Annotated in this window: 51 protein-coding genes and 2 tRNA genes (2 of these 53 running past the window's edge); 33 read left to right on the top strand and 20 right to left on the bottom strand. The window is 74.0% G+C overall.

Features of this window, described 5'->3' with window-relative positions:
• The 5 genes from ABD665_RS13905 to ettA form a co-directional block, all read left to right on the top strand.
• On the top strand, positions 1–52 hold the end of the coding sequence (locus ABD665_RS13905) for an alpha/beta fold hydrolase (RefSeq protein ID WP_204913250.1). Its footprint begins 638 nt before the window's first position; 52 of the gene's 690 nt are visible here — the last part of the coding sequence; its start codon lies beyond the left edge, outside the window; its stop codon occupies positions 50–52.
• A 46-nt stretch (positions 53–98) separates the two neighbouring features.
• Complete coding sequence (locus tag ABD665_RS13900; protein WP_204913249.1) at positions 99–1568, top strand: PrsW family glutamic-type intramembrane protease; 1470 nt, start codon at positions 99–101, stop codon at positions 1566–1568.
• Positions 1569–1582: 14 nt separating this feature from the next.
• Positions 1583–3454 carry an ABC transporter gene (locus ABD665_RS13895; RefSeq protein ID WP_204913248.1) on the top strand — a complete coding sequence of 624 codons (1872 nt, stop codon included), beginning with the start codon at positions 1583–1585 and terminating at the stop codon, positions 3452–3454.
• Positions 3454–5112 (top strand): GTPase, encoded by a 1659-nt coding sequence (locus ABD665_RS13890; protein WP_204913247.1) that lies wholly within the window; start codon positions 3454–3456, stop codon positions 5110–5112. Before ABD665_RS13895 ends, ABD665_RS13890 begins: the two co-directional genes overlap by 1 nt.
• A gap of 209 nt (positions 5113–5321) precedes the next feature.
• Positions 5322–7004, top strand: a complete 1683-nt coding sequence (gene ettA / locus ABD665_RS13885) for an energy-dependent translational throttle protein EttA (protein WP_204913246.1) — start codon at positions 5322–5324, stop codon at positions 7002–7004.
• A gap of 115 nt (positions 7005–7119) precedes the next feature.
• Here the strand turns inward: ettA and ABD665_RS13880 are convergent, their stop codons facing one another.
• Complete coding sequence (locus tag ABD665_RS13880; protein ID WP_204913245.1) at positions 7120–7503, bottom strand: VOC family protein; 384 nt, start codon at positions 7501–7503, stop codon at positions 7120–7122.
• A gap of 84 nt (positions 7504–7587) precedes the next feature.
• On the opposite strand from ABD665_RS13880, the gene ABD665_RS13875 reads away from it, so the two are divergent.
• Positions 7588–8532 carry a WYL domain-containing protein gene (locus tag ABD665_RS13875; RefSeq protein ID WP_204913244.1) on the top strand — a complete coding sequence of 315 codons (945 nt, stop codon included), beginning with the start codon at positions 7588–7590 and terminating at the stop codon, positions 8530–8532.
• 24 nt (positions 8533–8556) lie between these two features.
• Positions 8557–8928: a VOC family protein gene (locus ABD665_RS13870; RefSeq protein ID WP_204913243.1), complete on the top strand. Its 372-nt coding sequence runs from the start codon at positions 8557–8559 to the stop codon at positions 8926–8928.
• Between the two features lie 17 nt (positions 8929–8945).
• Here ABD665_RS13870 and ABD665_RS13865 read toward each other — a convergent pair whose 3' ends face one another.
• The 3 genes from ABD665_RS13865 to ABD665_RS13855 form a co-directional block, all read right to left on the bottom strand.
• Positions 8946–10400, bottom strand: a complete 1455-nt coding sequence (locus ABD665_RS13865; RefSeq protein ID WP_204913242.1) for a hypothetical protein — start codon at positions 10398–10400, stop codon at positions 8946–8948.
• Between the two features lie 73 nt (positions 10401–10473).
• Entirely contained in the window at positions 10474–13443 is a 2970-nt protein-coding gene (locus tag ABD665_RS13860) for an FAD-binding and (Fe-S)-binding domain-containing protein (protein WP_204913241.1), read from the bottom strand.
• 59 nt (positions 13444–13502) lie between these two features.
• On the bottom strand, positions 13503–13970 hold the full coding sequence (locus ABD665_RS13855; RefSeq protein WP_344742458.1) for a MarR family winged helix-turn-helix transcriptional regulator: 468 nt from the start codon (positions 13968–13970) through the stop codon (positions 13503–13505).
• A gap of 212 nt (positions 13971–14182) precedes the next feature.
• On the opposite strand from ABD665_RS13855, the gene ABD665_RS13850 reads away from it, so the two are divergent.
• Positions 14183–16000, top strand: a complete 1818-nt coding sequence (locus tag ABD665_RS13850) for an AMP-binding protein (protein WP_204913240.1) — start codon at positions 14183–14185, stop codon at positions 15998–16000.
• Positions 16001–16162: 162 nt separating this feature from the next.
• Complete coding sequence (locus ABD665_RS13845; RefSeq protein WP_204913239.1) at positions 16163–17008, top strand: thioesterase family protein; 846 nt, start codon at positions 16163–16165, stop codon at positions 17006–17008.
• A 122-nt stretch (positions 17009–17130) separates the two neighbouring features.
• Here ABD665_RS13845 and ABD665_RS13840 read toward each other — a convergent pair whose 3' ends face one another.
• Positions 17131–17424 carry a hypothetical protein gene (locus tag ABD665_RS13840; RefSeq protein ID WP_204913238.1) on the bottom strand — a complete coding sequence of 98 codons (294 nt, stop codon included), beginning with the start codon at positions 17422–17424 and terminating at the stop codon, positions 17131–17133.
• A gap of 85 nt (positions 17425–17509) precedes the next feature.
• A complete protein-coding gene (locus ABD665_RS13835; protein ID WP_344742457.1) occupies positions 17510–17992 on the bottom strand; it encodes a globin in 483 nt (160 codons plus the stop codon).
• A 143-nt stretch (positions 17993–18135) separates the two neighbouring features.
• On the opposite strand from ABD665_RS13835, the gene ABD665_RS13830 reads away from it, so the two are divergent.
• The gene (locus ABD665_RS13830) at positions 18136–18564 is read left to right on the top strand and encodes an OsmC family peroxiredoxin (RefSeq protein ID WP_204913237.1); all 429 of its coding nucleotides are present in this window, start codon (positions 18136–18138) and stop codon (positions 18562–18564) included.
• 25 nt (positions 18565–18589) lie between these two features.
• Here the strand turns inward: ABD665_RS13830 and ABD665_RS13825 are convergent, their stop codons facing one another.
• The gene (locus ABD665_RS13825) at positions 18590–19267 is read right to left on the bottom strand and encodes a mechanosensitive ion channel domain-containing protein (RefSeq protein WP_204913236.1); all 678 of its coding nucleotides are present in this window, start codon (positions 19265–19267) and stop codon (positions 18590–18592) included.
• Positions 19268–19369: 102 nt separating this feature from the next.
• On the opposite strand from ABD665_RS13825, the gene ABD665_RS13820 reads away from it, so the two are divergent.
• Complete coding sequence (locus ABD665_RS13820; RefSeq protein ID WP_344742456.1) at positions 19370–20308, top strand: DMT family transporter; 939 nt, start codon at positions 19370–19372, stop codon at positions 20306–20308.
• 12 nt (positions 20309–20320) lie between these two features.
• Here the strand turns inward: ABD665_RS13820 and ABD665_RS13815 are convergent, their stop codons facing one another.
• The 4 genes from ABD665_RS13815 to pyrR are packed head-to-tail and all read right to left on the bottom strand — an operon-like array spanning position 20321 to position 24039.
• Positions 20321–21196: an aldo/keto reductase gene (locus tag ABD665_RS13815; protein WP_204913235.1), complete on the bottom strand. Its 876-nt coding sequence runs from the start codon at positions 21194–21196 to the stop codon at positions 20321–20323.
• 1 nt (position 21197) lies between these two features.
• A complete protein-coding gene (locus ABD665_RS13810; RefSeq protein ID WP_204913234.1) occupies positions 21198–22493 on the bottom strand; it encodes a dihydroorotase in 1296 nt (431 codons plus the stop codon).
• The gene (locus tag ABD665_RS13805) at positions 22490–23470 is read right to left on the bottom strand and encodes an aspartate carbamoyltransferase catalytic subunit (RefSeq protein WP_204913233.1); all 981 of its coding nucleotides are present in this window, start codon (positions 23468–23470) and stop codon (positions 22490–22492) included. The genes ABD665_RS13810 and ABD665_RS13805 overlap by 4 nt, the downstream gene beginning before the upstream one ends.
• Positions 23470–24039 (bottom strand): bifunctional pyr operon transcriptional regulator/uracil phosphoribosyltransferase PyrR, encoded by a 570-nt coding sequence (gene pyrR, locus ABD665_RS13800; RefSeq protein ID WP_204913232.1) that lies wholly within the window; start codon positions 24037–24039, stop codon positions 23470–23472. Before pyrR ends, ABD665_RS13805 begins: the two co-directional genes overlap by 1 nt.
• Positions 24040–24048: 9 nt before the next feature.
• On the opposite strand from pyrR, the gene ABD665_RS13795 reads away from it, so the two are divergent.
• Positions 24049–24378 carry a hypothetical protein gene (locus tag ABD665_RS13795; RefSeq protein ID WP_204913231.1) on the top strand — a complete coding sequence of 110 codons (330 nt, stop codon included), beginning with the start codon at positions 24049–24051 and terminating at the stop codon, positions 24376–24378.
• Positions 24359–24760: a DUF5130 family protein gene (locus ABD665_RS13790; RefSeq protein ID WP_344742454.1), complete on the top strand. Its 402-nt coding sequence runs from the start codon at positions 24359–24361 to the stop codon at positions 24758–24760. The genes ABD665_RS13795 and ABD665_RS13790 overlap by 20 nt, the downstream gene beginning before the upstream one ends.
• Positions 24761–24772: 12 nt before the next feature.
• On the opposite strand, the gene ABD665_RS13785 is transcribed toward ABD665_RS13790, so the two are convergent.
• Entirely contained in the window at positions 24773–25741 is a 969-nt protein-coding gene (locus ABD665_RS13785; RefSeq protein WP_204913230.1) for a DNA-3-methyladenine glycosylase 2 family protein, read from the bottom strand.
• Positions 25642–28224: an aminopeptidase N gene (pepN, locus tag ABD665_RS13780; RefSeq protein WP_204913229.1), complete on the bottom strand. Its 2583-nt coding sequence runs from the start codon at positions 28222–28224 to the stop codon at positions 25642–25644. Before pepN ends, ABD665_RS13785 begins: the two co-directional genes overlap by 100 nt.
• 98 nt (positions 28225–28322) lie before the next feature.
• Here pepN and ABD665_RS13775 point away from each other — a divergent pair, with 98 nt between their 5' ends.
• Complete coding sequence (locus ABD665_RS13775) at positions 28323–29078, top strand: mycothiol-dependent nitroreductase Rv2466c family protein (RefSeq protein ID WP_425562165.1); 756 nt, start codon at positions 28323–28325, stop codon at positions 29076–29078.
• Between the two features lie 80 nt (positions 29079–29158).
• On the opposite strand, the gene ABD665_RS13770 is transcribed toward ABD665_RS13775, so the two are convergent.
• Positions 29159–30628 (bottom strand): YcaO-like family protein, encoded by a 1470-nt coding sequence (locus tag ABD665_RS13770; protein ID WP_204913228.1) that lies wholly within the window; start codon positions 30626–30628, stop codon positions 29159–29161.
• Positions 30629–30694: 66 nt separating this feature from the next.
• Here ABD665_RS13770 and ABD665_RS13765 point away from each other — a divergent pair, with 66 nt between their 5' ends.
• Positions 30695–31474 carry a polysaccharide deacetylase family protein gene (locus ABD665_RS13765; RefSeq protein ID WP_204913227.1) on the top strand — a complete coding sequence of 260 codons (780 nt, stop codon included), beginning with the start codon at positions 30695–30697 and terminating at the stop codon, positions 31472–31474.
• 32 nt (positions 31475–31506) lie between these two features.
• Positions 31507–31962, top strand: coding sequence for a ribose-5-phosphate isomerase (locus ABD665_RS13760; RefSeq protein WP_204913226.1), 456 nt, complete (start codon positions 31507–31509; stop codon positions 31960–31962).
• Here the strand turns inward: ABD665_RS13760 and ABD665_RS13755 are convergent.
• Complete coding sequence (locus ABD665_RS13755) at positions 31959–32189, bottom strand: hypothetical protein (RefSeq protein ID WP_204913225.1); 231 nt, start codon at positions 32187–32189, stop codon at positions 31959–31961. The two genes, ABD665_RS13760 and ABD665_RS13755, sit on opposite strands and share 4 nt — an antisense overlap.
• An 86-nt stretch (positions 32190–32275) precedes the next feature.
• Here ABD665_RS13755 and ABD665_RS13750 point away from each other — a divergent pair, with 86 nt between their 5' ends.
• The 3 genes from ABD665_RS13750 to ABD665_RS13740 are packed head-to-tail and all read left to right on the top strand — an operon-like array spanning position 32276 to position 38215.
• Positions 32276–33868, top strand: coding sequence for a hypothetical protein (locus tag ABD665_RS13750; protein ID WP_204913224.1), 1593 nt, complete (start codon positions 32276–32278; stop codon positions 33866–33868).
• A 55-nt stretch (positions 33869–33923) separates the two neighbouring features.
• Positions 33924–37319: a bifunctional lysylphosphatidylglycerol synthetase/lysine--tRNA ligase LysX gene (gene lysX / locus ABD665_RS13745; protein ID WP_344742453.1), complete on the top strand. Its 3396-nt coding sequence runs from the start codon at positions 33924–33926 to the stop codon at positions 37317–37319.
• Positions 37316–38215, top strand: coding sequence for an alpha/beta fold hydrolase (locus ABD665_RS13740; RefSeq protein WP_204913223.1), 900 nt, complete (start codon positions 37316–37318; stop codon positions 38213–38215). The genes lysX and ABD665_RS13740 overlap by 4 nt, the downstream gene beginning before the upstream one ends.
• On the opposite strand, the gene ABD665_RS13735 is transcribed toward ABD665_RS13740, so the two are convergent.
• Entirely contained in the window at positions 38197–38601 is a 405-nt protein-coding gene (locus tag ABD665_RS13735; protein ID WP_204913222.1) for a hypothetical protein, read from the bottom strand. The two genes, ABD665_RS13740 and ABD665_RS13735, sit on opposite strands and share 19 nt — an antisense overlap.
• Positions 38602–38817: 216 nt before the next feature.
• On the opposite strand from ABD665_RS13735, the gene ABD665_RS13730 reads away from it, so the two are divergent.
• Positions 38818–39636: a DUF4261 domain-containing protein gene (locus ABD665_RS13730; protein WP_204913221.1), complete on the top strand. Its 819-nt coding sequence runs from the start codon at positions 38818–38820 to the stop codon at positions 39634–39636.
• A gap of 27 nt (positions 39637–39663) precedes the next feature.
• Here ABD665_RS13730 and ABD665_RS13725 read toward each other — a convergent pair whose 3' ends face one another.
• Positions 39664–39960: a DUF503 family protein gene (locus tag ABD665_RS13725; RefSeq protein WP_204913220.1), complete on the bottom strand. Its 297-nt coding sequence runs from the start codon at positions 39958–39960 to the stop codon at positions 39664–39666.
• An 87-nt stretch (positions 39961–40047) separates the two neighbouring features.
• On the opposite strand from ABD665_RS13725, the gene ABD665_RS13720 reads away from it, so the two are divergent.
• Positions 40048–40749, top strand: a complete 702-nt coding sequence (locus ABD665_RS13720; protein WP_344742452.1) for a gamma-glutamyl-gamma-aminobutyrate hydrolase family protein — start codon at positions 40048–40050, stop codon at positions 40747–40749.
• Between the two features lie 23 nt (positions 40750–40772).
• Here ABD665_RS13720 and ABD665_RS13715 read toward each other — a convergent pair whose 3' ends face one another.
• The gene (locus ABD665_RS13715; RefSeq protein WP_204913219.1) at positions 40773–42140 is read right to left on the bottom strand and encodes a DNA polymerase IV; all 1368 of its coding nucleotides are present in this window, start codon (positions 42138–42140) and stop codon (positions 40773–40775) included.
• A 377-nt stretch (positions 42141–42517) separates the two neighbouring features.
• On the opposite strand from ABD665_RS13715, the gene glgX reads away from it, so the two are divergent.
• The 6 genes from glgX (at position 42518) to ABD665_RS13685 (ending at position 48314) form a co-directional block, all read left to right on the top strand.
• Positions 42518–44713, top strand: a complete 2196-nt coding sequence (gene glgX, locus ABD665_RS13710) for a glycogen debranching protein GlgX (protein ID WP_204913218.1) — start codon at positions 42518–42520, stop codon at positions 44711–44713.
• A gap of 107 nt (positions 44714–44820) precedes the next feature.
• Complete coding sequence (locus ABD665_RS13705; protein WP_204913217.1) at positions 44821–45669, top strand: aldo/keto reductase; 849 nt, start codon at positions 44821–44823, stop codon at positions 45667–45669.
• Positions 45670–45837: 168 nt separating this feature from the next.
• A complete protein-coding gene (locus ABD665_RS13700) occupies positions 45838–47535 on the top strand; it encodes a purine-cytosine permease family protein (RefSeq protein ID WP_204913216.1) in 1698 nt (565 codons plus the stop codon).
• A 74-nt stretch (positions 47536–47609) separates the two neighbouring features.
• Positions 47610–47682, top strand: a tRNA-Pro gene (locus ABD665_RS13695).
• A 37-nt stretch (positions 47683–47719) separates the two neighbouring features.
• Positions 47720–47793 (top strand) — tRNA-Gly (locus tag ABD665_RS13690).
• Positions 47794–47927: 134 nt separating this feature from the next.
• Entirely contained in the window at positions 47928–48314 is a 387-nt protein-coding gene (locus ABD665_RS13685; protein WP_204913215.1) for a hypothetical protein, read from the top strand.
• Here ABD665_RS13685 and ABD665_RS13680 read toward each other — a convergent pair.
• Positions 48284–48856: an AAA family ATPase gene (locus tag ABD665_RS13680; protein WP_204913214.1), complete on the bottom strand. Its 573-nt coding sequence runs from the start codon at positions 48854–48856 to the stop codon at positions 48284–48286. The two genes, ABD665_RS13685 and ABD665_RS13680, sit on opposite strands and share 31 nt — an antisense overlap.
• 66 nt (positions 48857–48922) lie before the next feature.
• Here ABD665_RS13680 and ABD665_RS13675 point away from each other — a divergent pair, with 66 nt between their 5' ends.
• The 3 genes from ABD665_RS13675 to tig all read left to right on the top strand — a co-directional run bounded on the left by ABD665_RS13675 (position 48923) and on the right by tig (position 52698).
• Positions 48923–49477, top strand: coding sequence for a hypothetical protein (locus ABD665_RS13675; RefSeq protein ID WP_204913213.1), 555 nt, complete (start codon positions 48923–48925; stop codon positions 49475–49477).
• A 72-nt stretch (positions 49478–49549) separates the two neighbouring features.
• Positions 49550–51082 (top strand): flotillin family protein, encoded by a 1533-nt coding sequence (locus tag ABD665_RS13670; protein ID WP_344742451.1) that lies wholly within the window; start codon positions 49550–49552, stop codon positions 51080–51082.
• Between the two features lie 146 nt (positions 51083–51228).
• Positions 51229–52698 (top strand): trigger factor, encoded by a 1470-nt coding sequence (gene tig / locus ABD665_RS13665; protein ID WP_204913212.1) that lies wholly within the window; start codon positions 51229–51231, stop codon positions 52696–52698.
• Positions 52699–52943: 245 nt separating this feature from the next.
• Here the strand turns inward: tig and ABD665_RS13660 are convergent, their stop codons facing one another.
• Entirely contained in the window at positions 52944–55082 is a 2139-nt protein-coding gene (locus ABD665_RS13660) for a heavy metal translocating P-type ATPase (protein ID WP_425562164.1), read from the bottom strand.
• Between the two features lie 260 nt (positions 55083–55342).
• On the opposite strand from ABD665_RS13660, the gene ABD665_RS13655 reads away from it, so the two are divergent.
• The 3 genes from ABD665_RS13655 to clpX form a co-directional block, all read left to right on the top strand.
• Positions 55343–55993: a ClpP family protease gene (locus ABD665_RS13655; protein WP_204913211.1), complete on the top strand. Its 651-nt coding sequence runs from the start codon at positions 55343–55345 to the stop codon at positions 55991–55993.
• A gap of 83 nt (positions 55994–56076) precedes the next feature.
• Positions 56077–56679: an ATP-dependent Clp protease proteolytic subunit gene (locus ABD665_RS13650; RefSeq protein WP_204914853.1), complete on the top strand. Its 603-nt coding sequence runs from the start codon at positions 56077–56079 to the stop codon at positions 56677–56679.
• 140 nt (positions 56680–56819) lie between these two features.
• Positions 56820–57012, top strand: partial view of an ATP-dependent Clp protease ATP-binding subunit ClpX gene (gene clpX, locus ABD665_RS13645; protein WP_204913210.1) — the beginning only. 1097 nt of this gene lie beyond the right edge of the window; the window shows 193 of its 1290 coding nt (coding positions 1–193); it begins with the start codon at positions 56820–56822; its stop codon lies beyond the right edge, outside the window.

The raw sequence follows: 57012 nt of genomic DNA, 5'->3' as shown, positions 1-57012 counted from the left end.
GAGCGCCTTCCTGCAGGTGGTCCGGCCCTTCCTCGCCCCGCTGGCGAAGTAGCCGCTTCCCGGCCGGTGCGCACCGGTCGCCGCCTATCCTTTCTCCCATGTCCGCCCCGGTCGCCGTGCGTGTCCCGCGCCGCAGCCGGGAGGAGGCCCGCAACGGGCTCCCGGCCGAGGCCGACCTGACCCAGCCCCTGCCGCGACGGCTGCTCCGCTCGCGCATGGCGTGGCTGACGCTGGTCATGGCGATCGCGTACGCGGTGTGCCTGGTCCTGCTCTACCGCCAGGTCGTGCCCGACCAGGAGGTGCCGGGCGGCGTGCTGCCGGGCCTCGGGCGCGAGGCCGTGCCGATCGCGGCGAAGTACGCGGCCATCACCGCGATCCCGCTGTCGCTGCTCTTCCTCTGGGCCGACCGCTTCCGCCCGCAGCGCTTCTGGGTCTGGCTCATGACCTTCGGCTGGGGCGCCTGCGTCGCGACCTACGTCGCCGCCGGCGTGAACACCTGGGCCGCCGGGCACCTGTCGATCATCGGGGACGGCGACCCCGCCACCGGCGCGCGGGCCGCGATCTTCGTGGCCCCGTTCGTCGAGGAGGCGGCCAAGGCGTCCGTGCTCTTCTGGCTCGCGATCCTGATGCGCTACGCCTGGGTCAGCCGGCTCAGCGGCATCGTCCTCGCCGGGCTCTCGGGCGCCGCGTTCGCCTTCGTCGAGAACATCCTCTACTACGGCCGCGCCTACCGGTACGCCGCGCGCACCATCGGCTCGGTCTCCCCGGAGCAGGCGCTCCACCAGACGTTCGTGCTGCGCGGGTTGATCACCTGGTTCGGCCACCCGCTCTTCACCTCGATGACCGGCATCGGCCTGGCCGTGGCGCTGCGCTCGAAGTCGAAGACCGTGCGCGTCGTCGCCCCGCTCGCCGGCTTCCTCGTCGCGGCGCTCCTGCACATGTCGTTCAACACGGCGGCCAGCCTGCTGTCGGGCACCCAGCAGGTGCTCGTGCTGATCTTCGTGGCGATCCCGCTCGTGCTCGGCCTCGTCGGTTTCGTCGTGCGGCAGCTGTTCCGCGAGGGCCGGCTGATCCGGACCCGCCTGGGCGACTACGTCCGCGTCGGCTGGCTCGAGCCCGACGACCCGCAGCCGCTGTCACGTCTGCGCACCCGGACCCGCGCCACCTGGCACGCGCTGTTCGCGGGACCCGCGACGCTCCTCGCCACCGTGCGGCTGCAGCGGACCGTCACCGAGCTCGCCTACCTGCGCGACTCCATGGACCGCGGGCTCGTCGACGCCGCCGGCCAGCGCCGTGAACGGGTCCTGCTCGCCCAGCTGCGCACGCTCCGCCCGCGCGCGGTGATCACGCCCGTCGGGCGCGCCGCGTACCCGTGGCTGCGCCTGCGCCGGGGCGCCGGCCGGCGGGCCGCGGTCCCCGCGTACGCGCCCCCGGCCTTCCCCGGGCCAGCCGGGCTCGGCGGCAGCTTCCCGGCGCCGGGCGCGGCGCCCGGACCCACGGGTGCGTTGGGGCAGACTGCTACCCGTTACTCAGAGGTCGACCCCAGCTGGAAGCCTCCCGGCGAGTAGGAGCAGCGCTAGCCATGGCGGACGTACCGGCGCGGATCCGTACGCCGCTCGAGCTGGCGCTGGTGCGCCTCCAGGCGGTGGTCACGGCGGCCCGGCTGCCGCTCCCGCTGCCCGAGGCGGCGGCGCAGCAGGCGGCGGCCGCGCAGATCGGGTTCCAGCTCGACGACTACGTGCTGCCGCGGCTCGCGTCCATCGACGCCCCCGTCCTGACCGTCGTCGGCGGCTCGACCGGCGCGGGCAAGTCCACCCTCGTGAACTCCCTCGTGCGGCACCGCGTCAGCGAGCCGGGCGTGATCCGGCCGACGACCCGGGCCCCCGTGCTGGTCCACCACCCCGACGACGCCCGCTGGTTCACCGACGACCGGGTCCTGCCGGGGCTCGCACGCTCCACGGGTTCCGGTCGCCGGACGCGTGACCTCGAGCTCGTGGCCCTGGACGCCGTGCCGCGCGGCCTGGCCATCCTGGACGCGCCGGACGTCGACTCCGTGGTCGCGGAGAACCGTCAGCTCGCCGCCCAGCTCCTCGACGCGGCCGACCTGTGGCTGTTCGTCACGTCGGCCGCCCGCTACGCCGACGCCGTCCCGTGGGACTACCTCGTCGCCGCGGCGGCCCGCAGCGCCGCCGTCGCCGTGGTCCTCGACCGGGTGCCGCCGCGCGCGATGCGCGACGTCCCGCCGCACCTCGGCCAGATGATGAGCGAGCGCGGTCTGGCCGACTCGCCGCTGTTCGCCGTGCCCGAGACCGCCGTGGACGCCGACGGCCTGCTCCCCGACGCCGCCGTGGCGCCCATCCGGGGGTGGCTCGGTGCCCTTTCGCAGGACCGCTCGCGCCGGGCCGCGGTGGTCCAGCAGACGCTGGACGGCGCCGTCGGCTCGCTCGTCGACCGGACGCCGGCCATCGCCCTCGCCGCCGACGAGCAGGCCGAGGCGGTCGACCAGCTGCGCGCCGAGGTCGACCGCTCGTACGCCGAGGCCGTCCGCACCGTCGGGGTGCAGACCGAGGACGGCACCCTGCTGCGCGGAGAGGTGCTGGCGCGCTGGCACGACTTCGTGGGGACGGGGGAGTTCTTCCGGTCGCTGGAGTCGAAGGTCGGCTGGCTGCGCGACCGCGTGGTCGCCGCGATCAAGGGCGAGCCTGCGGGAGCTCGCGACCTCAAGGTCGCCGTCGAGTCCGGGCTCGAGTCGCTGCTCGTGCAGGAGGCGGACGCGGCCGCCGAGCGTGCGGAGTCGTCCTGGCAGTCGACCGCGGCCGGGCGGGACGTCCTGGGTCGGACGCCGGCGGACCTCTCGCACAGCTCGCCGGAGCTCCGGCTCCGCGCCGAGCAGATGATCCGCGACTGGCAGGGCGCCGTGCTGAACCTCGTCGCCGACGAGGGGATGAGCAAGCGCTCGCGCGCCCGCTTTCTCGCGTTCGGCGTGAACGGCGTCGGGGTCGCGCTGATGATCCTCGTCTTCGCGCACACGGGCGGCCTGGTGGGCGCCGAGGTCGGTGTCGCCGGCGGCACGGCGATCCTCGCCCAGCGGGTGCTGGAGGCCGTGTTCGGCGACCAGGCGGTCCGCCGGCTCGCCGAGACCGCCAAGGCCGAGCTCGACGCCCGGGTCGAGGCGCTGATGGCCGAGGAGCTGCTGCGCTACCACGTCCTGCTCGACGGGCTGGGCGTCGACGCCGGGCTCGGGCCCGCCCTGCGCGAGGTCGCGTACGCGGTCGACGCGGCCCGTTCTGTCCCGCCCGTCGGCGCCTCGGCCGACGCCCTGCGCGGCCCGGACGCCGTGCCCGCGCTCACCGCGGGACCGCCGCCGCTCGGTCTCGGGACGGGTGACGACGCGGACGACGACGTGGTGGACGCCGAGCTGGTCGAGCCCGACCTCACCCGCGAGCTGCGCTGATGGCCGGGACCCTCGTGACCCGGGGTCGCGGGCTGCTGCAGCGGCGCGACCCGACGACCGCGCTGACCGACCGCGTCCGCGCGCTGCGGGAGGCTGCGGAGGCCTGCGAGGGCCGCGTGTCGACCGAGGTGGTCGACGAGGCGTACCGGGTCGGGCTCCAGGTCGACCGACGGCTCGCGCTGTCGGGCGGCGCCACCGTGGTCGCGCTCGCCGGGGCGACCGGGTCGGGCAAGTCGAGCACCTTCAACGCGCTGACCGGGACCGACCTCGCCACGGTCGGCGTGCGCCGGCCGACCACCTCGTCCACCATGGCCGCGACCTGGGGCGAGGACGCGGGGGAGGAGCTGCTCGACTGGCTGCAGGTCCGCCGCCGCCACGTCGTCGGCGCCTCCGCGGCCGGCGGCCCCGAGCTCGACGGGCTCGTGCTGCTCGACCTGCCGGACCACGACTCCACGGCGGCCGAGCACCGGACCGAGGTCGACCGCCTCGTCGCGCTGGTCGACGTCCTGGTCTGGGTCGTCGACCCGCAGAAGTACGCCGACGGCGCCCTGCACGAGCGCTACCTGCGCCCGTTGGCCGGTCACGCCGCCGTGATGCTCGTGGTGCTCAACCAGATCGACACGCTCGCTCCCGACGCCCGTGCGGCCTGCCTGCGTGACCTGCGCCGGCTGCTCGACTCCGAGGGGCTCGGCGGCGTGGAGGTGCTCGGCGTCTCGGCCACCACCGGCCAGGGCCTCGACACGCTGCTCGCCCGGCTGGGGCGGGTCGTCGCCGGCAAGCGCGCCGCCGCCGCCCGCCTCGCCGCCGACGTGGGCGCGGTCGCGACGCGGCTGGAGTCGGCCTCGGGGACCGACCCGGCGCCCGAGCTCAGCCGCCGTACGGTCCAGACCCTCGACACCCAGCTGGGCGAGGCCGCGGGCGTCCCCGTCGTGACGCAGGCCGTCGACCAGGCCTGGCGGCTGCGCGGCGGGCTCGCCACGGGCTGGCCGGTGCTCGCCTGGGTCGCCAAGTTCAAGCCGGACCCGCTGCGCCGCCTGCGGCTCGGGAGCCGGGGCCGCAAGGAGATCGCGTCGCCGACGTCGACCTCGCGCACCTCGCTGCCGGCCCGGTCCGGCGTGCAGCAGGCGCGGGTCGACACCGCCCTGCGCACGCTCGCCGACGAGGCCTCGGACGGCCTGCGGCGGGGCTGGTCCGACGCGGTCCGCGCGACCACGCGACGTTCGGGGGCGGGGCTGTCCGACGCCCTCGACCGGGCCGTGGCCACCACGGACCTCGACGTCGACCGGCACCGCCGCTGGTGGAACGTCGTCCGGGTCCTGCAGTGGGTCCTCGTCGCGGCGGTCCTCGTCGGCCTGGGCTGGCTCGGCGCGGCGTTCCTGCTGGCGTACCTCCGGCTGCCGCCGCTGCCCGACGTCCTCTGGTGGCGGCTGCCCGCGCCCACCGTCCTCGTGATCGGCGGAGTCGTGGCCGGCCTGGTCGTCGCCGCCCTCGCCCGGATCGGCGTCGTCGTCGGCGCGCACCGCCGAGCCCGGCTCGCCCGCCAACGCCTGCTGGCCTCCGTCGCGAGGGTCAGCGAGGACCAGGTCCTGGTCCCCGTCCGCGCCGAGCTGGCCCGCTACGAGGCCGCACGGTCCGCGATCCTGCGCGCCCGGGGCTGAGGGCGGAAGCACTTCCCGCCGCTTTTCCGACGCCGGTGCGGCCGAAAGGGTCGACATCGGCCCTTCCTGTCCGACGAGCGTCGGGCAACCGGCGGCGGCGCGGCCTCCGGATCACCGTTCGTGGCCGACGAGACCCCGCTGGCATACTGGGGGGTCGGCTGCGCTGCTAGGAGACTGTGCGCGCCGAGCCTTCCGAGCCGAAAGCACCCATGCCTGAATTCATCTACTCGATGCACAACGTCCGCAAGACCCTGGGCGACAAGCTCGTGCTGGACAACGTGACGCTGTCCTTCTACCCGGGCGCCAAGATCGGCGTCGTCGGGCCGAACGGCACCGGCAAGTCGACCATGCTCAAGATCATGGCCGGCCTGGAGAAGGCCAACAACGGCGACGTGATCCTGGCCAAGGACGCGACCGTGGGGATCCTGCTGCAGGAGCCGCCGCTGACCGCGGGCAAGACCGTCCTCGAGAACGTCGAGGAGGCCGTCGCCGACGTCAAGGCGCTGCAGCGCCGCATGGACGAGCTCGGCGAGGCGATGAGCGACCCCGACGCCGACTTCGACGCTCTCATGGCCGAGATGGGCGACGTGCAGACCGAGCTCGACAACCGCGACGCCTGGGACATCGACTCCCAGCTCGAGCAGGCGATGGACGCGCTCCGCTGCCCGCCGCCGGACGCCGACGTCGACGTGCTCTCCGGTGGTGAGCGCCGCCGCGTCGCGCTGTGCAAGCTGCTGCTCCAGCAGCCCGACCTGCTGCTCCTCGACGAGCCCACCAACCACCTCGACGCCGAGAGCGTGAACTGGCTCGAGGGCCACCTCAAGAGCTACCCGGGCGCCGTCCTGGCCGTGACCCACGACCGGTACTTCCTGGACAACGTCGCCGAGTGGATCCTCGAGATCGACCGCGGCAAGACCCACCCGTACGAGGGCAACTACTCCACCTACCTCGACACCAAGAAGTCGCGGCTCCAGGTCGAGGGCAAGCGCGACGCCAAGCGCGCCAAGATCCTCGAGCGCGAGCTCGACTGGGCCCGCTCCAACCCGAAGGCGCGGCAGGCCAAGAACAAGGCCCGCCTGGCCCGCTACGAGGAGATGGCCGCCGAGGCGGACCGGAACCGCAAGCTGGACTTCGAGGAGATCAACATCCCGGCCGGCCCGCGCCTGGGCAGCCAGGTGCTGGACGCCCACAAGCTCGTCAAGGGCTTCGGCGACCGGCTGCTGTTCGACGGTCTCGACTTCACCCTGCCGCGCGCCGGCATCGTCGGGATCATCGGCCCGAACGGCGTCGGCAAGTCGACGCTGTTCCGGATGCTCGTGGGCGAGGAGACGCCGGACGCCGGCGACCTCACCCTGGGCGACACGGTCAAGCTCTCGTACGTCGACCAGAGCCGCTCCGGGCTCGACCCCAAGAAGAACGTCTGGGAGCTCGTCTCCGACGGGCTCGACTTCATCAAGGTCGCGAACTTCGAGGTGCCCTCGCGGGCGTACGTGGCGTCGTTCGGCTTCAAGGGCCCGGACCAGCAGAAGCCCTCGGGCGTGCTCTCCGGCGGTGAGCGGAACCGGCTGAACCTGGCCCTCACGCTCAAGATGGGCGGCAACCTGCTGCTGCTCGACGAGCCGACGAACGACCTGGACGTCGAGACGCTGCAGTCGCTCGAGGACGCCCTGCTCGAGTTCCCGGGCTGCGCCGTCGTGATCTCCCACGATCGCTGGTTCCTGGACCGCGTCGCCACGCACATCCTCTCGTGGGAGGGCGACGACGAGGAGCAGGCGAAGTGGTTCTGGTTCGAGGGCAACTACGCCGACTACGAGGCGAACAAGATCGCCCGCCTCGGCGCTGAGGCCGCCCGTCCGCACCGGGCCACGCACCGTCGCCTGACGCGCGCGTAGGCCCCACCCGTACGACCCGCGACCGGTGGGTCGCCGTGCCGAGAACCTCTCGGTGCGGCGGCTCACCGGTCGTGGTGTTCCGGGGGTCGGGACGGCAGCCCGGCCCCCTCCAGGCTCAGGCCCGCTCGGACCAGTGCGGGTTGGACATCACCCCGAGCAGGTTGCCGAACGGGTCGACGACGACCGCCGTGACGAACCCCTCCCCGCGGGCCGTGACGGGCAGGTACTCCTGCGCCCCGAGGTCCACGAGCCGCTCGAGCGCGACGGCCGGGTCGTCGACGGCCCAGTGCAGGATCGCGCCGCCCGGCGCGTCCGGCCGGCCGGGCGGGGCGTAGCGGGCGTCGATGATGCCGAGCTCGTCCTCGTGCGGACCCACCCGGAACTCCACGTACCCGGGCCGCACGTAGTACGGCGCGAACCCGAGCACGTCGGTGTACCAGCGGGCCGCGGCGTCGAGGTCCGCGGCGTAGAAGCTGACGGTGGCCATCCCTTGCAGCATGTCGTCCTCCTGGTCGGTGCGATGGGTCCAGCCTGTTCCTCAAAGTGCTCATCTCCTGATCACTTTCTGCGGGAGGATCGTGGCGTGCGCGCGGACCGGTTGGTGAGCCTCCTGCTGCTGATGCAGTCGCGCGGCCGGGTCACTGCGGCCGAGGCGGCGGCCGCCCTCGAGGTGTCGGTGCCGACGGCGCGCCGCGACCTGGAGGCGCTGGCGGCCGCCGGTGTACCGGTCTACGCCCAGCCCGGCCGTGGGGGCGGCTGGTCGCTCGTCGGCGGCGCCCGGACCGACCTCACCGGGCTGTCGGCGCCCGAGGTGCAGGCCCTGTTCCTGCTCACCGGTCCCGCCGCGACGGCGTCGCCCGCCCTGCGCTCGGCGCTGCGCAAGCTCGTCCGGGCGCTGCCGGCGACGTTCCGGGAGGAGGCCGAGACGGCCGCCGCCGCCGTGGTGGTCGACCCGCGGCGCTGGGGCTCCGCCGCTGCGGGGCGCCCCGTGCACCTGGCGGGGCTCGAGCGGGCGGTGGTTCACCGCCGCCGCGTGCGGGTGTCCTACCGCGACCACGCCGGCACCGCCACCGACCGGACGGTCGAGCCGCTCGGGCTCGTCGACAAGGACGGCGTCTGGTACCTGCTGGCCGGGACCGCGGACGGGCGGCGGACGTTCCGGGTCGACCGCGTCGCCGAGGTCGAGGAGCGCGACGAGACCTTCGTCCGGCCCGCCGGGCTCGACGTGGCCGCGGCCTGGCGCGAGGTCGAGGCCGAGGTGGAGCGCGCCCGCGCGCGGGTGGCGGCGACGGTGACCCTGCCCGACGACCTCGTCCGGGTCTTCGCCGACCAGCTCGGCGAGCGGTACGTGGAGACGTTGGACGTCGCGGACGGCCGGACGCGCCTGCGCGTCCGGGCCGACACCCCGACCATGCTCGCCCGGCAGCTCGCCGGCTGGGCCGACGTGGTCGTGGTCGAGGAACCCGCCGAGGTCCGGGCGGAGCTCGCGCGGTTCGGTGTGCTGCTCGCGCAGACCTACCCAGGCTGACCGCGCCGGCGTAGCGTCGCGGGCATGCCGCTGCGTCGCGCGATGCCGGTCCTGCGCCGGGAGGACCCCGAGGCCACGCGCGCGTTCTGGGTCGACTTCCTCGGCTTCGAGGCCGCCGTGGACGAGCCCGGCTTCCTGATGCTGGTCTCGCCGGACGTCGAGACGACCCAGCTGATCGTCGGGGACGCCTCGGCCTCGCCGGACGCGGCCGACAAGCTCCGGGACGTCGACGTGAGCGTGGACGTCGGCGACGTCGACGCCGCGTACGCCGACGCGCAGGCCCGCGGGCTCGACGTCGTCTACCCGATCACCACCGAGCCCTGGGGTCCCCGCCGCTTCTTCGTCCGCCTTCCCGGCGGCACCGTGGTCAACGTCGTCGGGCACGCCCCGCGCTGAGCCCCGACGGCCCGACCTCAGCGCACCGAGCGGACCTCGAGGCGCTGGACGTACGGCGTCCCGGCCCGGTCGAGCGTGCGGGTGAAGGCGTCGTCCGCCCAGACCAGCAGGGTGTGGTCGCCGGGCGTCAGGCGGTAGACGCTGTCGTTGGGAAAGAAGGGCTGCACCGCGGCCTCCCCGTTCGGCCCGTAGAGGGTCGAACGGTTGCCGCCGTCCGGTCCCGGCACCACCCGGTAGAGCCCGGCCCGCTCGATCCGGACGGTGCGCACCGCGTAGCCGGCGCTCGTGAACGTCGCGTCCGTCGGCCGGTCGGGCTCCAGGGCACCGCCCGAACCGTCGAGCCGCTCCTGCCCGAGCACCATGAGCACCTGCTCGCGGGTCAGCCCGGCGCCGTAGCCCACGACGGCGTCGGCGAGGCTCTCGGGCAGGCTGGTGACCCAGCCGTCGCCGGTGCGGACGGCGGTGAGCGTGAACGACCCATCGCGGCCGAGCAGCTCCAGGGCGCCGAGCGAGCCGAGCCCGCCGTCGTAGCGGTAGCCCGACGGGCGCAGACAGCCGCGCTCGCCGTTGGCGCTGACGCACGGGCCGGCCAGGTCAAAGCCGGAGCCGTCGCCCACCTTGAGGGTCTGCACGCGGACGACCGCACGGTCCCCGGACACCTCGCCCGCGACGGTGGTGAGGGCGGTGACCGGCGCGGGCGCCCGGTCGAGCCCGACGACGGCGAGCTGCGTGGCCCAGAGCTGCACCGTGTCGGAACCCGAGGCGTCGAGCGTCGCCGCGAGCCCGGAGGCGTCGCGGCGGGTCCGGCCGTCGAGCAGGGTCCGCACGGTCGTCTCTACCGCGGCCTGCGGGGTGGGGGAGGCGTGCGGCGGCAACGCCTCGACGTCGGCCAGGCTGCCCGGCGGGATGCCGGGACCGAGCAGCGTGCCGACCACGCTGACGTACCAGCGCCCGTCCCGCACGACGGTCACGAGCCGCTTGCGGACCGAGAGGCCCGGCAGCTCGTCGACCGGCCGGGTGACGTCCTCGGGCGCGTCCGTCTGCCGGTAGGCGAACCACGCGCGCAGCAGGCCGTGCGCCCGCGCCGGGTCGGTCCGGACGCGCACGGCGAGGTCCCCGAGCCCGACGACCGCGACGTCACCCGCGTGGGACTCCTCCTGCGGGGTGGCGCCGGTCAGGTCGAGGTCGAGCCCGTCCAGCGCGTCCGCCGTGGGGCCGACGGCACCGCCACCGACACTCCCGGGTAGGTCGAGGTCGGCGAGGCGGGCCGACAGGGAGGTGGCGGCGCGGAGCAGGGCGGCGCGTTCGCCGGGTTCGACCAGCCGGGCCAGCGCCCCGAGGTCCTCGTGGTCCAGCGCGGCGAGGACGCGGTCGGCGACCGCGACGGGCGACGAGGCGCCGCCGCGGAGGCGGTCGACGGTGGCCAGCCCGCCCAGGACGAGGGCGACGAGCAGGACGCCGACGCCCAGCACGAGGAGCAGGCGTCGGTCGACCGGTCGCGGCTCGACGTCGAGCCGCTCCGGTCCGGGCGCCGTGACCGTGCCGTCAGGGGACGTCGACGGACTCCTGGTCCAGGGTCGCGCGCTGCTGGGCGGCCGGCGGCGTGGCGGTGGCGGAACCGTCGTGCGGGTCCGGGGTCACCTCGGGCACCGGTGACGGACCGCCGACGGGCGCGCGGAAGCCGGGCGCCAGCAGCTCGGCCAGGGTGACCGCGTGCCGGTCGGCGAGCTCGGCCAGCTGGGTGCGGCAGGAGAAGCCGTCGGCGAGCACGACGGCGTCCGGGCGCTGGCGCACGGCGGGCAGCAGGTCGTGCTCGGCGACCGCGACGGAGACGTCGTAGTGGCCCTGCTCGACCCCGAAGTTGCCGGCGAGGCCGCAGCACCCGCCGACCGTCGTGACGGTGGCGCCGGTGGAGGCCAGCAGCGCGGCGTCCGCCCGCCAGCCGATGACGGAGGCGTGGTGGCAGTGCGGCTGGGCGACGATCTCGACCCCGCTGAGGTCGGGCGCCTCCCAGCCCGGGGTCTGCTCGAGCAGCTCGGCCAGGGTGTGCACGCCCGCGGCGACCTCGGCGACCCGCGGGTCGTCGAGCAGCTCCGCGGCGTCCGAGCGCCAGACCGCGAGGCAGGACGGCTCGAGGCCCACCACCGGGACGCCCGCGGCGACGACCGGGTGCAGGACGTCGAGGGCCTCACGCAGCTGGCGCCGTGCGCCCTCGCGCTGCCCGGTGCTGATCCAGGTCAGCCCGCAGCAGGCGTTGCGCTCCAGGAAGCGCGGCGCGTAGCCGGCGGCCCGCAGCACGTCGAGGACCGACGAGGCGCCGTCGCCGTCGAAGCAGTCGGAGAAGGAGTCCACCCAGACGACGACCGGGCGTCCCTCGGCCGTGGGGTCGGCCGGCCGGTCCACGCGGGCCCGGGCCGGGCGGTCCGCGAACCGCGGCAGCGAGCGCCGCTGGTCCACCCCGGCGCTCCACCGGACCAGGTGCTTCAGCCCCGGCGTGGAGGTCGTGAGGTTGATCAGGGCCGCCAGCCCGGGCACCCGCGTGATCAGCCGGCCCCAGCGGGGCAGCCAGCCGAGCGTGTAGTGGCTGCGCGGGCGGAGCCGCCCGGCGTAGCTGTGGTCGAGGACCGTTGACTTGTACGACGCCATGTCGATCCCGGTCGGGCAGTCGCGTGCGCAGCCCTTGCAGGACAGGCAGAGGTCGAGCGCGTCGTGCACCTCGGGCGCCCGCCACCCGCCGACCAGCGTCCCGTTGACGAGCTCCTGGAGGACCCGGGCCCGGCCACGGGTCGAGTCCTTCTCCTCACGGGTGGCCTGGAAGGACGGGCACATGACGCCCTGCGAGCCGGTGGTGTTCGCGAGGCACTTGCCCACGCCCGAGCACTTGTGGACCTCGGCGGAGAAGTGCCGGCTGACCGGCAGCGGGTGGCCGACGAGGCCGGAGGTGCGCAGGTCGGCGTCCACCGGGGCCGGGTCGACGAGCACGCCGGGGTTGAGCAGGTCGTCGGGGTCGAAGGCGTGCTTGACCTGGCCGAACAGCGCGATGGCGGCGGGGGAGTACATCGCGGGGAGCAGCGCGCCCCGGGCCCGGCCGTCGCCGTGCTCGCCGGACATCGAGCCGCCGTACGACGCGGCGATCGCCGCGGCCGCCTCGACGAACCGCCGGTAGGTCGCCGAACCGCCGGGGCTGGTCAGCGGGAAGTCGATCCGCGCGTGCACGCAGCCGTCGCCGAAGTGGCCGTACGGCAGCGCGTCGAGGCCGAAGTCGGTCAGCAGCGCGTCGAAGTCGCGCAGGTAGTCGCCGAGCCGGGCCGGCGGGACCGCGGCGTCCTCCCAGCCGGGGTAGGCGGGTTCGGCGAGGCTGACGCCCGCCAGGCCGGCGCCGTCCTCACGGATCTTCCACAGCGCGAGCGCCTCGACCGGGTCCTGCACCGCGAAGCCGTCGAGCGCACCGGCGTCGGCCAGCACGCGGGCGGCGCGGGCGGCCACCTCGGCCGGGTCGTCGCCGACGACCTCGACGAGCATGAAGCCGTCGCCGCGGGGGAGCGGCGGGACGGCCGACGGACCACGCCGGCGGCGGACGACGTCGACGATGCGCCGGTCCAGGCCCTCGACCGCGGTGGGCCGGTGGGCGAGGACGGCCATGACGGCGTCCGCGGCCTCGGCCATGGACGCGTAGCCGAGCGCGACCAGCTGCTTGTACGGCGCGTCCGCGACGAGCCGGACGGTCGCGCCGGTGATGACGGCGAGGGTGCCCTCCGTGCCCGCGAGGAACCGGGCCACGTCGAAGCCGCGCTCCGGCAGCAGGTGCTCGAGGCTGTAGCCGGACACCTGGCGCCCGAAGGTGCCGAACTCGGTCCGGACCGTGCCGAGGTCGCCGGCCACGATCTCGCGGAGCCGGGTGAGGCTGGACGCGAGCGGGGCGTCCTGCCCGTGCTCGAGGTGCAGCCGTTCGCCGCGACCCGTGACGACGTCGAGGGCGACCACGTTGTCCGCGGTCCGGCCGTAGCCGAGCGCGCGCGGGCCGCACGCGTTGTTGCCGATCATCCCGCCGATCGTGCAGCGGTTGTGCGTGGACGGGTCCGGCCCGAAGCGCAGCCCGTGGGGCGCGGCGACGGCCTGCAGCGAGGACTGCACGACCCCCGGCTCGACCCGGGCGGTGCGGGCCTCGGGGTCGACCTCGCCGATCCGCGTCAGGTGGCGCCCGACGTCGACGACCAGGCCCGGGCCGACCGCGTTCCCGGCGCACGAGGTGCCGGCGCCGCGGGTGGTGACGGGGATCCCGGCGGTCCGGGCCGCGTCGAGGACGGCGATCAGCTCGTCGACGTCGGCGGGCCGGGCGACGGCCTGCGGCACGACGCGGTAGAGCGAGGCGTCGGAGGAGTAGAGCGCGCGGGCCAGCGTCGAGGTGTCCAGCGCCCGCAGCGCGCCGCGGCGGTCGAGCTCCGCGGCCAGGTCGCGCAGGGGCTCGGGGACGTCTCCGGCGCCGGGCGCGAGGAGCAGAGGGGCGGAAGACATGGTCGTCCCCGATGCTAGTGCGCGCCCGGGCGGACCGGGCCGATCCGGCCCGGGGCTGGTCAGGCCTGCGAGGCCTGGAGGATCGCCCGCATCGCACGGCCGACCGCGGCGTAGTCCTCGGGGTCGACGGCGTCGACGAAGTTGCGGCGCACGCACTCGACGTGGCTGGGCGCCGCAGCCTTGAGCAGGACGCTGCCGGCGTCGGTCAGGTTCGCCCACACGCCGCGGCGGTCGACCGGGCAGGTGGTTCGCTCGATGAGCCCGCGCTTCTCCATCCGGGTGACCGTGTGCGTCAGCCGCGAGCGGCTCTGGTGCACGGCGTCCGCGAGCTCGGCCATCCGCAGCTGGCGGTCCGACGACTCGGACAGGGTGACGAGGATCTCGTACTCCGCCAGGTCCAGGTCGTGCTCGCGCAGCTGGGCGTCGAGGCGTTCGTTCAGGATCGCGCTGCCCAGGAGGTAGGAACGCCACACACGCTGCTGGTCGTCCGTGAGCCAGCGCGCTGCCGGGGGTGCAGTGATGGTCACGTATTCAATCGTACGACCGGGTAGCGAGTTCTGCTCTAACGATCAAGGTTCTGCCGGCGTCTGTCGCCCCTGCGGACGACACGACCGGCCCGGGGCACGCCGGGACGGGGACGCAGGCTGCGGCGCGCAGGTCCGCTAACCTGATGGACCAGCCTTCACCGTGGCCGGCTGATGCTTGCCGAGGCGGCCCGTACGAGCACGGGGAGCCCACCATGGACCCAGACCACGCCAACGACATCGTCGCCCAGCGCCCGCCCTCCGTCGGAGCGGTGCTCCTGGAGCAGGTCAAGGCGTCCGGAGACCGCGAGGCCTTCCGCCACAAGCAGGGCGGCCGCTGGGTCTCGATGACCTGGAACCAGACCAAGGACTCCGTCTTCGAGCTGGCGGCCGGTCTGCTCGCGCTCGGGATCGGCCTCGAGGACCGCGTCGCGATCGCCTGCGGCACGCGGATCGAGTGGGTCCTGGCCGACCTGGCGATCATGTCCGCCGGCGGCGCGACCACGACGGTCTACCCGGCCACCCAGCACGAGGACGTCGCCTTCATCCTCGGGGACTCGGGTTCGCGGATCGTCTTCGCCGAGGACCAGGGCCAGGTCGACAAGATCGAGGCCCACGCCGACGACCTGCCCGCCCTCGAGACGATCGTGCTGATCTCGGGCGTGCCCCGCGGCGGTCGCACCATCAGCCTGGACGACCTGCGGGCGCGGGGGCGCGAGCGTCTGGAGGCGGACCCGTCCTGCGTCGAGGACGTCATCGCGCAGACCGGCCCGGACCACCTGGCGACCCTCATCTACACCTCGGGCACGACCGGACGCCCCAAGGGCGTGGAGCTCGTGCACGCGAGCCTCACCTACGAGGGCGCGGCGGTCGAGGCGTACGACATCATCTACCGCGACGACCTGCAGTACCTCTGGCTGCCGCTCAGCCACGTCTTCGGCAAGGCCCTGATCGCCATCCAGCTGCGGATCGGCTTCGCCACGGCGATCGAGGGGGACATCGACTCCCTGGCCGAGAACCTCCAGGTGGTCCAGCCAACCTTCATGTGCGGAGCCCCGCGGATCTTCGAGAAGGTCCGGGCGCGCGTCCTGACCAGCGCCGCCGAGGGTCCCCGCAAGCACATCGTGGGCTGGGCCTTCGGGGTCGGCCGGAAGACGACGCCGATCCGGCTCGCCGGCGGCAGGCCGCGCGGGCTGCTCGCCGTGCAGCAGGCGCTCGCCGAGCGGCTGGTGTTCTCGACGATCAAGGCCCGGATGGGCGGCAAGATCCGGTTCTTCGTGTCGGGCTCGGCGGGGCTCAACCGCGAGGTCCAGGAGTGGTTCTACGCGGCCGGTCTGCTCGTGCTCGAGGGCTACGGCCTGACCGAGACCAGCGCGGCCACCTTCGTGAACAACCCGCGCGACACCCGCTTCGGGACGGTCGGGCCGCTGCTGCCCGGTTCCGAGGCCAGGATCGCCGAGGACGGCGAGGTCATGATCAAGGGCCCGGGCGTCATGCGGGGCTACCACCACATGCCGGAGGCCACCGACGAGGCGTTCGTCGACGGCTGGTTCGCCACGGGTGACCTGGGCGAGATCGACGACCGCGGCTACCTCAAGATCACCGACCGCAAGAAGGACCTGATCAAGACCTCGGGCGGCAAGTACGTCGCTCCCTCCGAGGTCGAGGGCGTGATCAAGGCGGCCTGCCCCTACGTCAGCCAGGTGGTCGCGTACGGCGAGGGCCGCAAGTACATCAGCGCCCTCCTCGCGCTCGACCCGGGCGAGATCACCGCGTGGGCGGACGCCCAGGGCCTGACCTACGGCTCGCCCGAGGACCTGACGAAGTCTCCGGAGGTCCGGGCGCTCGTGGACGGCTACGTCCAGGCCGCCAACCGCAAGCTGGAGCGCTGGGAGACGGTCAAGCGCTGGGCCTTCCTGCCCGCCGAGCTCGACGTGGAGCGCGGCGAGGTCACCCCGAGCATGAAGGTGCGCCGTTCCGAGGTCACGCGCCGCTACGGCGACCTGCTCGACTCCCTCTACGACCGCGACTAAGGGCATGCCTCTTGTTCCCGGCGAGCGCAGGCCCGGCCCCGCATCCCGACCGGCCGCGTTGGAGGAGCTCAGCGCAGCCCGCTGCGCTTTCGCTCCTCCGCCTTGCCGGACCGGGCGCGGATACCGTGCCTGCGCGCACCGGGGACGGCGAGGCACGCCCTGATGCCGCGCTTCCTCTACTCCTCGCCGCGGCGCTGGGGTGACCTCGACGCGCAGGGGCACGTCAACAACGCGGTCTACCTCGACCACCTGCAGGACGCGCGCGTCGCGTTCCTGCACGCGGGCGCCCCGGGCCTGGCCGACATGCTGCGCACCGGGGTGCTCGTGGTCAGCCACCAGGTCGAGTACCTCGCGCCGGTGGGCTACGGGCCCACGCCGCTCGTCGTCCAGACCTGGATCGACGCGCTGGGCGCCAGTCGCTTCACCGTGGGCTACGAGATCTTCGACGGCGAGACGCTGGCTGCCCGAGCCCGGACGACGCTGGTCCCCTTCGACCTCGAGGTCGGCCGCGTTCGCCGGCTGAACGACGTCGAGCGGGCCGCGTTCCAGGCCTACCTCGACCCGGCCGAGCCGCTGCGGCCGCTGCCGAAGGTGGGCGTGGGGGAGGGCGCCGCCCGCTACCCGCTCACCGTGCGCTGGTCCGACCTCGACGCCTTCGGGCACGTCAACAACGTCAAGTTCTACGACTACGTCCAGGAGGCGCGGGTCGCGATCATGACCGCGACGCTCGACTGGTCCGCGGGCGTCGTCTGGTCGCTGGTGCGGCAGGACCTCGACCACCTCGCGCCGCTCGACTTCCGCTGCGAGCCCTACGAGGTCGCCACCAGCGTGGTCGCGCTCGGCACGCGCTCGTTCACCCTGGCCGCCGAGATCCGCGACCCCGCGTCGGGCACGGTCTACGCCCGGGCCCGCACGGTCGCCGTCGGGCCCCGACCGCTGGACGAGGCCGAGCGGCGGGCCCTGGGCCGGTTCGCCCTGCCCGACGCGACCGGGGTCCCCGCCGCCTGAGCTTCGGCACACCCCGCACGCATCGGCACACCGTGCTCACCTCTGCACACCGTGCACGGTGTGCCAAGGCGAGGACGGTGTGCCGAGCGGGCGAACCGGGCAAGGCCGCGTCGATCGACAGGTCAGGTGTGCGAGCCCGGTTCGCGGGACGAGGCGAAGAACTCCTGCATCGCGTCTCTGAGCGACCGGCTGTCGAAACCGGTGCGGTAGCGGGACTCGGGGTCTCCGAGGATGTCGAGCACCTGCTCCAACGCCTGCTGCCACAGCGCGAACCGGGTTCCGACCTGGTGCAGCGGTGCGTCGGGCACACCGAGCGGTGCGGTCGAGGTGCCCGGCTCGGCGTACGCCATCCGCCCGCTGGCCGCGAGGACGAGCGCGTACAGGTCGTGGACCGACCCGCCGGTGGCTTCGTTCACGCGCTCCGCGTCGTTCGAGAGCTCTCGCGTCAGGTACCGGACCGCCTGCTCAGGGGTCGGCTCGACCACCGGTCGGCGGGCCACGTCAGCCCGCGTCCGGCCGCCTCGGGGACAGGGAGACGGACGAGGTGACGCCGCCGCCCATGGAGGTCGTGGCGGGCGTGGGGCCCTCGGTGTTCACCATGAAGTGCGCGGCGCGCTCGAGGTAGGTCCACATCTCGTTGCGCTGGGCGTCGGGGATGTCGAGGGACTCGACGGCGTCGCGCATGTGGGTGATCCAGCGGTCGCGCATCTCCGGCGTCACCGCGAAGGGGGCGTGCCGCATGCGCAGCCGCGGGTGGCCGCGCTCCTCGCTGTAGGTCGTGGGACCGCCCCAGTACTGCTCCAGGAACCCCCGCAGCCGGACCTCTGCCGCAGCGAGGTCCTCCTCGGGGTAGAGGTCGCGCAGCGGCTGGTCGGACGCCACGCCCTCGTAGAAGCGCCGCACGAGCGCGACGAACGTGGGGTGCCCGCCGACCGCGTCGTAGAACGTGGTGACGGGGGCAGGGCTGCTGGCTGGCTCGGACATCGACTCCATCATCCCCCGTCCGCGCACGGGCCACCCGTGGCGGCGCCTGCGGGGCCCTTTGGCACGATGGGTCGCGGGCGACCGGTCAGGTCGGCCACGTCACGCGGGCCCACCGGCCCGGCACCAATCGCAAGGAGCACCACATGGCTACCGTTCGTACCGCGCAGGCCCACTGGGAGGGCTCGCTGATGGAGGGCCAGGGCGAGGTCGAGCTGGTCTCGTCCGAGGCCGGCAGCTTCGAGGTCAACTGGCCGTCGCGCGCGGAGCAGGCGAACGGCAAGACGAGCCCCGAGGAGCTCATCGCCGCCGCGCACTCCACCTGCTTCTCCATGGCCCTGTCGCACGGCCTCGCCGGCGCCGGCCACGCGCCCACGAGCATCGACACGACCGCCGACGTGACCTTCCAGGCGGGCACGGGCATCACGGGGATCAAGCTGACGGTCGTCGGCGACGTCCCCGGCATCACCGCCGAGGAGTTCGACAAGGCCGCTCAGGAGGCCAAGGAGAACTGCCCGGTCTCCCAGGCCCTCAAGGCCGTCCCGATGACGCTCGAGGTCTCCTTCAAGGGCTGACCCCGCCCGTCGGTCTCCGGCAGGCTCAGGAGACGTCTCCCGAGCCTGCCGCGGGACCCGCCGCAGCGTCGTCGACGAGCCGGACGGTCTGCACCGTGGCCGCGGCCGGCGGCCGGCCGGTGCCGCCCTGGCTGTAGTTGCCGACCCGCACCATCTCCCCGTTGCGGACGTACCAGGCGTTGCCCGCGTCGTCGCGGAGCGCCGTGATCCGCAGCCCGATCGACTCGACCGTGCCCGACGCCTCCTTCATGTCGACGAAGTCGCCCACCCCGAACTGGCCCTCGACGAGCATGAACACGCCGGAGACCAGGTCCTTCACTACGTTCTGCAGGCCGAAGGCCACGGTCACCGCGATGATCGAGGTCCCGGCGATGATCGACGTGATGTTGAAGCCCATCTCCGAGAAGATCATCAGCAGCGCGACGAGCGTGATCACCACCGTCGACGCGCTGCGGGCGAGCGAGCCGAGCGCCCGGATCCGCGAGTCCCGGCGTCCCGAGCCGCGGTCGTTCTCGGTGTCGCGCAGCACGTCGAGCGCCTTGATCCGCAGCCGCCGCCGGTCGCCCGTGCTGCGCCGCACGGCCCGGTCGATGACGTGGTTGACCACCGCCCGGGCGACGAGCGCGAGGACGACCAGGAACGCGATCCGCAGCGGCACGAAGGCGACGGCGTCGGTGAGGGTGCGGGGCAACCAGACGGGCATGGCCACACCCTAGGAGGCTGAGATCTCCGTGCGGGCCCTTCGTAGGCCTGCGATCCTCGTCCGGTGCCGGGACCTGGAGCAGTCGGAACGGGAGCGGCCGGCGTGAACGGCCTCGGTCGGGCGGGCGTGGTCGCCGTCGTGGTGACGGTGCTGTCCTGGGCCTCGGCCTTCGTGGGCATCCGCTTCGCCGCCCCGTGGCTCACGCCCGGGGCGCTCAGCCTCGGCCGCCTCTTCGTCGGCACGATCACGCTGACCCTGATCACCTCGCTGCGGGCGTTCGGCGGCAGCCGTCGGCTCGCGACCCTCCGCACGCTGCCGCGCCGGGAGCGGTGGCTGGTCGTCCTCATCGGGCTGGCCTGGTTCGCGGTCTACAACGTCGCGCTGAACGCCGGCGAGGAGCACGTCGACGCCGGCACCGCCTCGATGATCATCCAGATCGCCCCGGTGCTCATCGCGGTCCTCGCCGGCACGCTCCTGCACGAGGGCTTCCCGCGCCCGCTGGTGGTCGGGACCGCCGTCGCGCTGCTCGGCACGCTGATGATCGGCGTCGCGACGGGCGCGGCCGGTGCGGAGGGACGTCCGGCCGGGTCAGAGCCGCTGCTGGGGGTGCTGCTCGTCCTGGTCAGCGCCGTCGTCTACGCGGTCGCGCTCGTCGCGCAGAAGGTCGTCCTGCGGCGGCTGTCCGGCCTGCTCGTCACCTGGGCGGCCTGCACCGTGGGGTTCGTCGCCTGCCTGCCCTTCGCCGGCCAGCTCGTCCGCGGCCTCGCCGCCGCACCCGCGTCGGTCTGGTGGGCCGTGGTCTACCTCGGCGTCGTGCCGACGGCGATCGCCTTCTCGACCTGGGCGTTCGCCCTCGGCCGCAGCGACGCGGGCCGGCTCTCCGTCACCACGTACGCGGTCCCGCCCGTGGCCATCGCGCTCGGCTGGCTGCTGCTGGGCGAGGTCCCGCTCCTGCTGGCCGTCGTCGGGGGAGCGGTCAGCCTCGTCGGCGTGGCGGTCGCCCGGAGACCCTCCCGGCCGCTGCCCGCCCCGCCGGCCTGAGCCGGGCTGGGGCTAGGTCGAGCTCTCCCAGTCGCCGCCGACGCGGTCCCAGGCGGCGTCGAGCCGGGCCAGGACGTCGGCGGGCAGCGGCCCGTGGGCGGCCGCCTCCAGGTTGCTGCGCAGGTGGTCCGGCGACGCGGTCCCGACGATCGCGGTGTGCACGCCGGGGGCGTACGCGGTGAACCGCAGGGCGAGCTCGGTCCAGCCCAGCGGGCCCGGGTCGAGGTCCAGGGCGCGCAGCCGCTCCCAGTACAGCTCCGCGTAGTGCCCGGTCGGACGCTCGGCGAAGCGCCAGGGCGCGTTCGCCACCGGCCGCTTGGCGATGACGCCCAGCTCGGGGTGGCGGCCGACGACGTGGTGGAGGTTCCAGCGGTCGGCGACGTTGACGCTGCACTCGATCGCGCCGAACCGCCCCGACGCCGCCGCGAACGCCAGCGCCTCGTTGTCCCCGCTGTAGCCCGCGATCCCGATCAGGCCCTGGGCGGCCGCGTCGTCGAGCGTGTCCTGCAGGTCGCCGCGCTGCAGCACCTCGAGGGGGCACGAGTGCAGGAAGAAGACGTCGACGCGCTCCGAGCGGGTGCGGCGGAGCGTCTGCTCGATGCCGGCCCGGACCGCCTCGGGCGACCAGTCCTCGTACCCGGGGACGCCGGAGCCGCCCTTGCTGGAGAGCACGAAGTCGTGGCGGCGGTGGCGCAGGTGCCGCCCGATCCGCTCCTCGCTCGTGCCGTACGACAGCGCGGTGTCGACGAGGGTGACGCCGAGGTCCAGGGCGGTGCCCAGCAGCGCGGCCGCCTCAGCCTCGGTGACGTCGGCCTCGCCGACCTGGCCGGCCCCGAGGCCGACGACGGAGACCGTGAGTCCGGTGCCGCCGAAGGGTCGCTGCTCCACGTCAGCGCGCGTACGTCGGGCGGCCGGCCCACCAGGTGGCGACCACCGGGTCCGGCAGGTCGCGGCCGTGCCAGGGGTTGTTCCGGGAGAGGGATGCTGTGTCGGCGCGGTCGACGACCGCCCGGCGCTCCGGGTCGACGAGGGTGAGGTTCGCGGGCTCGCCCACGGCCAGCGGGCGGCCCTGCCCGCCCAGCCGGGCGATGTGCGCGGGCACGGACGACATGCGCGTCGCGACCCCGGACCAGCCGAGGGCGCCGGGGCGCACCATCGTCTCCACGACCACGGCGAGCGCGGTCTCCAGCCCGACCATGCCGAAGGCCGCGTCCACGAACGCGTGCTCCTTGTCGTGGCGCGCGTGCGGCGCGTGGTCGGTGGCGACCGCGTCGATGGTGCCGTCGGTCAGCGCGTCGCGCAGGGCGGCGACGTCCTCGGCGCTGCGCAGCGGGGGGTTGACCTTGTAGGTCGGGTCGTAGCCGACGAGCTCGTCGACGGTGAGCAGCAGGTGGTGCGGGGTGACCTCGGCGGTGACGGGCACGCCCCGGCCCTTGGCCCAGCGCAGCACGTCGACCGTCTCCGCGGTGGACACGTGGCAGACGTGCAGCCGCGAGCGGGTCAGCTCGGCCAGCTGGACGTCGCGGGCGACGATGCCGGCCTCGGCGACGGCCGGCCAGCCCGGCAGCCCCAGCCGCCCGGAGACCGGGCCCTCGTCGCAGCAGGCCTCGCGGCCGGCCAGCCGGGGGTCCTGCGCGTGCTGCGCGACGACCCCGTCGAAGGCCCGTACGTACTCCAGCGCCCGGCGCATCAGCCGCCCGTCGGCCACGCAGCGGCCGTCGTCGGAGAAGAACCGGGTGCGGGCGGCCGAGCGGGCCATCAGGCCGAGCTCGGCGAGCTCCTCGCCGGCGAGGTCCTTGCTGACGGCGCCGACGGGCACGACCTGGGCGGAGCCGTGCGTGCGCCCCGCCTCCAGCAGGTGCTCCGCGGCCTCGGCCGTGTCGGTCACGGGCGAGGTGTTGGCCATGGCCAGCACCGCCGTGAACCCGCCGCGCGCCGCCGCCGCCGTGCCCGTGGCCACCGTCTCGGCGTCCTCGCGGCCGGGCTCGCGCAGGTGCGTGTGGAGGTCGACCAGCCCGGGCAGCGCGACCAGCCCGTACGCGTCCACCCGCCGGACGTCGGGGCCGGCCTCCGACGGGTCGGCGAACCGCCCGTCGCGGATCAGCAGGTCCGCGGGCCCGGCGCCGGCCAAGTCGGCACCGACCACCAGGACGTCGTCGCCGGCGCCCGTCGTCGTGCTCGTCATCGCAGCGCCCCGCTCTCGTCGGCGCCGCCCAGCAGCTGGTAGAGCACGCTCATCCGCACGGCGACCCCCGCCGCCACCTGGTCCAGGATCAGCGAGCCGGCCGAGTCGGCGGCGTCGGCCGAGATCTCCAGGCCGCGGTTCATGGGGCCGGGGTGGCAGATCGCCGCGCCGGGGCGCAGCAGGCCGAGCCGGGCGCGGGTGAGGCCGTAGCCGACCGTGTACTCGCGGGGGGTCGGGAAGTAGCCCCCCGACATGCGTTCGCGCTGCACGCGCAGCATCATCACGGCGTCGACCTCTCCGAGGACCGCGTCGAGGTCGTCGCGGACCTCGACCGGCCAGCCGTCCACGCCCGCGGGCAGCAGGGTGGGGGGTGCCACGAGCACGACCTGCGCGCCCAGGGTGGCGAGCAGGAGGACGTTGCTCCGGGCCACGCGGGAGTGGGTGATGTCGCCGACCACCGCGATGCGGCGGCCCGCGAACGGCGCCTGCGGGTCCTCCGGCCGCCCGTCCTCCTGGGCCCGGAAGTGCCGCCGCAGGGTGAAGGCGTCGAGCAGCGCCTGCGTCGGGTGCTCGTGGGTGCCGTCGCCGGCGTTCACCACGTGCACCCCGAGCCCGAGGTCGGCGAACCAGCGCGCGGCCTGGAGCGGGGCGCCGCTCGCCATGTGCCGGACCACCATCGCGTCGACGCCCATCGAGGCCACCGTCAGCACGGTGTCGCGCAGGGACTCGCCCTTGGAGACCGACGACCCCTTGGCGCTGATGTTGATCACGTCGGCGGACAGCCACTTGCCGGCCAGCTCGAACGAGCTGCGGGTGCGGGTGGAGTCCTCGAAGAAGAGGTTGACGATGGTGCGACCACGGAGGGCCGGCAGCTTCTTGACCGGACGGCCCTGGACGAGGGCCATCTCCTCGCCCAGGTCCAGCAGCGAGGTCGTCCCCGCGGCGTCGAGGTCGGCGGCCGACAGCAGGTGGCGCATCAGGCCTCGTCCCGGGTGATGGTGACCTCGTCGGTCCCGTCGACCTCGCTGAGGCGGACGGACACGCGTTCGTCGGAGCGGGTGGGCAGGTTCTTGCCGACGTGGTCGGCGCGGACGGGGAGCTCGCGGTGGCCCCGGTCGACCAGCACGGCCAGCCGGACGGCCCGCGGGCGACCGAGGTCGCCGAGCGCGTCGAGGGCGGCCCGCACGGTGCGCCCGGAGAAGAGCACGTCGTCGACGAGCACGACCACGGCGCCGTCGACGCTCACGGGCACCTCGGTGCGGCCCGGCGCGCGGGTCGGGTGCCGGCGGAGGTCGTCGCGGTACATGGTCACGTCCAGCGAGCCCACCGGGATCGGGGTCGCCTCGACCTCGGCCATCGCCCGCCCGAGCCGCTCGGCCAGCGGGACCCCTCGGGTGGGGATCCCCAGCAGCACCAGTCCCGCCGCACCCCGGTTGGCCTCCAGCACCTCGTGCGCCATCCGCGCGCACGCCCGGCTGATCTGGTCGGCGTCGAGCACCTGGCGGGTGGGCGAGGTCGCATCGTCCGGCCTCGTCACGTGAGGCATGCTAATGCCATGGACACCCTGTTCGGCTGGCCCCAGGTGCCGACGGTCACCCCGCTCGAGATGCTCGGTCTCCTCGGCGGCATCCCGATCGTCGTCATCGCGCTGATCTTCGCCATCGCCAAGATCGACGCGGGCATCAAGGCGTCGAAGCGCGGCCCGGGCCCGCAGCCCGGCGACCCGGTCTGGATGGGGGGCCGCTCGCGCTCGATCATGGGCGGCGACGCGGACCTGCTGCCCGAGCAGCTGAGCGTGGAGGAGTCGAGGCGTCACCAGCTGGCCGGCGCTCCGGCCACGCCCACCGCCGAGGCCGACGCGGGCGGTGCCAGTGCTCGCTGGTGACGAGCTCGGCCCCGCCGACACGGCGCGGCTCGGGCGCGCGGTCCGGATCGCCGAGGAGGCGTCGGGACTGTCGTTCTCCGTCTACCTCACGACGTCGGAGAAGGACAGCCGGGCGTACGCCCTGCGCCTGCACGGCGCGCTGGACGACCCCGACCGGTCGGTCCTGCTGCTCTGCGACCCCGGTTCCCGGGTGCTCGAGGTCGTCACCGGCCGCGCCGCGCGCCGGGTGCTGCCCGACCGGGTCTGCGCTCTCGCCGCCGCCACCATGCGGGCCTCGTTCGTCGCCGACGACGTCGTGGGCGGCCTGTGGACCGGCATCACCCAGCTGGGCGAGGCGGCCCGCCAGCCCCCGACCCTGCACGGGCGCACCGGCGACGAGTAGGTCGCGCGCCCCTCAGACGTAGGGGCGCCACAGGTGGACCGTGGCGTAGCTGCGGTACGGCGCCCAGGCGGCCGTCGCGCCGACGCCCCGCGCCTCGAGCTGGCGCCGGATCGCGAGGTCGGTCCCGAGCAGCACGTCACGGGCGCCCAGCGCCCGTAGGCCGACGACGTCGGCCGTCCACGGACCGATGCCCGGCAGGGCCAGCAGCGCGACCCGCTGCTCCGGCCAGGAGGCGTCCGGGTCCAGCACCAGCGCACCCGACGCCAGCGCCCCCGCCAGCCCGACGAGCGCCCGTCCCCGGGCCCGCGGCATCGGCAGGGTCGCCGGGTCGCTCGCGGCCAGGGCCTCCATCCGGGGGAACAGCCAGCCCACGCTCGTCTCGCTCCCGTCGGCTACGCCCGGGAGGACGAGCCGCTCCCCGTACGCCTCCGTCAGCTTGGCCGAGCAGCGGGCGGCCGCGGCCATCGAGATCTGCTGGCTGACCAGCGCCTGGATCGCGGCCTCCGCCGTGTCGGTCGCGCCCGGCAGCCGGAGCCCCGGGCTGCTCGCGACGTCGTCGGCCAGGTGCGGGTCGTCGCCCAGCCTGGCGGCCACGGCGTCGACCGGGGCGTCGGCGTCGACCAGCCGGCGCACCCGGACGACCGCGTCGTCCTCGTCGTCCGGGTGCCCCGCGTACGCGAGCCGGAGGGCGGCGCCGTCCCAGGTGAGCCGCACCGCGCCGGGCCCGTGGGCCAGGCGCAGGGTGCGGGTCAGCCCGAGCACGCCGCCGACCTCGTCGTGCGCCTCGACGCCGGGGACGGCGAACCGCCGCAGGAAGGCGAACAGCGTCGCCCCGTCGAACGGTTCGGTCGTCCCCAGGCGCCGCGCGGCGCCGAAGCCGGCTATGCGGCCTGCTGGCAGCGCAGGGCCCGCAGCGAGTCGGCACGACGCTCGACCACGATGCGGCGCAGCGACGCCGACAGCTCGACGCCGGCGAGCCACTCGTCGAGCCGGGCCAGGAACGGCTCGCGGTCGGCGGGCACCGGGAAGAGGTTCCGGACCGCGCTGGTGCGCAGCGCCTCGCCCTTGGTCGCCCACACCCCGCGCAGCGCCGAGGCCTCCTCGACCATCGCGAGGTAGGGCTCGACGTACGGCGCGAGGACCTCGTCCTGCCCGCGCGCGCCGAACGAGACGCAGATCGCGGACTGCACGCTGTTGGTGACCTCGTCGGTCTCGCAGGCCAGGCGCCAGGCCTCGGCCTTGGCCTCGGCGGTCGGCCGGGCCGCGCGGGCCCCGGCGGCGAGCTCCGCGCCGGCGCTCGAGTTGTCCCGGGCCTGCTCCGCGTCGATGGCGGCCTCGTCGATCCGCCCGAGGCGGGCGAGCTGGCCCACCAGCAGCCAGCGCAGGTCGCGGTCGATCACGAGGCCCTCGGGCACGTCGCGGTCCTCGAGCCAGCCGGCCAGGACGTCGGCGCCCCGGCCCGGGTTGGTCGCGGCCGCGAAGGAGCGCGTGAACGCCAGCTGCGCGTCCGAACCCTCCGGTGCCGCGCCGAGCAGCGCGTAGAGCCCCTCCTCGAACGACGCCTGCACGCTCGCGCGCTCCGCCAGGCCCGTGTAGGAGTTCGCCGCGAGCGCGGCCTGGGCGAGCACGTTGCGCAGCTGCGTCGGGACCGTCTCCACGGCGGCGGTGCGCAGCACGACGTCGACGTAGTCGCGGGCGGGCAGCCGGGCGTCGCGGCAGGCGTCCCACAGCGAGGCCCACACGACGGCCCGGGCCAGCGGGTCGGCGACGAGCGGCAGGTGCTCGAGCGCCGCGGCCTGCGAGCGGTCGTCCAGGCGGACCTTCGCGAAGGTCAGGTCGCCGTCGTTCGGCAGCAGCAGCGCCGGGCGCGGCTTCCCGACCAGCGAGGGCACGGGGGTGCGCTCGCCGTCGACGTCCAGCTCCTCCGACGCCGTCCGCGCGAACCGGCCGTCGACGAGGTCGTACGAGCCCACCGCGAGCCGGTGCGGGCGCAGCGTGGGGTGCTCGGGGGCCGCGGTCTGCACGACCTCGGCCGAGGTGACGACGTCGTCGCCGTCGGTCTCCACCTCGAGGGCGAGCGTGTTCACGCCGGCCGTCTCCAGCCAGCGCTGCGACCACGCGGTCAGGTCGCGACCCGACGGCGGCTCGAGCGCGGCGAGGAGGTCGGCCAGGCTCGTGTTGCCGAAGGCGTGCTCGGCGAAGTAGGCCCGGACGCCCTCGAGGAACGCCTCGCGCCCCACGAACACCACGAGCTGGGCCAGCACGGCCGCGCCCTTGCCGTACGTGATCTGGTCGAAGTTCGTGCTGACGGCCTCGAGGTCGACGATGTCGGCGGCGACCGGGTGCGTCGAGGGCAGCTGGTCGGCGCGCAGCGCGCCCGTCTTGGAGCCCGCGCTGAACGAGGCCCAGTTGGACGCCGGGTCGTCGGTCAGCTCGCCGACCGCGAAGTTCGAGGACCAGGTCGCGAACGACTCCTTGAGCCACAGGTCGTCCCACCAGCGCATGGTCACGAGGTCGCCGAACCACATGTGCGCGAGCTCGTGCAGGATCACCTCCTGCCGGTAGTCGCGGGAGGCCTGGGTGACCCGGCTGCGGAAGATGTACTCGTCGCGCAGGGTGACGAGGCCGATGTTCTCCATGGCGCCGGCGTTGTACTCCGGCACGAAGGCCTGGTCGTACTTGCCGAAGGCGTACGGCATCCCGAAGTGGTGCTCGAAGGTGCGGAACCCGCCCTGCGTCACCTCGAGGATGGCGTCGGTGTCGAGGCTCTCGGCCAGCGAGCGGCGGCAGATGACGCGCGACGAGATGCGGCCCTTCGCCGTGTCCAGCTCGCCGTCGACGATCGTGTAGTCGCCGGCCAGCAGCGACGTGAGGTAGGTCGAGACCGGCTCGGTCGTGGCGAAGGTCGTCAGCAGCAGGCCGTCGCCGGCGTCCCCCGTCGGCACCGGCTCCTGCGTCTCGACGGCGCCGCCGGACACGACGGCCCAGCCGGCCGGGGCGAGCACGGAGATCGAGAACCGCGCCTTGAGGTCGGGCTGCTCGAAGCAGGCGTAGACCCGGCGCGCGTCGGCCGGCTCGAACTGGGTGTAGAGGTAGGTGAGCCCGTCGGCCGGGTCGACGAACCGGTGCAGGCCGTCGCCGCTGCGGCTGTAGCGGACCACCGCGTCGACGTGCAGCTCGTGCTCGCCGGGCGTGACGTCGAACGGCAGCCGGGAGTCGACGAAGGTCGCGGGGTCGAGCGGCACGCCGTCCAGCTCGGCCGAGCGGACCCGCTCGGCGATCAGGTCCACGTGCAGCGAGCCCGCGTCCCGTGCGGTGAAGCGGATCCGCGACGACGACGTGAAGAGCGTGGTGGGGTCGTCCACCTCGCGCCCGGAGAGGTCGACGTGGACCGCGTACGTGTCGGTCCCGATCAGGGCGGCGCGGGCCTGCGCCTCGGCTCTGGTGAGGTTGTCGGGGAACATGGGAGCGATCCTTCCACGGCCCTCTGACGCGCCCGCGCCCTTCCGGGCCCGGTCCACCACGGCCGGTGCGGGACGGGGGCACGGCCTAGGCTTCCCCCATGGCGAAGAAGAGCAAGCAGACCGACGCGAAGGCCGAGCTCGAGGCCCTCGGGAAGCAGACCCGCAAGGCGGTCGAGGCCCTGGTGGCCGAGGTGCGCGAGGTGGCCGAGGAGCTCCGCTCCCGGACCACGGCCGCGGCGCCGGTCACGTCGAAGGTGGAGACCGTCGACTTCTGGTTCGACCCGATCTGCCCGTGGGCCTGGATGACGTCGCGCTGGATGCTCGAGGTCGAGAAGGTCCGCCCCGTCCGGACCGTCTTCCACGTCATGAGCCTGTCCGTGCTCAACGAGGGCCGCGACCTGCCCGAGGGCTACCGCACGCTGCTCGACAAGGGCTGGGCCCCGGTCCGCGTCGCGCTGGCCGTCGAGGAGCAGTACGGCCAGGAGCAGCTGCGCGCCTTCTACACCGCGATCGGCACCCGGATCCACCCCGGGCAGGAGGGCTTCACCAGGGACGTCCTCGAGGCCGCCCTGCGCGACGTCGGCCTGCCGCCCGAGCTCGCCGACGCCGGTGAGGTCGGCGACAACGACGAGGCCCTGCGCGCGTCGCACCACCAGGGCATGGACCCGGTCGGCCAGGACGTCGGCACGCCCGTGATCCACGTCGGCGACGTCGCCTTCTTCGGCCCGGTCATGTCCCCGGCGCCCAAGGGCGAGGAGGCCGGCCGCGTGTACGACGGCGTGCTCGCGCTGGCGTCGTACAAGGGCTTCTTCGAGCTCAAGCGCACCCGCACGGTGGACCCGATCTTCGACTAGGGCTCCCGGCACGACAGTGTCGCCACCTGTGCATCGACGTCGGTGCACAGGTGGCAACGTCCCCGAGGGACCAGGACCCGCTAGACCTCGACGAGGTGGCGGGACGGCTCGCGGTACAGCGGGTAGCGGGCGCCGACGATGCGCTCGGCCGTCGCGTACGAGTACCAGACCGGTCCGCCGAGGCGCTCCTCCGCGTCCGGCGTCAGCACGACCCGGTCCGGGTGCCTCTCGGTCGGCCCGTCGCCGCGGCGGACGAGGTCGAGGTCCGTGCCGAGCAGGTCGGCCGCGCCGAGCTCGCCGATCCGGCCGTACGACAGCGTCTCGACCTCGAGGCCGGTGACGAGGACCTTCGCCACGTGCACCTCGCCGACCCTCGTGGTCGCGGCGAGGACGTCGTGGTCGGCGAGGTCGGCGAGCAGCCGGGGGAGCGGGTCGCCCGCCGTCCGCTCGGCACCGGGCACCTCGATCTCGGCCCGCGTCACGCGGCGCGACCGGTCCGGCGCCGTCAGGGCGCGCAGCCGGTCGGCGCCGAGGTCGTGCCAGGCCCGCATCGCGGCGATCGCCCGGGGCTCGCCGCCGGCGCCGCCGCCGGAACGACCGCGCTCGACGGCCGCCCAGTAGTCGGGGTCGGCCACCGCGCGGGCCGCCTCGCGGTCGCCGAAGCAGAAGGCCTTGCGGGCGCGGGAGTTCGCGTGCTCGAGCAGGGCCTTGAGCAGGCTGCGGTCGACCGACGGGTCGGCCGCCTCGCCGCAGGCGGTCACGCGGATCGGCGTCGCGTCGTCGGCGTCGACGCCCATGACGTAGGTGGAGCACACGCCGAAGCCCGTGGCGGCGTGCTTGAAGACCGCCTCCACGCCCTCCGCGGCGAACCGGGCCGCGAGGGCGGCCGCCTCGCCACCGATGCCGGCCGGGTCGATCTCGGGGGAGCGGGCGTCCAGCGCGCGGAACCGCAGCCCGTTCGTGTGGCGCTGCAGGATCTCCAGCGCCCCGTGCAGGACGGGACGGACGTCGTCCAGCCCGGCGCCGAGGCCGTTGGTCACGGGGACGACGAGCGCGGCGTCCGGCGAACCGGCGCGGTCGGCCGGGTCGCTCGCCACGAGGTCGAGCGGGGCCCACACCTCCTCGCCCGTGCGCACCCGGACGACCGGCACCCAGGTGATCTCGGTCCCGGCGTCCCAGCCCGAGCCGGCCGGCAGGCAGAGCGTGGCCGGGTGGGCCACACGGTCCGCGCCCTCCGCACGGACGAGCGCCGCGTACGAGGCCCGTCGCTCCCGGGTGCGCAGCCCGCGCACGTGGTCGGCCGCCAGCACGCCCTCGGCGAGCTCGCCGAGCCCGCTCAGCCGGGCGGCCTCCGTCGTGAGCCCGTAGCCGTTGCCGTTCTGCACGATCATCCCGTCGACCAGCAGCGAGCAGCTCGTCACCGGCACCCCGAGGTGGTCCAGCCCGGAGATGTCGAAGTCCAGGACGCGTCCCGACCGGCCCAGCACCTCGGCGTACGCGGCCACGGCGTCCGACGCGCCCGCCCCGGACGACCCACCCTGCTCCAGCACCCCTGATCCCTCCGTCGGTCCTCTGCTTGACTGCGACCACACCCGCGAGGAGAGGTCGGCACCATAGTGCAGCACGGGGACATCAGCAGGACCGGCGAGGGACCGGCGGCCCTGCGCGACCTGATCCTCGCCCAGACCCACCGGGGAGCGGGCGTGCCTGTCCTGCTGCGCACCGCGGCGGCCGGGCCCGAGGAGGTCAGGCCGTACGGCGCGACCGCCTACCGCGTGCAGGTGGACCTGGCCTCGCGGCTGCTCGACGGCGACGACCTGGGCGAGCACGAGCCGGGCAGCCTGGAGGCCACGCTGCTGGAGCGGCCGCTGCTCGCCCTCAACTTCCACCGCATCCGCGGGCGCAACCAGGGGGTCGTGCGCGAGCAGCTCGCCCGCGCCGCGGAGCTCGGCCGGTCGTTCGACCTCGACGGTCCCGAGCAGGCGCCCGGGGAGGTGCGGGTGCTCGTCGGCTTCTACGACGGGTTCGCGCGCACGGCGGACTTCGCCGCCGGGCTGTGCGTCGAGCTCGGCCTGCGCGGGGTCTTCTTCCCGATCTTCCACGCGCCGACCTCGGGCCGCCTGCTGACCGACGCCCAGCTCGGCGAGATCGGCCGGACCCACGAAGTGGGGTGGCACACGACGAGCCACGTGGCGGCGGCCGAGGTCGACGACGCGAACCTGGAGCACGAGGTCGTGGAGCCGTTCCGCCGGGTCGAGCGGGCGGTGGGCCGGCCGCCGCGGATCGGCGCCTGGCGGGGCGGGACGCGCTTCGACCCGGACCAGCTCGGCAACCGCGCGGTGGCCGGCCTGGGCCTGACCCACCTCGTGTCGAACTGGTCGGTCGAGCGGGTCTGAGCGGGTCGCGGAGGGTCTGCCAGACTGCAGCCATGCGCGTTCACATCGGCAGCGACCACGCGGGGTTCGAGCTCAAGGGCCGCCTGATCGAGGCCCTGCGCGGCGAGGGCCACGAGGTCGTCGACCACGGTCCGGTGGAGTACGACGCCGAGGACGACTACCCGATCTTCTGCATCCCGACGGCCGCGGCCGTGGTCGACGACCCGGGCTCCCTGGGCATCGTCGTCGGCGGTTCCGGCAACGGGGAGCAGATCGCCGCCAACAAGGTGCGGGGCGTGCGGGCCGCGCTGGTCTACGACCGCGACACGGCCAGCCTCGGACGTCAGCACAACGACGCGAACGTGATGGGCATCGGTGCGCGCATGCACACCGACGAGGAGGCGGTCGAGCTGGCGAAGGTGTTCCTGGCCACGCCGTTCAGCGGCGAGGAGCGCCACGCCCGGAGGATCGCGCTGCTCGCGACCTACGAGGCCCAGGACCAGCGCTAGCGGGCGGCGTACGCCCGGGGACGGCGGCCGTCGATGCGGGCCAGCAGGCCGTCGACCACCTCGGCGGCCTCGAGCTCGTCCGCCATGGTCGGACGGGCCGCGTCGCGGGACCGCATGGCGCGGTCGAGGGTCACGAGGCCCGAGACCCCGTCACGCCCGAAGTCGCGTGGCCACAGGTCTCGCTCGGCGTGGGCCTGGCGCGGTCGGCGGCCCTGGTCGGTCGGCACATGTCCCACGCTAGGAGCGACTTCGCGCCCAGCGGAGCCCGGACACGCAAGCGTTATCGAGCCGCGATGATTCAGCACACGGACGAATGACTCCCACCGCATCCCCGCACCCGCCTCCCGAGCCGGCCACCGTGCTGCGTGCGCCGGGCCTCGTGCTGCACATCGACGCCGACGGGACCGTCACGTCGGCCGGCGCCCCGGCGGCCGCGCTGCCCTGGCTGGGCGCCTGCGGCGAGCTGACGGTGACGGGCGTCGACGGCCCGCTCGCGCTCGGGGCCCCGCGGGTGGGGGTCGACGTCGACGAGGTCGAGGTGGCCCGTTCCGGGGGCGGGCTGACCACCGTGGTGCGCCACTCGGTCGAGCAGGGCTGGGCGGTCCGCGTGGTCCTGGCCAACGAGACCGACGCCGAGCTCGCCCTCCCGGAAGTCCGCCTCGGCTGGCGGGCGGCGCCGGGCACCGTCGTGACGGCCCTCGCCGCCGGGGCCCGGGCCGCGTACGCGGTGCAGGCCGAGGACGGCGAAGGCCCGGTCCTCCTCGGTTCGCTGCGCGCGGGCGCGCAGCACGGCGTGGACGCCGGGGGGCTGCTGCTGGGGCCGGTGGTCCTCGCGCCGCACCACCGGTGGGCGGTGGCCTGGCGCTGGGAGGTCGTGCCGGACGCCCGCCGCGCGTTCGTCGCCGAGCTGCCCCGGACCACCTGGCTCGAGCGGGACCAGACCGCGGTGCTGCGCGGCGGCCCGGACGTCGCCGTCGTCGCACCCGGGCTGGAGGTGGTGCCGGAGGACGACCGGGTCGAGGTGCTGGCCGACGAGCCCGGGGCCTACCGGGTGGAGCTGCGGTCCGCCCGCGGGACGACGGCGCTGCCGCTGACCTGGGCACCCGACCTCGACGACCTCGTGGACGTCGCCGCGGCCGCGCTGCTCGTCGGTCCCACGACGCCCGCCGGGACCGTCCGCCTCGACGGCGCGGCCGCGGGGCTGGTGCTGCAGGACGCCCTGGCCCACCGGTCCGGCGACGACCCCGACTCCGTGGGCGACGCCCTCGAGCTGCTGGCCGGCACGCTCGCCGACGCCCTCGACGACGGCGCCGCGGACGAGGGGGCGGTGCCCACGACCCTCGCCCTGCTCGCCCGCGAGGCCGACCGGACCGGCGACACGGCCCTGCTCGACGTCGCCACCCGCCACCTGCTCGCGACCACCGCCGCGGTGCCCGGGCTGGGGCTGGCCGGCGCCGGGATCGCCCTGGCCCGGGTCCGTTCGGGCCGACCCGTCACCGAGGTCGTGGCCCACCTCGCCGACCTGCGGGCCGCGGCCGCCGACCCCACCGGCCGCGACGTCGCCGGGCTGGAGCTGGCGCTGCTGCTGCGCCCCCGTGACGCCGAGGCCGGGCCGGAGGTGCTGGCGGGGCTGCGTCGCCTCGGAGCCTCGGTCGGTGCGGGGCTGCCGGGCCGCGTGGTGCCCCCGGTCGCCCCCGACGTGCTGGCCCACACCTCGACCGTGCTCGGCCTCGTGGACGAGCCCACCGGCCAGCGGCTGCAGCGGGTCTGGGGCGTCACCGCCTCCGAGCTGGCGCGCCGCAGCGCCGCGGAGGTCCGGGCGCGCCTGGCGGACGGCGTGGCCGGCGGGACGCGGGACCCGGCCGACCGCCGCGCCCTCGCCGCGCTGGTCCTCGGACGCCGTTGACCGGGTCGTGCGGCAGGTCCGTCCCGCGGTTGATCACGTCTGCGACAGTGGGCGGGTGAGCAGCACGGCCGTCAGGCCCCCGTCGACGGCCGGGGCCCCGGCCCCTCCCGCAGCCGCCCGGTCCGACGCTCGCCGGGTCGTGCCCCGGATGCCGCGCCTGCCCGTCCTCGTGTCGCGGCTGTTCTTCCTCGCCGGCGTCGTGCTGATCCTCGAGACCGCCTTCCCCGGGGTCGGCTGGGTCGGGGCCCTGGTCGACCTCTGCTCGACGCTCTTCTTCCCCGTCGACGAGGGCTCGATCGGCTTCGGCATCTTCCTGCTGCTCCTCGGGGCGGCGCTGGCCCGGCGCAAGCGGGTCGGCTGGGTCCTCGCCCTCGTCATCTTCACGTTCTTCCTGCTGACCGACCTCGCCGTCGTGGCGGGGCTGCTCGCGTCGCTCTTCGCCGTCCAGACCGACTTCGGCGCGCTGCCCGTCTACGCGCGGTTCGCGTTCAACCTGGCCGCGCTCGGTGCGCTCACCGCCTGCCTCGTGCACTACCGCGCCGAGTTCACCGCGCGCCGCTCGCCCGGCAGCGTCCGCAAGGCCCTGCTGACCCTCGTCGTCGGGCTGGTCGTCACGGTCGGCGTCGGGATGACCCTCGTGACCGTCTTCCCGAACGAGCTCGTCGGGCCGCGCGGCCGGCTGGCCTGGATCGCCGGGCGCGTGGCCCGCTCGCTGTTCAGCTCGGAGAGCGACCCCTTCGCCCAGCCGGTCTCCAGCCCGCCGAGCTGGATCAGCACCGTCGTCGGCCTGCTGCTCGGCGCGACGCTGCTGGCGGCGGTCCTCATGCTCACCCGGTCGCAGCGGCTCGCCGCACGGATGTCGCCCGCCGACGAGCCTCTCGTCCGCGCGCTCGTCGCCCAGTCGGGCGAGGACTCCCTCGCCTACTTCGCCACCCGTCGCGACAAGTCGGTCGTCTTCGCGCCCGACGGCGGGGCCGCGGTCACGTACCGCGTCGACCTCGGCGTCTGCCTGGCCAGCAGCGACCCGATCGGCCCGCCCGCCCGCTGGGAGGCGGCGATCCGCGCCTGGCAGGGGCTCGTCGACACGTACGGCTGGACGCCCGCCGTCGTCGGCGCGAGCGAGGCCGGGGCGACCGCGTACGCCCGCGACCTCGGCCTGCGCGTCATCCGGATCGGCGACGAGGCCGTGCTGCACCCCCGCGACTTCCACCTCGCCGACCGCGACATGCGACCCGTGCGCCAGGCCGTGCAGCGCCTCGAGCGGCTCGGCTACACGGTCCGCATCCGGCGCCACCGCGACCTCCCGCCCGCCGAGCTCGCCGCCCTGGTCGAGCGCGCCGACGCGTGGCGCGACACGGAGAGCGAGCGCGGCTTCTCCATGGCCCTCGGGCGCCTCGGCGACCCGGCCGACGCCGACTGCCTGATGGTCGAGGCCCTGTACCCGCCCGCCCGCCACGAGGCCGGCCCGGCCGGCGACGTCGCCGGGTTGCTGTCCTTCGTGCCGTGGGGGAGCGACGGCTTCTCCCTCGACGTGATGCGCCGCAGCCCCGACGCCGACAACGGGGTCACCGAGCTGATGGTCAGCGCGGTCATGGCCGCCGGCCCCGAGCTGGGCGTCCGGCGCGTCTCCCTGAACTTCGCCGTGTTCCGCTCCGCCTTCGAGGAGGGCGCCCGGATCGGCGCCGGGCCCGTCCTGCGGCTCTGGCGCCGCCTGCTCCTGGTCGCGTCGCGCTGGTGGCAGCTCGAGTCGCTCTACCGCTCGAACGTGAAGTTCCGCCCGGAGTGGCAGCCGCGGTTCCTCTGCTTCGCCGAGACCCGCGACATCGCGCTCGTCGGCACCGCGCTCGGCGTCGCCGAGGGGTTCATCGACCTGCCGGCCTTCCTGCGGCCGCCGCTCGACGTGGGCCGCGGCCCGGACCTGCCGAGCGTCCGTCCGGCCGACCTCCCGGCCCTGCCGCCCGCCCCGGTCGAGCGCGGGCCGCGGGTGCCCGAGCAGGTCCGGCTGCGGATGGCGACGCGCGAGCGGCTGATCGCCTCGGGGACCGATCCCTACCCGCCGTCGTTCCGGCCCCACCAGGCCGCCCGGGACCTCACCGCCGACGCCCTCGGGCAGCCCGCGAGCCTCGCCGGCCGGGTGGTCGCCGTGCGCGACCTCGGCGGGGTGGTGTTCCTCGTGCTGCGCGACTGGACGGGCGACGCCCAGCTCCTGCTGAGCGCGGACACCCTGAGCGCGGCGGAGCTCGACCGGCTGCGGCACGACGTCAGCCTCGGCGACCACGTCGGGGCCGAGGGCACCGTCGTCCGTTCGCGCAGCGGCGAGGTGTCGCTCGGCGTCGAGGGCTGGCTGCTGACCGCGAAGTCGCTGCGGCCGCTGCCGGACCTCCACCACGGGATCCGCGACCCCGAGATCCGGGTCCGGCAGCGCTACCTCGACCTCACCGTGAACCCGCTCGCCCGCGAACGGCTCCGCTCGCGTTCCGCGGTCCTGCGCGAGGTCCGGCGCACGCTCGACGCGCGGGGGTTCCTCGAGGTCGAGACGCCGATCCTGCAGACGATCCACGGCGGTGCCAACGCGCGGCCGTTCCGGACGCACATCAACGCGTACGACCTCGACCTCTACCTGCGGATCGCGCCCGAGCTCTTCCTCAAGCGCCTGATGGTCGGCGGGGTGGACCGCGTCTTCGAGATCGGCCGGAACTTCCGCAACGAGGGCGCCGACGCCACCCACAACCCCGAGTTCACGATGCTGGAGGCCTACGAGGCGTACGGCGACTACACGACGATGCGTCACGTGGCGCAGGAGATCGTCGTCGCCGCGTCGCGGGCCGTCAGCGGCGGAACGCTCGTGCGCGGCACGGACGCCGACGGGGTGGAGCACGAGGTCGACCTGGCCGACGACTGGCCCGTCGTCACCGTGAACGACGCGATCTCGGCCGCCGCCGGCACCCCCGTCGACGCCGGCACCGACCGGGAGACCCTGGTCGCGCTGGCCCGCACGCTGGACATCGCGGTCGACGGCTCGTGGACCCGCGGCAACGTGCTTCTCGAGCTCTACGAGCACCTGGTCGAGTCGCGCACCGTCCGGCCGACCTTCTACACCGACTTCCCGGCCGAGGTCTCGCCGCTGACGCGGCCGCACCGGGTGGACCCGCGCCTCGCCGAGCGCTGGGACCTGGTTGCCTTCGGGGCCGAGATCGGCACCGCCTACTCCGAGCTGGTCGACCCCGTCGAGCAGCGCGAGCGGCTCACCGCGCAGTCGCTGCAGGCGGCCGGCGGCGACCCGGAGGCCATGGAGCTGGACGAGGACTTCCTCCTCGCGCTGGAGCACGCGATGCCGCCGTCGGGCGGCCTGGGGATGGGGATGGACCGGCTCGTGATGATGCTGACGGAGGCCTCGATCCGCGAGACAATCGCCTTCCCGCTGGTGCGGCCGCGGACGGACGCCCGGTGAGCGCCCCCGTCGAGGAGGTCGTCCGCACCGCCGGCTCCCACGTGACGACCCTGGGCGGGCGCCTCGTCCACCTCGAGGTCGTGCCCGGGCCCGAGGACCGGCGGGGCACCCCGGTCCTGCTGCTGCCGGGCTGCGCCGTCCCGTCGTACGCCTTCCGACCCGTCGAGACCGCGCTCCCGGGCCGCTGGCTGGTGGCCCTCGACCGGCCGGGGATGGTCGACACGCCCTGGCCGGGGCGGCTGCCGAGCCTCGCCGAGGAGGTCGCGACGCTCCTCGAGCTGTGCGAGGCCGTGGGCACCCCGCCCGTCGTGGTCGCGCACTCCATGGCCGGCCCGCACGCGGAGGCGCTCGTCCGGCAGCACCCCGGTTCGGTGAGCGGGCTGGTGCTGCTCGACGCGAGCGTCGAGGTCGAGGCCCGACGGCCGTCGGCGGCCTTCGACCGGGCGTGGCTGGCCGCGTCGCGGGTCGCGCTGGAGGGCTCCCGGCTGCCGCCGTTCGCCGTCGCCGCGGCGCTCTCCACCCGGGTCGCGGTCTGGTCGCAGAGCCAGCGGCTGCGCATCGACTACAGCCGGCCGCCGGGAACCGAGGAGCTCTTCCGGCGTCCGGACACGCTGGCCACCCTGGTGGCCGAGCAGGCCGCGTACGGCGACCAGCTCGCCGACCTGCAGGACCTGCTGGAGACCACGACCTGGCCCGGCACGCCCGGCGTGGTGCTGACAGCCGGCACCCGCGCGGGGTGGGTCCGCAAGCAGCGGGTGCTGGCCCACCGGGTCGGCGCCCGGCAGGTCGTCGTGGACGACAGCCGGCACCTGATGATGGTCGACCGGCCCGACGCGGTCGCCGACGCGGTCGTCGGGCTGCTGCCCGAGGCCGAGCGTCAGACCGTCGGCGGCTGACCCGTCGCCTTACGCCGGCCGGGTCGAAGCGCGGCGGAGAGGCAGACCGAGGCCGGCACGGCGAGCAGCGCGAGGAACCCCAGGTAGGTGTCGCGCCGCTCGGAGCAGTCGCGGGCGATCCCGGCCCGTCCCTCGGGGCCCGGCTCGCCCGACCGGACGTGGTCGCCCCACGAGGACGACCCCTCGCTCGACAGGAACGAGTGGTCGGTGGGCCAGCCGACCGTGAGGACGGATCCGCAGGTCACCGCGACGGTCGGGTCGTCGAAGGCGGCGGTGGTCGTGAAGCGGGGGCCGTGCAGCAGCAGGAACCCCATCACGACGAGCAGCAGCAGCCCGACGGCCAGCAGCGGGGCGCGGGGGTCGAGGCGTCGGGTCTCGGCGGGCACGGGCTGCCCCTTCGTGGTGCGGCGGGGCGTCGGTGTCGGCCCGGGGTGGCCCAGTCTGGCGGCGGGGGAGGTCGTCCGGGGCGCGTTCCGTCCGGTTCCGTCGGGCGTGACCACGACCCGCCGCCTGCCCCTGCGGGAGGTCGGGGCGCACGCCCTAGGCTCGCCACACGTCTGCGGGGGCCCCTCCGCGGTGACCGTCGCAGGGAGGAGACCGTCGTGGCCGAGCGCGAGGGCCTGGTCGTCGAGCTCTGGTACGAGGCGGTGCCCGACCTGTCCGACCCCGTCCTGCTCGAGGGCCTCCGCGCGGTGTCGCCGGGCTCCGAGGCGAGGGACGGGTCGCTCTTCGTGCCCTACGACGGTGGCGAGGTCCCGGCCCGGACGGGCGGGTCCACGGACGGCGACGGGCAGCCCACGCCACCGCTGGTGTCGATGGTGATGCCCGGGTCGGCGCTGGGCGTCGAGGGCAAGTCGCTGCCGGACGCGAGCCAGACGTGGGACTGGCCGGGCGTCGACGAGGCGCTGGGACGGGCCCGCGGCAGCCTCTTGGTCGTCGAGATGTTCGGCGGCCCGTACGGGGCCCGCGACCGGGTCGCCGCCCTGGTGGGCGTCGTCGCGGCGCTCACGGCCGCCACCTCGCCGCTCGCGGTGAGCTGGCCGACCAGCCAGCGCGTCACCGACCCGGACGCGCCCGCGTCGGACGGCCTCGGCGGCCTGGTGAACGTCCGCCTCTTCGCCGTGTCCGACGACGAGGACGAGATGGTCATGGACACGCGCGGCCTCGCGCCCTTCGACCTGCCCGACCTGCAGCTGCACTTCCGGGACCTCGAGCCGGGCCGCGTCGCGGGCCTGCTCTACGCCACGGCCTCCTACCTGCTGGACGAGGGCGACGTCATCGCCGACGGCAACACGATCTCCGGGCTGGAGGGCGACGAGCACTGGCGCTGCACGCACGAGGACGCCCTCGTCGCGCCGGCCCGTCGGGTGGTCGACATCGACCCGGGCGACCCGTACGCCGCCGGTCGCCGCGCCCGCTGAACCCGGCGCCGGGCTCGATGGGCCCAGCTACTCGTCGTCGCTGCTGACCAGCCGGCGGCGGGCGGACAGCAGCTCGACCTCGGGGCGGTAGGCCGCGAGGCGCTCCGCCGCGTCCAGCACCTCGACGACGTGCGCCCGGTCGGCCGCGACCAGCCCGACCCCGACGGCCGCGCGGCGGTGCAGGTCGAGGTGGCCGACCTCGGCCGCGCTGACCTCGAAGCGGCGCCGCAGCTCCGCCACGAGCGGCCGCACGACCGAGCGCTTCTCCTTGAGGGAGTGCACGTCTCCGAGGAGCAGGTCCAGCTCCAGCGTCCCGGTCCACACACCTCGATTATGGCCGCTCGCGCGCGATCCCCGACGCTCGCGGCCGGTCGCCCCTCGTCCGGCCGGGTCGTCTGTGATCATGTGCGGGTGCTGCCACGGCCTGTCATCGGACTGAGCACCTACCGGGAGACGGCTCGCTGGGGCGTCTGGACCGAGGTGGCCGACCTGCTGAGCGCCACCTACACCCGTTCGGTCGAGGCGGCCGGCGGCACCGTCGTGCTGCTGCCGCCCCAGGCGCAGGGCGCCGAGGCGCTGGTCGGCCGGGTCGACGGCCTGATCATCTCCGGTGGTGCCGACGTGGACCCGCTCCGCTACGGCGAGGAAGCCGGCCCGCACACCTACACCCGGCCCGACCGCGACGCCTGGGAGCTGGCCCTCCTCGACGCGGCCCGGGATCGCGGGGTCCCGACCCTCGGCATCTGCCGTGGCATGCAGCTCCTGGCCGTGCACGGCGGCGGCCGGCTGGAGCAGCACCTGCCCGACGTCGTCGGCCACACCGAGCACGGGCCGGACGGCGACGCGTACGGCTGGACCTCCGTGCGCACCGTCCCCGGCTCGATGGTCGCGACGATGGTGGGGGAGTCGATGCAGGTCAGCTGCCACCACCACCAGGCCGTCGTCTCCCACCCCGGCTTCGACGTGTCGGCCCACGCGGCCGACGGGACGGTGGAGGCCATCGAGGACCCCGCCGCCGGCTACCGGGTCGGCGTCCAGTGGCACCCCGAGAGCGGTGACGACCACGGCCTGTTCGCGGGGCTGGTCGGCGCCGCCGCCCGCGCCGCGGCCTAGCGTCCGCCCGCTGCCCGTCCGGCTCAGGTCACCGCGCGGAGGCGGAGCGCCGGGTCGTCGTCCGCGAACGTCCGCACCGGGCCGGGCGGGGTGTCCCGGGTCTCGAAGCGGACCGTGACGCGGCCCCGCCCCGCGCCCCAGACCCAGCCGGGGCCGTGCACGTCGTGCTCCACGTCCAGGCCGGGCGCGTAGCCCGGCGTGGCCGGTCCGTATGCGTGCTCCTCGGTCGTCGCGTCCGGTCCGGGCTCGTCCGCCGGCGCCGGCGCCGGCGCCGGCGCCGGGAGGGCCGGCTCGTCGGCCGCCGGCTCCGGGGCCTCGGCGGCGAAGAGGTCCTCCTGCAGCAGGTCGGTCAGCCCGGTGACGCCCACCCCGAGCAGGCGGACGCCGCCGGTGAGGTCGAGGGCGTCGAGCAGGGACTGCGCGACGCCGGCGATCGTGTCGTAGCGGTCGGTCGCGCCCACCAGCGTCCGCGCCCGGGTGAGGGTCGAGAAGTCCGGCCGGCGGACCTTGATCGTCACCGTCCTGGCGAACAGCTGCGCCGCGGTCAGCCGGGACGCGACCTGGCGGGCGTGGCGCCGCAGGATCTCGGCGAGCTCGCCGCGGTCCTTGACGTCGTTCGCGAACGTGTCCTCCGTCGAGATCGACTTCGCCTCGCGCTCCGCCTCCACGGGCCGGTCGTCGCGCGCCCAGGCCAGCCCGCTCAGGGTCTCGGCGTGGGCCCGGCCCACGACCTGGACCAGCTCGGCCGGCTCGACGCCGCGCAGGTCGGCGACCGTCCGGACGCCGATCCGGTCGAGCCGTTCCCGCGTCACCGGGCCCACGCCGAAGATCACCCCGACCGGCATCGGCCCGATCCGGTCGACCTCGGTGCCGGGCTCGATGACGCAGAGCCCGTCGGGCTTCTCCAGCTCGCTCGCGATCTTGGCCAGGAACTTCGACGACGCCACCCCGACCGAGGCGGTCAGCCCGCCGGTCACCTCGTGCACGTCGTCCTTGAGCCGCTGGACCCGGGCGCGGAGGCCGGCGGGGGCCAGGTCGACCGGGTCCGGCGCGGCCCGCAGGTCGACGAACGCCTCGTCCAGCGACAGCGGCTCGACGAGCGGCGACAGGGCCCGCAGCAGGCCCATCACCTGCCCGCTGGCCGTGCGGTAGACGTCGAAGCGCGGGACGAGGAAGGCGGCGTTCGGGCAGCGCCGCCGGGCCTCGTGCGACGGCATGGCCGACCGGACGCCGAAGACGCGGGCCTCGTACGAGGCGGTGGCCACGACCCCGCGCTGGCCCACCCCGCCCACGACGACCGGCCTGCCCCGCAGCGACGGCTTGTCGCGCTGCTCGACGGAGGCGTAGAAGGCGTCGAGGTCCAGGTGGAGCACCGAGGCCTCGCGTCGCACCCGCCCATCCTCCCTCGCCCCCGTAGGGGTGCCCGCGACCGGCGCGACACCCTCGGTCGCACGGCCTGAGGGAATCCTGAGCGGACGCGGAGACTCTGACACCGTTGTCCCGAGGTTTATCCGTCAACATCATGGTGTCGTGCACGACCGACCGTCCGGCGGCCGGGTCACGAAGCTGGTGGGGGCGATGTCCACGGGCGCTCCCACCAGCTCCTTGACCCGACCGGCGCCGGCGCACCCCGGTCCGGCGGGGGAGCCTGACCGACCCGGGCCCGCGTTCTGTGACACGATCGCCTGCGCAATTCGTCCGCCCCCGTCGACGCGGGCCGACCCACGAGCGCGTGCGAGACGGCGCGCCCCGACTCCCCGAGGTGGACATGGATCTCTGGCCCGGCAGGCCCTACCCGCTCGGTGCGACCTTCGACGGCACCGGGGTGAACTTCGCCGTCTTCTCCGAGGTGGCCGAGCGCGTCGACCTCTGCCTGCTCGACGAGGACCTGGTCGAGACGCGCATCGAGCTGATCGAGGTCGACGGCTCCGTGTGGCACGGCTACGTGCCCGGCGTGCAGCCCGGCCAGCGCTACGGCTTCCGCGTGCACGGCCCGTACGACCCGGCCCAGGGCCAGCGGGCCAACCCGGCCAAGCTGCTGCTCGACCCCTACGCCAAGGCGATCGAGGGCATGATCGACGGCGACCAGTCGCTGTTCAGCTACGACTTCCAAGATCATCAGCTCTTCAACACCGAGGACTCCCGCGAGCACACGATGCTCTCGGTCGTCATCAACCCGTTCTTCGACTGGGGCCACGACCGCCCGCCGGGCCACCAGTACCACGAGTCGGTCATCTACGAGATGCACGTCAAGGGCCTCACGATGACCCACCCGGACATCCCCGAGGAGATCCGCGGGACGTACGCAGCCGTCGCGCACCCGGCCACCATCGAGCACCTGAAGGCGCTCGGCGTGACCGCGGTCGAGCTGCTGCCCGTGCACCAGTTCGTGAACGACTCGCACCTGGTCGACCAGGGCCTCTCGAACTACTGGGGCTACAACACGATCGGCTTCCTCGCGCCGCACAACGCGTACGCCAACTCCGGCCAGCGCGGGCAGCAGACGACCGAGTTCAAGGCGATGGTCAAGGCCCTGCACGAGGCCGACATCGAGGTCATCCTCGACGTCGTCTACAACCACACCGCCGAGGGCAACGAGCTCGGCCCGACGATCGCGTTCCGCGGGCTCGACAACGCGTCGTACTACCGCCTCGTCGACGGCGACCTCGCGCACTACTACGACACCACGGGCACCGGGAACAGCCTGCTCATGCGCAGCCCGCACGTGCTGCAGCTGATCATGGACTCGCTGCGCTACTGGGTGCTCGAGATGCACGTCGACGGCTTCCGCTTCGACCTCGCCGCGACCCTGGCGCGGCAGTTCCACGAGGTGGACAAGCTGAGCGCGTTCTTCGACATCATCCAGCAGGACCCGGTGGTGAGCCAGGTCAAGCTGATCGCGGAGCCCTGGGACCTCGGCGACGGCGGCTACCAGGTCGGCAACTTCCCGCCCCTGTGGACCGAGTGGAACGGCCGCTACCGCGACACCGTGCGCGACTACTGGCGCGGCGAGCCGGCCGCGCTGGGGGAGTTCGCGTCGCGGATCACGGGCTCGAGCGACCTCTACAACCACTCCGACCGGCGGCCCACCGCGTCGATCAACTTCGTCGTCGCCCACGACGGCTTCACGCTGCGCGACCTGGTGTCGTACAACGAGAAGCACAACGACGCCAACGGCGAGGGCGGCAACGACGGCGAGAGCCACAACCGGTCCTGGAACTGCGGCGTCGAGGGGCCGACGGACGACCCGCACGTCCACCGCCTCCGGCTCCAGCAGATCCGGAACTTCATCACCACGATGCTCGTCAGCCAGGGCGTGCCGATGCTCGCCCACGGCGACGAGCTGGGGCGCACCCAGGGCGGCAACAACAACGTCTACGCCCAGGACAACCCGATCGCCTGGGTCGACTGGGACCTCGACGAGGACCAGCAGGGCCTGCTGCGGTTCACGTCGGCCGCGATCGCCCTGCGCCGGGCGCACCCGGTGCTGCGTCGGCGGCGGTTCTTCGCCGGCGACGCCAGCCACGGCGGGGAGAGCCCGCTCGGCGACATCGTCTGGCTCAAGCCCGACGGCGGCGAGATGAACGACGCCGACTGGGACACCGGCTACTCGCAGTCGCTGATGGTGTTCCTGAACGGCGACGCGATCCCCGAGCCCGACAACCTGGGGCGCCGGATCGTCGACGACCACTTCCTGCTGATGTTCAACGCCAGCTCGGAGTCGATCACCTTCACCACCCCGGCGAAGGCGTACGGCGAGGTCTGGACGGTGCGGCTCAACACGGCCAACGGCGAGGTCGACCCCGACGTCAAGCCGTGGCGCTCGCGGAGCAAGCACTCGGTCCCGGCGCACTCGATGGTCGTGCTGTCGACGACGGTCGTGCCCGAGTCCTCCCGCCAGGACGCCGAGCAGCGCGCCGACCGCGCGCGTCCGACGCTCGCCCGGAGCTCCGGCCAGCGCTGAGCCGGTCGCGGACCGGCCACGGGGGCACCCGCGGGCCGGTCCGGGGGCGCGGACTACGGTGGCACGTCTGGCAACGAGCCACGACGCGACACGAGGAGCACCGCCCTATGACCGACGTCCCCGACGTCAGCTTGAACGACGGCCGCACGATCCCGCAGCTGGGGTTCGGCGTCTTCCAGATCGACCCCGCGGAGACGGCTCAGGCCGTGCGCACCGCGATCGAGCTGGGCTACCGCCACATCGACACGGCCGAGATGTACGGCAACGAGAAGGAGGTCGGCGAGGGCGTCCGGTCCTCCGGCCTCGACCGTGACGACGTCTTCGTCACCAGCAAGCTGAACAACAGCTTCCACCGCCCCGACGACGCGCGGCGCGCCTTCGACGGCACGCTCGAGGCGCTCGGCTTCGACCACGTGGACCTGTTCCTGATCCACTGGCCGCTGCCGACCCGCTATGACGGCGACTTCGTCTCCACGTGGAAGACGATGGAGGAGTTCTACCGCGACGGGCGCGCCCGCTCGATCGGCGTCTCCAACTTCACGCCGCACCACCTGCGCCGCCTGGCCCGGGAGACCGAGGTCATCCCCTCGGTGAACCAGGTCGAGGTGCACCCGTTCTTCACCAACGACGACGTGCGCGCGTACGGCGCGGAGCACGGCATCGCCACCGAGGCGTGGTCGCCGATCGCGCAGGGCGGGGTGCTGGACGACCCGACCATCAGCACGATCGCCGAGCGCGTGGGCAAGAGCACGGCCCAGGTCACGCTGCGCTGGCACGTCCAGCTCGGGAACATCGTCTTCCCGAAGTCGGTGACCCCGGAGCGCATCAAGGCGAACGCCGAGATCTTCGACTTCTCGCTGACCGACGAGGACATGGCCATGATCAGCGGGCTGGACAAGGGCGAGGCCGGACGTACGGGGCCCAACCCCGACACGTTCGACATGATCCCCGACTGACCTCTCCGCACCCCGTACGGGCCCGTCGCTCCGGCGACGGGCCCGTCGTGCGTCTGCGGCACCCCGGTCGCGGGTGTGCTTCTTTCGAGACCTGAACTCAACCCCGTCGAAACCCGTCCGACATCCCGGGTGAGCAGTGTCGTCCCGACACCTCACCCAGGAGCGCCCATGACCTCGGACGTCACCCCCGACCTCCCCGCCGGCCTCGCGACCAGCCCGCCGGAGGCCCCGACGGGCCCCGCGGTCGGCAGCGCCACCAAGGAGACGCTGGAGGACTACACCCTCCGCTTCGCGCCGCGGCACTACCGGAAGTGGTCCACCGGCGTCGTCGCCGTCTCCGCCCTCGGCGGCATCGCCTACCTCGCCGACTTCGCCATCGGCGCGAACATCGGCATCGCGTACGGCACGACGAACGCGCTGTGGGGGATCGCGGTCTTCGCCGTGGTGATCTTCCTGACCGGGTTCCCGCTGGCCTACTACGCGGCCCGCTACAACCTCGACCTCGACCTGATCACGCGGGGGAGCGGCTTCGGCTACTACGGCTCGGTGGTCAGCAACGTCATCTTCGCGACGTTCACCTTCATCTTCTTCGCGCTCGAGGGCTCGATCATGGCCCAGGGGCTGCAGCTCGGACTCGGCGTGCCGCTGTGGGCCGGCTACGCCGTGTCGACGTTGATCATCTTCCCGCTGGTGATCTACGGGATGAAGGTGCTCTCCACGCTGCAGCTGTGGACGACGCCGCTCTGGCTGGTCCTCATGGTCATCCCGTTCGTCTACCTGCTGGTGAGCCACCCCGAGTCGGTGTCCTCGTTCTTCGCCTACCAGGGCGAGGACGGGGCCGGGGCGCCGAACATCGGCTCCGTGATGCTCGCCGCCGGCGTCTGCCTGTCGCTCATCGCACAGATCGCCGAGCAGATCGACTACATCCGGTTCATGCCGCCGCGGACGCCGGAGAACGCGGGGAAGTGGTGGCGCGCGGTGATCCTCGCCGGGCCCGGGTGGGTCATCTTCGGCGCGATCAAGCAGGTGATCGGGCTGTTCCTCGCGGTCTACATCATCGCGAACGTCACCGACGGCGCCGCCGTGGCCAACCAGCCGGTGCACCAGTTCCTGGAGATCTACCGCGACATCATGCCGGCCCCGGTCGCGCTCGGGCTCGCCGTCGTCCTCGTGGTGATCAGCCAGGTCAAGATCAACGTCACCAACGCGTACTCCGGCTCGCTGGCCTGGACGAACTCCTTCACCCGCGTCACCAAGCGCTACCCGGGCCGGCTGGTCTTCCTCGCCTTCAACCTGCTGATCGCGCTCGTGCTCATGGAGGCGGACATGTTCAGCTTCCTCAACACGATCCTCGGCTTCTACGCCAACCTCGGCATGGCCTGGGTCGTCGCCGTGGCCTCCGACATCACGTTCAACAAGTACGTCTTCAAGCTCTCGCCCAGGCAGGCCGAGTTCCGTCGGGGGATGCTCTACGCGGTCAACCCGGTCGGCTTCGGCACGCTGCTCGTCGCCGGCGGGCTGTCCATCGTCTGCTTCTTCGGCGGCCTCGGCGCCGGCCTGCAGCCCTTCTCGCCGCTGGTCGCCATCGCGCTGGCCCTGGTGCTCCCGCCCGTGATCGCCTTCGCGACCAAGGGTCGCTGGTACCTGCGCCGCACCGACGACGGCATCACGCTGCCGATGTACGACGACTTCGGCAACCCCTCGGACGTGATGCTCGACTGCCACGTCTGCGGGCAGCGCTACGAGCGTCCGGACATGTGCGCCTGCGAGACCCACGACGCCTTCGTCTGCTCGCTGTGCCTCAGCACCGACCGCACCGGCGAGCACGTGCTGCCGGAGCAGGAGAGGACGGTCGCGATCGGGTGACGGCGATCGGCACGGCGGCCGGACCCGTAGACTCGGCCGTCGGCCCGCTCCTCGACCCGAGGACCGCGGTCGGACGGGGCGTAGCGTAGTGGCTAGCGCGTCTGCTTTGGGAGCAGAAGATCGCAGGTTCGAGTCCTGTCGCCCCGACCCGTTAAGGTGTGCGTCGGCCTGTTCAGCGGGCCACGCGGGTGTAGCTCAATGGTAGAGCCCCAGTCTTCCAAACTGGCTACGCGGGTCCGATTCCCGTCACCCGCTCCAGAGGGTCGCCGACGTCACTCAGAGCGGCTCGGAAGTGTCAGCACGCGGCCGTAGCTTCCTCCTCGTGGAGACGGCCGAGAAGCGCTGCGGCCGCTGCGGCGAGACCAAGGCGCTGACGGAGTTCAACCGCAACGGTGCCACCCACGACGGCCTGCCGCGTCTGCATGCGCGCCTACCAGGCAGCGCACCACGAGAAGAACCGCGAGCGGCACATCGCCCGGGTCCGGCTGGACAACGTCCGGCGCAAGCGGGCGGCAGCCGTCGAGCTCGAGACGTACCTGCGTGCCCACCCGTGCGTCGGGTGCGGGACCACCGATGTCCGCGTCCTCGAGCTCGACCATCGGGAGGACGAGACGAAGTCGGCCAACGTCTCCGCGATGGTGGGGGCGGGGCTGCCGTGGGCGCGGATCGAGCGGGAGATCGCGAAGTGCGACGTCCGCTGCGCGAACTGCCACCGGGTCATGACCATGGCCAGGGGCGGGCACTTCCGTCACGCGTGGTCGACGGGTCCCTCCGGCTGAACTCCCAGCGCCTCGGCGAGCGCCGCGTACGTCTCCTCGACCGCGCCGGGTCGGCTGTCCACGACGAGAGTGGACGGCCGTGCCTGGACCAGCTCGAGCAGCTGGTCGTGGAGCGCCCCCAGGAACGTCGCCCCGCCGAGGTCGGCGACCACGACGCGGTTGTGCCGGTCCCAGTCGGTGTCGGCGCTGCGGGCGGCGAAGCGCTCGAGGGCGGAGTCCCGGTCGTCGAGCAGGACGACCTCACGGAACCCTGCCCCCTGCGCGCGGGCGACGTCCGCGAACGCCTCGACCTCGTCGGTCCGGCCCAGGTACTGCGGGAGCACGACGTCGTGGCCGCCGGCCAGGTGCGTCGACGCCATCGCCAGGGCGACCGGGCGCAGCACGTCGTGCGTCCGGTTCTCCGGGTCGCGCCAGCCGCCGACCAGGGCGTGCAGCCGGTCGATGTCGAGGTTCAGGGTGCCGGGGTGCCGCTCCGCCCACAGGGCCGAGAGCGTCGACTTGCCGATCCCGGGCGGACCGTTGAGGTGGACGAGGACGGGCACAGCGAGAACGTAGCCCCGGAACTCCCGAACTCGCTGCCGGTGGTCCGCCCCGGTCCTACGATGCGCATGACCGAGGTCTCCGGCGTGACCGCGGCACCCGCCCACGAGGAGTCGACGATGACGCTCTTCCTCGTGCTCGGCGTGGCCGGGCTCGTCCTGCTGGCCGTCTCCCTCCTGGTCGGCGACCTCTTCGACGGCGTCTTCGACGCGCTGCCCGGGGACGTGTTCTCCAGCGCGGTCCTCGGCGGCTTCGTCTCGGCGTTCGGCTTCGGCGCCGCCCTGAGCGAGGGTCTCGGGGCGCCCCTCGGCCTCGTGGTGCCCGTGGGGGTCGTCGTCGGGCTCGTCTTCGGCTGGTTCGCCTCCTGGCTCACCCGGCTCGTCCGGGGTGGCGGCAGCGACGCGACGGTGACCACCGCGGACGCCGTGGGTCGCGACGCCAAGGTCGTCACCGGCATCCCCGCGGGTGGCTTCGGCGTGGTCCGGGTGCAGGTCGGCGGGCACTCGCTCCAGCTGAACGCGCGCGCCGAGCGGCCGGTCGAGGTGGGCACCGAGGTCTACGTGACCGGCGTCCTCTCGCCCACGGCCGTGGCCGTGGCCCTCGTGCGCGACGAGCTCGCGTGACCCCGCCGTCCGAGATCCTGGTTCTCCCGGGTGTGCGCCGTGCACACCCGACCGTCGTCCGAGAGGCGTCCCGTGCCCGCCCTGCCCGCACTCTTCTTCCCGATCGCCGGCCTCGTCGTCCTGGTCGTCCTCCTCGTGCTGCTGGTGACCAGCCGCTACAAGGTCGCCGGGCCCAACCAGGCGTTCATCGTCACGGGCCGCAAGGGCAAGGCGGTGCTCAACCCGGAGACCGGTGAGCTGACCACCGACCTGTCCGGGCAGAAGGTCGTGCTCGGGGGCGGGTCGTTCGTCGTCCCGTTCGTGCAGCGGCTGGCCACCATGGACCTGTCGAGCCGTCGGATCTCGGTGCAGATCCGCGGTGCGGTGTCGGGGCAGGGCATCAAGCTGAACGTCGAGGGCGTGGCGATCGTCAAGGTCGGCGGCAACGCCGACCAGATCCGGCTCGCGGCCCAGCGGTTCCTGTCGCAGCAGAACGAGATCGAGCCCTTCACCCAGGAGGTGCTCGCGGGCGCGCTGCGCTCCATCGTGGGCGGGCTGACGGTCGAGCAGATCATCCGGGACCGGGCGGCGTTCGCACAGCGGGTGGCCGACGAGTCGGAGAACTCGCTGACCGGCCAGGGCCTGATCCTCGACACGTTCCAGATCCAGGACGTGACCGACGACGGCAGCTACCTGGCCGACCTCGGCCGGCCGGAGGCGGCCCGCATCGGGCAGGCGGCGGCCATCGCCGAGGCGAACGCCCGGCAGGCGGCCGAGCAGGCGCGCATCAAGTCCGAGGAGGAGATCGCGGTCGCCCAGCGCGCGCTGGCCCTGCGGCAGGCGGGGATCAAGGCCGAGACCGACGCCGCGGCCGCGAACGCCGCGTCGGCCGGACCGCTGGCCCAGGCCGACCGCGACCAGGCGATCCTGCTGGAGCAGGAGAAGGTGGCCGTCCGGCAGGCGGCGCTGACCGAGCGCCAGCTCGAGACGCAGGTGCGCAAGCCCGCCGACGCGAACCGGTACAAGGTCGAGCAGGAGGCGGAGGCCTCCCGCAGCGCGCAGATCGCCGCGGCCGAGGCCCGCAAGGCCTCGACCATCGCGGCCGCCCAGGCCAAGTCCGAGGAGGACCGGCTGACCGGTGAGGCGGAGCGCGCGCGGCGCTCCTCGCTCGCCGAGGCCGAGGCGATCGAGGGCGCGAAGCGCGGTGAGGCCGCCAAGGCCCGCCGCGTAGCCGAGGCGGAGGCGACCCGGGCCGAGGGCGAGGCGACGGCGGCGGCGACGCTCGCGGTCGGGCAGGCCGAGGCCGAGGCGATGAACAAGCGGGCGGAGGCGTTCGCGAACTACAACGAGGCCGCCGTGCTGCAGATGCTGATCGAGGTGCTGCCGCAGGTCGCCAGGGAGGTCGCGGCGCCGATCTCCGCCATCGACCAGCTCACGGTGATCTCCACGGACGGCGCCGGCGCCCTGCCCCGCCAGGTCACGGACAACGTCGCGCAGACGCTGCAGATGCTGAAGTCGACGACGGGGCTCGACCTCCAGGCGCTGATCGAGCGCTCGGCCGGCAAGGTGAGCCAGGGCCTGACGGCGTCGTCCCCCGCCAACGGCGACGGCTCCGGGCGCCACTGACCCGGGTTCCGGGGCCGCGGAGGGGCCCGCCTCGCGCGCGGATTCGTGCTCCTCCGCGACGCCCCCGTAGGCTGGACCGTCGATCCGGCGTACGACCTCCGTGGTCCCCGCGCGCCAGCCCAGATCTCCCAGGAGTCCCACACACCGTGCCCAGCACCGTCGAGCAGCTCAGCCCCACGCGGGTCAAGATCACCGTCGAGGTCCCGTTCAGCGACCTCAAGCCCAGCATGGACAAGGCGTACGCCGACATCGCGCGCACGATCAACGTGCCCGGCTTCCGTCGCGGCAAGGTCCCCCCGATGGTCATCGACCAGCGCTTCGGGCGCGGCGTGGTCATCCAGGAGGCCTTCAACGACTCCTGGCAGCGCTTCTACGGCGAGGCCGTGACGGACAACCAGCTCACCCCGCTGGCCCAGCCCGAGGTCGAGGTCACCAAGCTCGAGGACGGCGACCTCATCGAGTTCACCGCCGAGGTCGACGTCCGCCCCGAGTTCGAGGTGCCGGACCCCTCCGCGATCTCCGTGCAGGTCGACGCGCTCGAGGTCGCCGACGGGATCGTCGACGAGCAGCTCGACGTCCTCCGCCGCCGCTTCGGCAGCCGCACCACCGTCGAGCGCCCCGCCGCCGACGGCGACCTCGTCACGCTGGGCCTCGTGGCCAGCGAGAACGGCGAGCCGCTGCCCGACGCCACCGCCGAGGACATCGAGTACACGGTCGGCTCCGGCCAGATGCTCGACGGCCTCGACGACGCCGTCACCGGCCTGTCGGTCGGCGAGTCCGCGACGTTCCGCTCGACCCTGGTCGGCGGCCCGCTCAAGGACGAGGAGGCGGACATCCAGGTGACCGTCACCAAGGTGCAGGCGCAGGAGCTCCCCGAGCTCGACGACGCCTTCGCCCAGGAGGCCTCGGAGTTCGACACGATCGACGAGCTGCGCGCGAGCATCACGACGATGGCCACCAACGCCGCCCGGCTCGAGCAGGCCACCCAGGCCCGCGACGCCGTGCTCGAGGCCCTCGTCGACGCGATCGACGTCGCCGTCCCGGAGAACCTGCTCGCGGGCGAGCTCGAGGGCCGCCGCCAGCAGATCACCTCCCAGCTGGCGCAGGCCGGGCTGACCCTGGAGCAGTACCTCGCCGACAGCGAGGACAGCACGCAGACCGAGGACGAGTTCTGGGCCGACGTCGAGCGTCGCTCCACCCAGTCGCTCAAGGCGCAGATGGTGCTCGACAAGGTCGCCGAGGGCTCCGAGATCGGGATCGACCAGAACGACCTCACCCAGCACATCCTCCGCAAGGCGCAGGCCGAGGGGACCGCCCCGCAGCAGATCGCGGAGCACCTCCAGGAGCACCCGCACCACATCGAGGAGTACATGGTCGAGATCCGGCGCGGCAAGGCGCTGGCCTCCGTCGTCGAGGCCGCGACCATCACGGACAGCAACGGCGAGACCATCGACTTGTCGACCATCCGTGAGGACGGTTCGCTGGGCAGCCCGGAGACCGACGCCCAGGACGAGGCCGTTGCCGCCGCCGTGCTCGCCGACGCCCAGGAGGACGAGGGCCAGGACGACGCGCAGCAGGACGAGGCGCAGCCGGGCGAGGGCCAGCAGCAGGCCTGATCCGGCCGCGCCAGGGACGACCTTGACGCAAGGCTGAGAGGTCGTAGAGCCGATGCGGAGATTTCCGCGTCACACTTGAGGGGCCCAGACGCGACGGTCGGGGAGCGGCTCGGGGGAGCACAACCGAACTCGTCGTGGCACGGGAGCGAGGGGCGGTACGGCCAGCAGGCCGTACCGCCCCTCTGCACGTCCGGGGCCGCCGACCGGCCGTGCCGAGCTGCGGGGCGTACGCCGAGGGCGGGGGTTCAGCGACGCAGGACGGCCCTGGCGCTCGCGGCGGGGCTGAGGTCGAGGCGGCGCAGCAGCTGGGCGTTGGCCGCGACCACGACGGTCGAGGCCGACATCAGGAGGGCGCCGACCGCCATCGGGAGGACGAAGCCGACGGGGGCGAGGACGCCCGCGGCGAGCGGCACGGCCAGCAGGTTGTAGCCGGCGGCCCAGGCCAGGTTCTGCCGCATCTTGCGGTAGCCGGCCCGCGACAGCTCGATCACCGACAGGACCGAGCGCGGGTCGTCGCTGGCCAGGACCACCCCGGCCGAGGCGATCGCCACGTCCGTGCCCGCGCCGATGGCGATGCCGACGTCGGCCTGCGCGAGGGCCGGGGCGTCGTTCACGCCGTCGCCGACCATGGCGACCCGACGACCGCGCGCCTGCAGCTCCGTGACCGTGGCGCCCTTGTCCTCGGGCCGGACGCCGGCGAAGACCTCGTCGATGCCGAGCCGGGCGGCGACGGTCCTCGCCACCGGCTCGGCGTCGCCGGTGATCATCACGACCCGCCGACCCAGCCGGTGCAGGGCCTCGACGGCCTCGGCGGACTCGTCGCGCACCGCGTCGGCCAGGGCGAGCGCCCCGACGACCCGGCCGTCGACGAGGACGTGCAGGACGGTCGCGCCCTCGGCCGTCCATCCCTCCAGCCCGCCGAGCGCCGCCACGGCGTGCTCGTGGAGCAGGGCAGGCCCGCCCACGCCGACCTCGTGGCCGTCCACCGTGGCGGTGACGCCGACCGCGGTGGCGGCCCGGAACCCGCTCGCCACCAGCCGCTCGAGGTTCCGGTCGGCTGCGCCCGTCACGATCGCCCGGGCGAGCGGGTGCTCGCTGTCGGACTCCGCGGCGGCCGCCAGGGCCAGCACCTCGTCCTCCGTACGCCCCTCGACGGCACGCACGTGGGTGAGGGCGGGCTCTCCGCGGGTGAGGGTGCCGGTCTTGTCGAGCAGGACGGTGTCGACGGTCCGCATGGCCTCGAGGGCCCTCCGGTCCTTCACCAGCACGCCGCCGCGGGCGGCCCGTTCGGTCGCGATGGAGACGACGAGCGGGATGGCCAGCCCGAGCGCGTGGGGGCAGGCGATGACGAGGACGCTGATGGTGCGGGTCAGCGCGTCGTCCGGCCGCCCGAGCAGCGACCAGACCAGCGCGGTCAGCGCGGCGGCGCCCAGCGCGAACCAGAAGAGCCAGCCGGCCGCCCGGTCGGCGAGGAGCTGGGCCCGCGAGCCCGAACCCTGCGCCTCGGTGACGAGCCGCTGGATGCCGGCGAGCGCGGTGTCGTCCCCGACGGCGGTGACCCGCACCCGCAGGGCCGAGCCCGTCGACACCGTGCCCGCGACGACCGTGTCGCCCACGGTGCGGGTGACCGGGCGGGACTCGCCGGTGATCATCGACTCGTCCACGTCCGCCGTGCCGTCCACGACCTCGCCGTCGGCGGGGACCCGTCCGCCGGGACGGACGACGACGACGTCGGAGAGGCGCAGCTCCGAGGGTGCCACCCGTACGGTCCCGCCGTCCTCGACCCGCTCCGCCTCGTCCGGCAGCAGCGCGGCCAGGGACTCCAGCGCGGAGGCGGAGCGGGCCAGCGAGCGCATCTCGACCCAGTGGCCGAGCAGCATGATCACGACCAGCAGCGCCAGCTCCCACCAGAAGTCGAGGTCGTGGCCGAGCAGGCCCAGGCTCGAGCCGAGCGAGGACAGGAACGCCACCGTGATCGCGAGGGCGACGAGCAGCATCATCCCCGGGGTCCTGGCGCGCAGCTCGGCGACCGCGCCGGTGAGGAAGGGCCTGCCGCCCCAGACGTACATCAGGGTGCCGAGGACGGGGGACACCCAGCCGACCCAGCCCGCGTCGGGGAGGTCGTAGCCCAGGATCGTCGCGAACATCCGGGAGAAGGCCATTACCGGAAGGGCGACCACGAGCATCGTCCAGAACAGCCGCCGGAACATCGCGACGTGGTCCCCGTGACCGCTGTGCCCCGCGTGCTCGTCGTGTCCGGCGTGCTCGCCGTGCCCCGCGTGCGCGTCGTGACCGTGGTGCGCGTCGGGACCGGCCGCGGCGGCCGGCTCGACCTCCTCGTGCGCGTTGGGGCGGTGGCCGTCGTGGGGCATCGTCTCGTTCACCGTGGACGTCTCCTGACTACCCCCGGGGGGTATGGGCTCGTGACCGGGCAACCCCGGCGGACGCGCCGCTGTTCCCCGACGCGTACGCAGGTCCACTACCCGGGACGCCCCGCGCCCGACGAGCAGGCCCGTCGTCGGTCGGCGCACCCGCGAGAGCGGTCGTCCCCGGGCGGGCTGCGGTCCCTGCCCCCACTGCGCCGACAGCGAACAGGGGCCGTACCCCACGCGCTGCGTCAGTCCTGCCGGGTAGGTTCGGCTTCGTGAACGACTCCTTCAACGGCCCCCACGCCGCGGACCTCGCACCCCGTGCTGCCGCCCGCGGCGGTGGCATCGGGCTGGACGACAACGTCTACCAGTCACTCCTCGCCAACCGCATCATCTTCCTCGGCTCGGAGGTGCGCGACGAGAACGCCAACGCGATCTGCGCGCAGATGCTCCTGCTGAACGCCGAGGACCCGCACCGCGACATCTTCCTGTACATCAACTCCCCGGGCGGCTCCGTCGACTCGGGCATGGCGATCTACGACACCATGAACTGGATCTCCAACGACGTCGCCACCGTGGCCATGGGCCTCGCCGCGTCGATGGGCCAGTTCCTGCTCTGCGCCGGCACCAAGGGCAAGCGCTACGCCCTGCCGCACAGCCGGATCATGATGCACCAGCCCTCTGGCGGCCTCGGCGGCACGGCGAGCGACATCCGGATCCAGGCGGAGCAGTCGCTGCACATCAAGTCGGTGATGCAGAAGCTCATCGCCGAGCACACCGGGCAGACGCTCGAGCAGATCGAGGCCGACTCCGACCGCGACCGGTGGTTCACCGCCGAGGACGCGCTCAAGTACGGCCAGATCGACCACGTCTACGCCTCCGCGGCGCAGATCCCCTCCAGCCAGGCCGAAGCGCCCAACCAGTGAGAGAGCGAATCCCCGTGAGCACGTTCGCCACGCCGTCCGGCTTCGCCGGGCCCCGCGCCGAGGGCCAGCCCTTCGCGCCGACGATGGACTACTACATCCCGCAGTGGGAGGAGCGCACGTCCTACGGGATGCGGCGCATCGACCCCTACACCAAGCTGTTCGAGGACCGGATCATCTTCCTCGGCACCCCGATCAGCGACGAGATCGCCAACGCCGTCATGGCCCAGCTGCTCTGCCTGCAGCAGATGGACGCCGACCGCGACATCGAGATCTACATCAACTCGCCCGGTGGCTCCTTCACGGCGCTGACGGCGATCTACGACACGATGCGCTACATCAAGCCCGACGTGCGCACGGTCTGCCTGGGCCAGGCGGCCTCCGCCGCCGCGGTGATCCTGGCGGCCGGCACCAAGGGCAAGCGGCTCGCGCTCCCCAACAGCCGGATCCTGATCCACCAGCCGGCGACCGAGGGTGGCTACGGCCAGTCCTCCGACATCGAGATCCAGGCGCGCGAGATCCTCCGCATCCGGTCCCTCATGGAGGAGATGCTCTCCACCGACACCGGCAAGACCTCCGAGGAGGTCAGCCGCGACATCGAGCGTGACAAGTACCTGACCGCCGAGCAGGCGCTCGAGTACGGGATCATCGACGAGATCCTGACGTCGCTCAAGGCCGTCCCGGTCTGAGCGCGAGGCGGGTGCCCGGCGACGGGCACTCGCACCGATCTACCCCCGGGCGGGACGTCCGGGGCTTAGGGTGTCCGGATCACGGATCGCCCCCGAGCGAGACCTGCTGTGCTGCTGGTGAAGAGAAGTGAGGAGATGGCGTGGCCCGGATCGGTGAGAGCGGCGACCTCCTCAAGTGCTCGTTCTGCGGCAAGAGCCAGAAGCAGGTCAAGAAGCTGATCGCCGGTCCCGGCGTCTACATCTGCGACGAGTGCATCGACCTCTGCAACGAGATCATCGAAGAGGAGTTCTCCGAGACCGGTGAGGTCGGGCTGCTCGACGAGCTGCCCAAGC

Origin of the sequence: Microlunatus spumicola (genome assembly GCF_039536445.1) — a bacterium.
GTDB classification, from domain to species: domain Bacteria; phylum Actinomycetota; class Actinomycetes; order Propionibacteriales; family Propionibacteriaceae; genus Microlunatus; species Microlunatus spumicola.
Note: the sequence above shows the minus strand (reverse complement) of the source record. Positions and strands in the feature narration are given on the sequence as shown.

Coding starts and splice junctions, on each gene's coding strand:
- ABD665_RS13900 (WP_204913249.1), top strand. CDS start 99: ATGTCCGCCCCGGTCGCCGTGCGTGTCCCGCGCCGCAGCCGGGAGGAG.
- ABD665_RS13895 (WP_204913248.1), top strand. CDS start 1,583: ATGGCGGACGTACCGGCGCGGATCCGTACGCCGCTCGAGCTGGCGCTG.
- ABD665_RS13890 (WP_204913247.1), top strand. CDS start 3,454: ATGGCCGGGACCCTCGTGACCCGGGGTCGCGGGCTGCTGCAGCGGCGC.
- ettA (WP_204913246.1), top strand. CDS start 5,322: ATGCCTGAATTCATCTACTCGATGCACAACGTCCGCAAGACCCTGGGC.
- ABD665_RS13880 (WP_204913245.1), bottom strand. CDS start 7,503: ATGCTGCAAGGGATGGCCACCGTCAGCTTCTACGCCGCGGACCTCGAC.
- ABD665_RS13870 (WP_204913243.1), top strand. CDS start 8,557: ATGCCGCTGCGTCGCGCGATGCCGGTCCTGCGCCGGGAGGACCCCGAG.
- ABD665_RS13860 (WP_204913241.1), bottom strand. CDS start 13,443: ATGTCTTCCGCCCCTCTGCTCCTCGCGCCCGGCGCCGGAGACGTCCCC.
- ABD665_RS13850 (WP_204913240.1), top strand. CDS start 14,183: ATGGACCCAGACCACGCCAACGACATCGTCGCCCAGCGCCCGCCCTCC.
- ABD665_RS13845 (WP_204913239.1), top strand. CDS start 16,163: ATGCCGCGCTTCCTCTACTCCTCGCCGCGGCGCTGGGGTGACCTCGAC.
- ABD665_RS13835 (WP_344742457.1), bottom strand. CDS start 17,992: ATGTCCGAGCCAGCCAGCAGCCCTGCCCCCGTCACCACGTTCTACGAC.
- ABD665_RS13830 (WP_204913237.1), top strand. CDS start 18,136: ATGGCTACCGTTCGTACCGCGCAGGCCCACTGGGAGGGCTCGCTGATG.
- ABD665_RS13825 (WP_204913236.1), bottom strand. CDS start 19,267: ATGCCCGTCTGGTTGCCCCGCACCCTCACCGACGCCGTCGCCTTCGTG.
- ABD665_RS13810 (WP_204913234.1), bottom strand. CDS start 22,493: ATGACGAGCACGACGACGGGCGCCGGCGACGACGTCCTGGTGGTCGGT.
- ABD665_RS13805 (WP_204913233.1), bottom strand. CDS start 23,470: ATGCGCCACCTGCTGTCGGCCGCCGACCTCGACGCCGCGGGGACGACC.
- pyrR (WP_204913232.1), bottom strand. CDS start 24,039: ATGCCTCACGTGACGAGGCCGGACGATGCGACCTCGCCCACCCGCCAG.
- ABD665_RS13795 (WP_204913231.1), top strand. CDS start 24,049: ATGGACACCCTGTTCGGCTGGCCCCAGGTGCCGACGGTCACCCCGCTC.
- pepN (WP_204913229.1), bottom strand. CDS start 28,224: ATGTTCCCCGACAACCTCACCAGAGCCGAGGCGCAGGCCCGCGCCGCC.
- ABD665_RS13775 (WP_425562165.1), top strand. CDS start 28,323: ATGGCGAAGAAGAGCAAGCAGACCGACGCGAAGGCCGAGCTCGAGGCC.
- ABD665_RS13760 (WP_204913226.1), top strand. CDS start 31,507: ATGCGCGTTCACATCGGCAGCGACCACGCGGGGTTCGAGCTCAAGGGC.
- ABD665_RS13750 (WP_204913224.1), top strand. CDS start 32,276: ATGACTCCCACCGCATCCCCGCACCCGCCTCCCGAGCCGGCCACCGTG.
- glgX (WP_204913218.1), top strand. CDS start 42,518: ATGGATCTCTGGCCCGGCAGGCCCTACCCGCTCGGTGCGACCTTCGAC.
- ABD665_RS13705 (WP_204913217.1), top strand. CDS start 44,821: ATGACCGACGTCCCCGACGTCAGCTTGAACGACGGCCGCACGATCCCG.
- ABD665_RS13700 (WP_204913216.1), top strand. CDS start 45,838: ATGACCTCGGACGTCACCCCCGACCTCCCCGCCGGCCTCGCGACCAGC.
- ABD665_RS13675 (WP_204913213.1), top strand. CDS start 48,923: ATGACCGAGGTCTCCGGCGTGACCGCGGCACCCGCCCACGAGGAGTCG.
- ABD665_RS13650 (WP_204914853.1), top strand. CDS start 56,077: ATGGACTACTACATCCCGCAGTGGGAGGAGCGCACGTCCTACGGGATG.